At 69.0% G+C, this 55,804-nt stretch carries 54 protein-coding genes and 1 tRNA gene (1 of these 55 cut by a window edge); 37 read left to right on the plus strand and 18 right to left on the minus strand.

Features of this window, described 5'->3' with window-relative positions; all coding sequences use genetic code 11:
* Positions 1-132 precede the first annotated feature (132 nt).
* From dnaA to mutM, 4 genes are all read right to left on the minus strand, one after another.
* Positions 133-1,578 (minus strand): chromosomal replication initiator protein DnaA, encoded by a 1,446-nt coding sequence (dnaA, locus tag NNZ72_RS15860; protein WP_371747768.1) that lies wholly within the window; start codon positions 1,576-1,578, stop codon positions 133-135.
* A gap of 943 nt (positions 1,579-2,521) precedes the next feature.
* Positions 2,522-2,788, minus strand: a complete 267-nt coding sequence (gene rpsT / locus NNZ72_RS15865; RefSeq protein WP_257316358.1) for a 30S ribosomal protein S20 — start codon at positions 2,786-2,788, stop codon at positions 2,522-2,524.
* Positions 2,789-2,968: 180 nt separating this feature from the next.
* Complete coding sequence (locus NNZ72_RS15870; protein WP_257316359.1) at positions 2,969-3,742, minus strand: enoyl-CoA hydratase; 774 nt, start codon at positions 3,740-3,742, stop codon at positions 2,969-2,971.
* A gap of 27 nt (positions 3,743-3,769) precedes the next feature.
* Positions 3,770-4,651, minus strand: a complete 882-nt coding sequence (gene mutM, locus NNZ72_RS15875; RefSeq protein WP_257316360.1) for a bifunctional DNA-formamidopyrimidine glycosylase/DNA-(apurinic or apyrimidinic site) lyase — start codon at positions 4,649-4,651, stop codon at positions 3,770-3,772.
* 167 nt (positions 4,652-4,818) lie between these two features.
* On the opposite strand from mutM, the gene ubiE reads away from it, so the two are divergent.
* From ubiE to coaBC, 5 genes are all read left to right on the plus strand, one after another.
* Positions 4,819-5,595: a bifunctional demethylmenaquinone methyltransferase/2-methoxy-6-polyprenyl-1,4-benzoquinol methylase UbiE gene (ubiE, locus tag NNZ72_RS15880; protein ID WP_257316361.1), complete on the plus strand. Its 777-nt coding sequence runs from the start codon at positions 4,819-4,821 to the stop codon at positions 5,593-5,595.
* Positions 5,596-5,632: 37 nt separating this feature from the next.
* Positions 5,633-7,207 (plus strand): 2-polyprenylphenol 6-hydroxylase, encoded by a 1,575-nt coding sequence (ubiB, locus tag NNZ72_RS15885; protein WP_257316362.1) that lies wholly within the window; start codon positions 5,633-5,635, stop codon positions 7,205-7,207.
* Positions 7,208-7,287: 80 nt separating this feature from the next.
* A complete protein-coding gene (locus NNZ72_RS15890) occupies positions 7,288-10,881 on the plus strand; it encodes a tetratricopeptide repeat protein (RefSeq protein ID WP_257316363.1) in 3,594 nt (1,197 codons plus the stop codon).
* Positions 10,882-10,928: 47 nt separating this feature from the next.
* Positions 10,929-11,732: a potassium channel family protein gene (locus NNZ72_RS15895; RefSeq protein ID WP_257316364.1), complete on the plus strand. Its 804-nt coding sequence runs from the start codon at positions 10,929-10,931 to the stop codon at positions 11,730-11,732.
* Positions 11,733-12,001: 269 nt separating this feature from the next.
* The gene (gene coaBC / locus NNZ72_RS15900) at positions 12,002-13,216 is read left to right on the plus strand and encodes a bifunctional phosphopantothenoylcysteine decarboxylase/phosphopantothenate--cysteine ligase CoaBC (protein WP_257316365.1); all 1,215 of its coding nucleotides are present in this window, start codon (positions 12,002-12,004) and stop codon (positions 13,214-13,216) included.
* Here coaBC and NNZ72_RS15905 read toward each other — a convergent pair.
* Positions 13,200-14,021 carry a class II glutamine amidotransferase gene (locus tag NNZ72_RS15905; RefSeq protein ID WP_257316366.1) on the minus strand — a complete coding sequence of 274 codons (822 nt, stop codon included), beginning with the start codon at positions 14,019-14,021 and terminating at the stop codon, positions 13,200-13,202. The genes coaBC and NNZ72_RS15905 overlap by 17 nt on opposite strands.
* A 234-nt stretch (positions 14,022-14,255) precedes the next feature.
* Between NNZ72_RS15905 and NNZ72_RS15910 the strand changes: the two genes are divergently transcribed.
* Complete coding sequence (locus tag NNZ72_RS15910) at positions 14,256-14,660, plus strand: GFA family protein (RefSeq protein WP_257316367.1); 405 nt, start codon at positions 14,256-14,258, stop codon at positions 14,658-14,660.
* Here NNZ72_RS15910 and NNZ72_RS15915 read toward each other — a convergent pair whose 3' ends face one another.
* Positions 14,661-16,241 (minus strand): peptide chain release factor 3, encoded by a 1,581-nt coding sequence (locus NNZ72_RS15915; protein WP_257316368.1) that lies wholly within the window; start codon positions 16,239-16,241, stop codon positions 14,661-14,663.
* 94 nt (positions 16,242-16,335) lie between these two features.
* Between NNZ72_RS15915 and dut the strand changes: the two genes are divergently transcribed.
* The 4 genes from dut to cysK all read left to right on the plus strand — a co-directional run bounded on the left by dut (position 16,336) and on the right by cysK (position 19,551).
* Entirely contained in the window at positions 16,336-16,794 is a 459-nt protein-coding gene (gene dut / locus NNZ72_RS15920; RefSeq protein WP_257316369.1) for a dUTP diphosphatase, read from the plus strand.
* A 5-nt stretch (positions 16,795-16,799) separates the two neighbouring features.
* Positions 16,800-17,675 carry a GNAT family N-acetyltransferase gene (locus tag NNZ72_RS15925; protein ID WP_257316370.1) on the plus strand — a complete coding sequence of 292 codons (876 nt, stop codon included), beginning with the start codon at positions 16,800-16,802 and terminating at the stop codon, positions 17,673-17,675.
* Between the two features lie 159 nt (positions 17,676-17,834).
* On the plus strand, positions 17,835-18,452 hold the full coding sequence (locus NNZ72_RS15930) for a LysE family translocator (protein WP_257316371.1): 618 nt from the start codon (positions 17,835-17,837) through the stop codon (positions 18,450-18,452).
* 130 nt (positions 18,453-18,582) lie between these two features.
* Entirely contained in the window at positions 18,583-19,551 is a 969-nt protein-coding gene (gene cysK / locus NNZ72_RS15935; protein WP_257316372.1) for a cysteine synthase A, read from the plus strand.
* A 264-nt stretch (positions 19,552-19,815) separates the two neighbouring features.
* On the opposite strand, the gene NNZ72_RS15940 is transcribed toward cysK, so the two are convergent.
* The 5 genes from NNZ72_RS15940 to rsmI form a co-directional block, all read right to left on the minus strand.
* The gene (locus NNZ72_RS15940) at positions 19,816-21,348 is read right to left on the minus strand and encodes a YifB family Mg chelatase-like AAA ATPase (RefSeq protein WP_257316373.1); all 1,533 of its coding nucleotides are present in this window, start codon (positions 21,346-21,348) and stop codon (positions 19,816-19,818) included.
* 234 nt (positions 21,349-21,582) lie between these two features.
* A complete protein-coding gene (gene gshB / locus NNZ72_RS15945; protein WP_257316374.1) occupies positions 21,583-22,527 on the minus strand; it encodes a glutathione synthase in 945 nt (314 codons plus the stop codon).
* A 67-nt stretch (positions 22,528-22,594) separates the two neighbouring features.
* Positions 22,595-23,095, minus strand: coding sequence for a cupin domain-containing protein (locus tag NNZ72_RS15950; RefSeq protein WP_257316375.1), 501 nt, complete (start codon positions 23,093-23,095; stop codon positions 22,595-22,597).
* An 83-nt stretch (positions 23,096-23,178) separates the two neighbouring features.
* The gene (locus NNZ72_RS15955; protein WP_257316376.1) at positions 23,179-23,547 is read right to left on the minus strand and encodes a YraN family protein; all 369 of its coding nucleotides are present in this window, start codon (positions 23,545-23,547) and stop codon (positions 23,179-23,181) included.
* The gene (gene rsmI / locus NNZ72_RS15960) at positions 23,537-24,478 is read right to left on the minus strand and encodes a 16S rRNA (cytidine(1402)-2'-O)-methyltransferase (RefSeq protein WP_257316377.1); all 942 of its coding nucleotides are present in this window, start codon (positions 24,476-24,478) and stop codon (positions 23,537-23,539) included. The genes NNZ72_RS15955 and rsmI overlap by 11 nt, the downstream gene beginning before the upstream one ends.
* 212 nt (positions 24,479-24,690) lie before the next feature.
* Between rsmI and dnaN the strand changes: the two genes are divergently transcribed.
* From dnaN to NNZ72_RS15985, 5 genes are all read left to right on the plus strand, one after another.
* Complete coding sequence (gene dnaN / locus NNZ72_RS15965; RefSeq protein ID WP_257316378.1) at positions 24,691-25,809, plus strand: DNA polymerase III subunit beta; 1,119 nt, start codon at positions 24,691-24,693, stop codon at positions 25,807-25,809.
* A 145-nt stretch (positions 25,810-25,954) separates the two neighbouring features.
* The gene (gene pmtA / locus NNZ72_RS15970; protein WP_257316379.1) at positions 25,955-26,557 is read left to right on the plus strand and encodes a phospholipid N-methyltransferase PmtA; all 603 of its coding nucleotides are present in this window, start codon (positions 25,955-25,957) and stop codon (positions 26,555-26,557) included.
* An 84-nt stretch (positions 26,558-26,641) separates the two neighbouring features.
* On the plus strand, positions 26,642-27,340 hold the full coding sequence (gene pyrF / locus NNZ72_RS15975) for an orotidine-5'-phosphate decarboxylase (RefSeq protein ID WP_257316380.1): 699 nt from the start codon (positions 26,642-26,644) through the stop codon (positions 27,338-27,340).
* 17 nt (positions 27,341-27,357) lie between these two features.
* A complete protein-coding gene (locus NNZ72_RS15980) occupies positions 27,358-27,645 on the plus strand; it encodes a DUF1330 domain-containing protein (protein WP_257316381.1) in 288 nt (95 codons plus the stop codon).
* 84 nt (positions 27,646-27,729) lie between these two features.
* The gene (locus tag NNZ72_RS15985; protein WP_257316382.1) at positions 27,730-28,710 is read left to right on the plus strand and encodes a complex I NDUFA9 subunit family protein; all 981 of its coding nucleotides are present in this window, start codon (positions 27,730-27,732) and stop codon (positions 28,708-28,710) included.
* A gap of 364 nt (positions 28,711-29,074) precedes the next feature.
* Here NNZ72_RS15985 and NNZ72_RS15990 read toward each other — a convergent pair whose 3' ends face one another.
* Positions 29,075-29,881: an undecaprenyl-diphosphate phosphatase gene (locus NNZ72_RS15990; protein WP_257316383.1), complete on the minus strand. Its 807-nt coding sequence runs from the start codon at positions 29,879-29,881 to the stop codon at positions 29,075-29,077.
* Between the two features lie 189 nt (positions 29,882-30,070).
* Between NNZ72_RS15990 and NNZ72_RS15995 the strand changes: the two genes are divergently transcribed.
* The 12 genes from NNZ72_RS15995 (at position 30,071) to guaA (ending at position 43,167) form a co-directional block, all read left to right on the plus strand.
* Positions 30,071-30,763 (plus strand): glutathione S-transferase family protein, encoded by a 693-nt coding sequence (locus NNZ72_RS15995; protein ID WP_257316385.1) that lies wholly within the window; start codon positions 30,071-30,073, stop codon positions 30,761-30,763.
* 10 nt (positions 30,764-30,773) lie between these two features.
* Positions 30,774-31,919, plus strand: coding sequence for a tRNA epoxyqueuosine(34) reductase QueG (gene queG, locus NNZ72_RS16000; protein WP_257316386.1), 1,146 nt, complete (start codon positions 30,774-30,776; stop codon positions 31,917-31,919).
* The gene (locus NNZ72_RS16005) at positions 31,916-32,791 is read left to right on the plus strand and encodes an SDR family oxidoreductase (protein ID WP_257316389.1); all 876 of its coding nucleotides are present in this window, start codon (positions 31,916-31,918) and stop codon (positions 32,789-32,791) included. Before queG ends, NNZ72_RS16005 begins: the two co-directional genes overlap by 4 nt.
* A 352-nt stretch (positions 32,792-33,143) precedes the next feature.
* Positions 33,144-33,506 carry a septal ring lytic transglycosylase RlpA family protein gene (locus tag NNZ72_RS16010; RefSeq protein WP_257316390.1) on the plus strand — a complete coding sequence of 121 codons (363 nt, stop codon included), beginning with the start codon at positions 33,144-33,146 and terminating at the stop codon, positions 33,504-33,506.
* Positions 33,507-33,560: 54 nt separating this feature from the next.
* Complete coding sequence (locus NNZ72_RS16015) at positions 33,561-34,850, plus strand: RsmB/NOP family class I SAM-dependent RNA methyltransferase (protein ID WP_257316391.1); 1,290 nt, start codon at positions 33,561-33,563, stop codon at positions 34,848-34,850.
* A 204-nt stretch (positions 34,851-35,054) separates the two neighbouring features.
* Complete coding sequence (locus NNZ72_RS16020) at positions 35,055-36,332, plus strand: imelysin family protein (protein ID WP_257316392.1); 1,278 nt, start codon at positions 35,055-35,057, stop codon at positions 36,330-36,332.
* Positions 36,333-36,381: 49 nt separating this feature from the next.
* Positions 36,382-37,917 carry a di-heme oxidoreductase family protein gene (locus NNZ72_RS16025; RefSeq protein WP_257316393.1) on the plus strand — a complete coding sequence of 512 codons (1,536 nt, stop codon included), beginning with the start codon at positions 36,382-36,384 and terminating at the stop codon, positions 37,915-37,917.
* A gap of 222 nt (positions 37,918-38,139) precedes the next feature.
* Positions 38,140-39,204, plus strand: coding sequence for an imelysin family protein (locus NNZ72_RS16030; RefSeq protein WP_371747771.1), 1,065 nt, complete (start codon positions 38,140-38,142; stop codon positions 39,202-39,204).
* Between the two features lie 101 nt (positions 39,205-39,305).
* Positions 39,306-40,355, plus strand: coding sequence for a DUF1513 domain-containing protein (locus tag NNZ72_RS16035; protein WP_257316462.1), 1,050 nt, complete (start codon positions 39,306-39,308; stop codon positions 40,353-40,355).
* A gap of 105 nt (positions 40,356-40,460) precedes the next feature.
* The gene (locus NNZ72_RS16040) at positions 40,461-40,910 is read left to right on the plus strand and encodes a PaaI family thioesterase (RefSeq protein WP_257316395.1); all 450 of its coding nucleotides are present in this window, start codon (positions 40,461-40,463) and stop codon (positions 40,908-40,910) included.
* Positions 40,907-41,551, plus strand: coding sequence for a 5'-methylthioadenosine/S-adenosylhomocysteine nucleosidase (locus tag NNZ72_RS16045; protein ID WP_257316396.1), 645 nt, complete (start codon positions 40,907-40,909; stop codon positions 41,549-41,551). Before NNZ72_RS16040 ends, NNZ72_RS16045 begins: the two co-directional genes overlap by 4 nt.
* 53 nt (positions 41,552-41,604) lie before the next feature.
* On the plus strand, positions 41,605-43,167 hold the full coding sequence (gene guaA / locus NNZ72_RS16050; protein WP_257316397.1) for a glutamine-hydrolyzing GMP synthase: 1,563 nt from the start codon (positions 41,605-41,607) through the stop codon (positions 43,165-43,167).
* 295 nt (positions 43,168-43,462) lie between these two features.
* Here guaA and NNZ72_RS16055 read toward each other — a convergent pair.
* Positions 43,463-43,552 (minus strand) — tRNA-Ser (locus NNZ72_RS16055).
* Between the two features lie 222 nt (positions 43,553-43,774).
* On the opposite strand from NNZ72_RS16055, the gene NNZ72_RS16060 reads away from it, so the two are divergent.
* From NNZ72_RS16060 to NNZ72_RS16070, 3 genes are all read left to right on the plus strand, one after another.
* Positions 43,775-44,092: a hypothetical protein gene (locus NNZ72_RS16060; protein WP_371747772.1), complete on the plus strand. Its 318-nt coding sequence runs from the start codon at positions 43,775-43,777 to the stop codon at positions 44,090-44,092.
* 43 nt (positions 44,093-44,135) lie between these two features.
* Complete coding sequence (gene msrA, locus NNZ72_RS16065; protein WP_257316399.1) at positions 44,136-44,786, plus strand: peptide-methionine (S)-S-oxide reductase MsrA; 651 nt, start codon at positions 44,136-44,138, stop codon at positions 44,784-44,786.
* 233 nt (positions 44,787-45,019) lie between these two features.
* Positions 45,020-46,012 carry a BMP family lipoprotein gene (locus NNZ72_RS16070; protein WP_257316400.1) on the plus strand — a complete coding sequence of 331 codons (993 nt, stop codon included), beginning with the start codon at positions 45,020-45,022 and terminating at the stop codon, positions 46,010-46,012.
* A 157-nt stretch (positions 46,013-46,169) separates the two neighbouring features.
* Here NNZ72_RS16070 and NNZ72_RS16075 read toward each other — a convergent pair whose 3' ends face one another.
* Positions 46,170-46,400, minus strand: coding sequence for a SlyX family protein (locus NNZ72_RS16075; protein WP_257316401.1), 231 nt, complete (start codon positions 46,398-46,400; stop codon positions 46,170-46,172).
* A 146-nt stretch (positions 46,401-46,546) separates the two neighbouring features.
* Here NNZ72_RS16075 and NNZ72_RS16080 point away from each other — a divergent pair, with 146 nt between their 5' ends.
* Genes NNZ72_RS16080 through deoA form a run of 7 tightly spaced genes read left to right on the plus strand, consistent with a single transcriptional unit; the run spans position 46,547 to position 53,458 of the window.
* Complete coding sequence (locus NNZ72_RS16080; RefSeq protein WP_257316402.1) at positions 46,547-48,082, plus strand: ABC transporter ATP-binding protein; 1,536 nt, start codon at positions 46,547-46,549, stop codon at positions 48,080-48,082.
* Positions 48,079-49,209, plus strand: a complete 1,131-nt coding sequence (locus tag NNZ72_RS16085; protein ID WP_257316403.1) for an ABC transporter permease — start codon at positions 48,079-48,081, stop codon at positions 49,207-49,209. The genes NNZ72_RS16080 and NNZ72_RS16085 overlap by 4 nt, the downstream gene beginning before the upstream one ends.
* Before the next feature lie 4 nt (positions 49,210-49,213).
* Positions 49,214-50,185 carry an ABC transporter permease gene (locus tag NNZ72_RS16090; protein ID WP_257316404.1) on the plus strand — a complete coding sequence of 324 codons (972 nt, stop codon included), beginning with the start codon at positions 49,214-49,216 and terminating at the stop codon, positions 50,183-50,185.
* A 2-nt stretch (positions 50,186-50,187) separates the two neighbouring features.
* Positions 50,188-50,580: a cytidine deaminase gene (locus NNZ72_RS16095; protein WP_257316405.1), complete on the plus strand. Its 393-nt coding sequence runs from the start codon at positions 50,188-50,190 to the stop codon at positions 50,578-50,580.
* Positions 50,577-51,389, plus strand: a complete 813-nt coding sequence (locus tag NNZ72_RS16100; RefSeq protein WP_257316406.1) for a purine-nucleoside phosphorylase — start codon at positions 50,577-50,579, stop codon at positions 51,387-51,389. The genes NNZ72_RS16095 and NNZ72_RS16100 overlap by 4 nt, the downstream gene beginning before the upstream one ends.
* Positions 51,382-52,143, plus strand: coding sequence for a deoxyribose-phosphate aldolase (gene deoC, locus NNZ72_RS16105; protein ID WP_257316407.1), 762 nt, complete (start codon positions 51,382-51,384; stop codon positions 52,141-52,143). The genes NNZ72_RS16100 and deoC overlap by 8 nt, the downstream gene beginning before the upstream one ends.
* A 1-nt stretch (position 52,144) precedes the next feature.
* Entirely contained in the window at positions 52,145-53,458 is a 1,314-nt protein-coding gene (gene deoA, locus NNZ72_RS16110) for a thymidine phosphorylase (protein ID WP_257316408.1), read from the plus strand.
* Here deoA and NNZ72_RS16115 read toward each other — a convergent pair.
* The 4 genes from NNZ72_RS16115 to NNZ72_RS16130 all read right to left on the minus strand — a co-directional run.
* The gene (locus NNZ72_RS16115; protein WP_257316409.1) at positions 53,448-53,978 is read right to left on the minus strand and encodes a TIGR02281 family clan AA aspartic protease; all 531 of its coding nucleotides are present in this window, start codon (positions 53,976-53,978) and stop codon (positions 53,448-53,450) included. The two genes, deoA and NNZ72_RS16115, sit on opposite strands and share 11 nt — an antisense overlap.
* Before the next feature lie 117 nt (positions 53,979-54,095).
* On the minus strand, positions 54,096-54,725 hold the full coding sequence (gene upp, locus NNZ72_RS16120; protein ID WP_257316410.1) for a uracil phosphoribosyltransferase: 630 nt from the start codon (positions 54,723-54,725) through the stop codon (positions 54,096-54,098).
* A gap of 69 nt (positions 54,726-54,794) precedes the next feature.
* Entirely contained in the window at positions 54,795-55,763 is a 969-nt protein-coding gene (locus NNZ72_RS16125) for an adenosine deaminase (protein ID WP_257316411.1), read from the minus strand.
* Positions 55,760-55,804 carry the 3' portion of a phosphopentomutase gene (locus tag NNZ72_RS16130; protein ID WP_257316412.1) on the minus strand. It continues 1,185 nt past the right edge of the window, so only the last 45 of its 1,230 coding nucleotides appear in the window; its start codon lies off the right edge, out of view; its stop codon occupies positions 55,760-55,762. Before NNZ72_RS16130 ends, NNZ72_RS16125 begins: the two co-directional genes overlap by 4 nt.

Here is a 55,804-nt window from a genome sequence, read left to right on the forward strand (position 1 = left end):
TAGCGAATAGCGAATAGCGAATAGCGAATAGCGAATAGCGAATAGCGAATAGCGAATAGCGAAGTATTCAGAGGCAGGTTGGCCCGTCCATACTTCTATTCGCTATTCGCTACTCCCTATTCGCTCAATCCCCTACTCGTTGATCAGCCGCTTCAAAAGCTCGATCTCGTGGCTGAGCTTGGTGTCGCCGGCGATCAGTTCCTCGATCTTGCGTACGGCGTGCAGCACGGTCGTGTGGTCGCGTCCGCCGAAGCGGCGGCCGATCTCCGGGAAGGAGCGCGGCGTCAGCGTTTTCGACAGGTACATGGCGATCTGGCGCGGCTTGACGATCACGCGCGTGCGGCGGTTGGAGACGAGTTCCTGGCGCGAGACGTTGTAATGCTTGGCGACGACGCGCTGGATGTCCTCGATGCGCACGCGGCGCGGCTCGCCGGCGGCGACGAGATGGCCGAGCAGCTCGTCGACGCGCTCGATCGTCAGGTTCGGCTCGAAGGAACGGCGGAAGAGGAGCTGGTTGAAGGCGCCCTCCAGCTCGCGGCCGCTCGCGGTGACGTTGCGGGCGACGTGGCTCAGGATCTCCACCGGAATGTCCAGCGTCGTGTCCTCCTGCCGCGCGGCGGCGAGCCGGCGCTTGAGGATTTCCAGCCGCATCTCGTAGTCCGGACCTTCCATCTCGATGGCGACGCCGCCCTGCAGGCGCGAGCGCACGCGCGGGTCGAGCGATTCCAGCTCCCAGGGCGCGCGGTCGGCGGCGACCACCACCTGGCGGGCGGAATCGAGCAGCATGTTGAGAAGATGGCAGAACTCGTTCTGAATCGAGTTGCCCTGCAGGAACTGCATGTCGTCGATGACCAGGAGGTCGATGTTGCGCAGCGTCTCCTTGAGGGAGAGCGCGTCGTTGTCGCGGATCGCCGTCGCGAAGCGCCACATGAAATATTCGGCCGTGAGATAGACGACGCGCGGATTGCGCGCGCTCGCGAGCGCCGCGATGGCGATCGCCTGGAGAAGATGCGTCTTGCCGAGGCCGACGCTCGAATGGACGAAGAGCGGGTTGAAGCGCACCGCACCGGCACCGGCCTCGGCGATGGTGCGGGCGGCGGCGAGCGCCACGCGGTTCGAGGTGCCTTCGACGAAGCTGTCGAACGTGTAGCGCTGGTCGAGCGGCGAGCCGAAGAGCGGCCCCGAGGGCTGCGGGCGCGGCTGGGCGGACGCGGCCACCGCGGCGGCGGCGCTGGCGACCGGCTGCGGCGCGGAGGCGGCACGGCGCGGGCTCGCCTGCGGGGCGGGCTCGCCGGCGGCCTCTTCCGCATGGCCGGCACGCGCGCCGCGCAGCGCGCTGCGCACGACGATCTCCACCTTGAGGATTTCGGGGTCTTCCTGCTGGAACAGGCCGGTGATGAGATCGAGATAGCGGTTGTTGATCCAGGACTTCAGGAAGGTCGTGGGAACCGAGAGGCGCACGACGCTCTTGGAGGTCGAATGAAGCTTCAGGCGTCCGAACCAGCTCGCAAAAACGTCCGGACCGACCTGCGCCTTCAATCGCGCACTGACCCGTTCGAAAAGCGCGTCCTGCTTCATCTCGGATTGTACCCCCGCCTGAGCCCCTTCTTGCGGGAGCATTTGCCGTGCTTCTTCCCCTTTTGCGAATGCATCAGCCGTTCTGGCCGTATTCGTCTGCATCATGCCGCCTTTCATTCTCAATTCGCCGTGCCGGCAAAGCCTGCCGGCACCCCTCAATCCGGCCTCGCCCGTCCGCACCATGCATGGCCCGGTCGGGTTCGGCGTGTCCCGGCCGCCCGGCCCCTTCCCCGGCACGGCCCCTGTCTCGTGTCCATGCGGCCGGCCGCCCACCTCGGCATCCGCCCGCATGCGCCGGTCCCCCGCTCCCTCGTCGAGCGGAACCGCATTCTTCCCGTCCCGCGGCCTTCCTCGACGGCGCGGGGCAGGACGACCGGCCGAAGACACCCATCCAGAAAGCCGGAGGCGTCTGGGACAAGTGTTGCCGGTTTGATGATTTTGCGAAGCGGAGCCGCCTCGCTACAAGGGACGAACGCCTCTCCCTGTCGGCTAAGACAGCGTTCCGGCGATCACGTGAAGGCTGTGTCCGCGCCCCCTGTGGAAAGCATTTAGGCAGGATCGGACGGCAAGATCAATCACGAATTTTACGCGAAATTAAGGCGCGACCGTTGACTCCAAAGCCGCTTCCTGACTCGGGCAAGCCTCCCTGCGGCAGAATCTCTTGAGAATCAATGGCTTTGTTTTGCGACGGTTTTCAAGGCACGCGGAAAACGAGAAAAATAAAAATTCGCTTGACTCCGAAAGCCGTCAAACTCTCGTAGCGGAAGGGCCGAGCCGCCGCCCCATCCTCTCGCAACACACTGAATTGAAACGATTTTTTTCGTCACGCCGCTGACATGATCGAGCCTTGCACATTAGCCGTGGCAGGGCCGAAAAAGCAAAGAAAAAGCCCGGCGCAAGCACCGGGCAATTTCTAATATTGCATAGCTCGGGAGGCTGGCGCTCAGGCCTGCATCGCCTTCACGCGGCCGGCGAGGCGCGAGACCTTGCGGGAAGCCGTGTTGGAATGCAGCACGCCCTTCGTGGCGGCGCGCATCAGTTCCGGCTGGGCCGCCTTCAGGGCGGCGGCGGCGAGCGCCTGGTCGCCGGAGGCGATCGCCTCCTCGACCTTGCGGATGAAGCTGCGGACGCGCGAGCGGCGCGACTTGTTGACTGCGGTGCGCGCGGCGATCTTGCGGGTCGCCTTCTTAGCCGAGTTCGTATTGGCCATCTATGCCTCTCTTCAGAAATCTGACACACACTCCGCCCTCGCCCTGCCGGGTCACGCGACCTCGATCCGTTCCTGTCGGCAGGCAATTCGGGAGCAATATCGGAAAACCGTCGATTGGCTTTCCAAACTGAGCGCGGCGTATAAACGGAAACCGCGCCGCCGTCAACGCGGATTCTCGTTTCATCGGTGGCCGAAGGCGGGCGTGCGCTTCTCGATGAAGGCGCTCATCCCCTCCTTCTGGTCCTCGGTCGCAAAAAGCGCGTGGAACAGCCGGCGCTCGGCGCGCATACCCTCCGCAAGCACCGTCTCCTGCGCGCGCACCACCGCCTCCTTGGCGAGCATCGCCGCCGGCAGCGAGAAGGAGGCGATCTTCTCCGCCGCCGAGAGCGCCTCCTCCAGCAGCCGCTCGGGGGCGACGACGCGAGCGACGAGGCCGGCGCGCTCCGCTTCCGCCGCGTCCATCATCCGGCCGGTGAGGATCAGGTCCATCGCCTTCGCCTTGCCGACGGCGCGCGTCAGGCGCTGCGTGCCGCCCATGCCGGGAATGATGCCGAGCGTGATCTCCGGCTGGCCGAACTTCGCCGTCTGCGAGGCGATGATGAAATCGCACATCATGGCGAGCTCGCAGCCGCCGCCGAGCGCGAAGCCGCTGACGGCGGCGATCATCGGCTTGCGGCACGAAGCGACCCGGTCCCAGCCGGCGGCGAGGTCCTCGATCATCGCCCGGGCAAAGCCGTAGGGCTGCATCTCCTTGATGTCGGCGCCGGCGGCGAAGGCCTTTTCCGAGCCGGTGACGACGATCGCGCCGATGCCGTCGTCGGCCTCGAAGCCGGCGAGCACCGCCGTCAGCTCGTCGAGGAGCTGCCGGTTCAGCGCGTTCAGCGCCTGCGGCCGGTTGAGCGTGACGAGGCCGACGCGCCCGCGCGTCTCCACCAGCAGCGTTTCATAGGCCATTCCTTCTCTCCTCTTCGTCTTGATCTCTTACGTCTGGCAGGCCGTGCACAGGAAGGTCGAGCGGCCGCCCTGGACGATGCGGCCGATGATGCCCGTGCAGCCGGGGGTGCGGCAAGGCTCCTTCTCGCGGTCGTAGACGGAGAAGGAATGCTGGAAATAGCCGAGCGAGCCGTCGGCGCGGATATGGTCGCGCAGCGTCGAGCCGCCGGCCTCGATGGCGTCTGCGATGACGGCACGGATCGCCTCGGTCAGGAGGACGAGCTCCTTCTTCGGCCTGCCCGCCGCCGTCACCAGCGAGCCCGCGGCCCGCTCCGGCGACAGATGCGCCCGCCACAGCGCCTCGCAGACGTAGATGTTGCCGAGGCCGGCGATGTTCTTCTGGTCGAGCAGCGCGGCCTTCAGCGGCACCTGCCGGCCGCGGAACTTCGCCGCGATATAGCCGGCGTCGAGCGCGTTGCCGGTCGGCTCCTCGCCGAGGTCGCGGAAGAAGGGATGGCCGGCGATCGCCTCGCGGCGGGCGAGGTCCATGAAGCCGAAGCGGCGCGGGTCGTTGTAGACGACGCGCCGTTCCCCCTCCGCCGTCTCCAGGTGGAGGACGACGTGATCGTGGCGCGCGTCCTTGCCGCGCGGGATATGGAAGGCGCCGGGGGCCTCCTCGCCCTCCACGCGGAAGGAGCCGGACATGCCGAGATGGGCGATCATCACGTCGCCGCCCTCGAGGTCGACCAGCAGGTATTTCGCCCGGCGGCCGAGCGAGAGGACGCGCCGGCCGGAAAGCGCCTCGGCGAAGCCCGCCGGGAAGGGAAAGCGGAGGTCCGGGCGGCGCAGCTCGGCGCGGCGGATCAGCGCGCCCTCCATGACGGGGGCTAGCCCGCGCCTGACCGTTTCCACTTCCGGCAGTTCCGGCATGATCGCTCCTTCGACGCGGCGGACGCTTTGCCGCGCCTCGCCATTTCCCTTGTCGCCTTCCTTGCTCTATATACGCGGCACGTCGCGTCCAGATAGCGCGGCTGCCGGCAATTCGCTATGGTCTTTGCGGCAAACGGGCTGCGACAGACCGGCCCATGGAGTTGATGATGACGGAACAGCGCACCTCCGCCGACGGCGGCATGGAGACCTCCTACGGCTTCCGCCAGGTCGGCGAGGGCGAGAAGCAGGCGCTCGTCAACGACGTGTTCCACAAGGTCGCCAAGCGCTACGACATCATGAACGACGTCATGTCCGCGGGCCTGCACCGGGCCTGGAAGGACGCGATGGTGGCAAGCCTCAACCCGCGCCGCGACCCGGCCTACAGGGTGCTGGACGTCGCGGGCGGCACCGGCGACATCGCCTTCCGGATCGTCGAGGCCTCGGGCAGGCTCGCGCATGCGACCGTGCTCGACATCAACGGCTCGATGCTTTCCGTCGGCGCCGACCGGGCGGCGAAGAGAGGGCTTTCGGCCAATCTCGAATTCGTCGAGGCCAATGCGGAGACCCTGCCCTTCGAGGCCGGCACCTTCGACGCCTACACGATCGCCTTCGGCATCCGCAACGTGCCGCGCATCGACGTGGCGCTCGCCGAGGCCCACCGGGTGCTGAAGCGCGGAGGGCGGCTGCTGGTGCTCGAATTCTCCGAGGTGGAGATGCCGCTCCTCGACCGCGTCTACGACGCCTGGTCGTTCAATGCGATCCCGCAGTTCGGCAGGATGATCACCGGCGACGCCGAGCCCTACCAGTATCTCGTGGAATCGATCCGCAAGTTCCCGAACCAGGAGGATTTCGCGACGATGATCCGCAAGGCCGGCTTTTCGCGCGTGACCTACACCAACTATACCGGCGGCATCGCCGCGCTGCATTCGGGATGGAAGCTGTGAGCCTCGTCCTCGACATCGCCTTCGGCGGCCGTCCCGCATGAGCATTGTCGGCGCCTATCTCCGCCTCGTCCGCGTGGGCTGGGTGCTCGTGCGCGAGGGCGTCGTCTCGACGCTGCCGGCGGACGGCCTGCCGCCGCTCGCGCGCACCGTCCACGCCGTCGCCGGCCTGCTTGCCCGCCGCCGGGCGGCGGGCGAGGAGCGCGGCACGCGGCTCGCCCGCGCCATCGAGCGCCTCGGTCCCTCCTACGTGAAGATGGGCCAGTTCCTCGCGACGCGGCCGGACGTGGTCGGCGCCGAGATCGCCGTCGATCTCTCCGCGCTGCAGGACCGCATGGCGACCTTCCCTCGCGAGTCGGCCGTCGCCATCGTCGAGGCCTCCCTCGGCCGGCCGCTCGACGACCTCTATGCCGAATTCGGCGAACCCATCGCCGCCGCCTCCATCGCGCAGGTTCACCCGGCGACGGTGCGCGATGCGACTACTGAGCGGCGCGTCGCCGTCAAGGTCATCCGGCCCGGCGTGCGCCAGCGCTTCGCCCACGACCTGGAGGCGATGTATGCGGCCGCGCGGCTGCAGGAGACCTTCCTGCCCGACACGCGGCGCCTCAAGCCGGTGGAGGTGACGCGCACGCTGGAGCAGACGACCAAGGTGGAGATGGACCTGCGGCTGGAGGCGGCGGCCCTGTCCGAGCTCGGCGAGAACACCCGCGACGATCCGGGCTTCCGCGTGCCGAAGGTCGACTGGGAGCGCACCGGCCGCGACGTCGTCACCATGGAATGGATCGACGGCATCAAGATGTCGAACATCGAGGGCCTGAGGGCCGCCGGCCACGACCTCGACCGGCTCGCCGACACGCTGATCCAGTCCTTCCTGCGCCACACGCTGCGCGACGGCTTCTTCCATGCCGACATGCACCAGGGCAACCTGTTCGTCGACCCCGAGGGGGTGATCGTCGCCGTCGACATGGGCATCGTCGGCCGGCTCGGCAAGAAGGAGCGCCGCTTCCTCGCCGAGATCCTCTACGGCTTCATCACCCGCGACTACCAGCGCGTCGCCGACGTGCATTTCGAGGCCGGCTACGTGCCCGCCCGCCACAACACGGCGAGCTTCGCCCAAGCGATCCGCGCCATCGGCGAGCCGATCCACGGCCAGCCGGCCGAGACCATCTCGATGGCCAAGCTGCTCACGCTGCTCTTCGAGGTGACGGAGCTCTTCGACATGGAGACCCGCACCGAGCTCGTCATGCTGCAGAAGACCATGGTGGTGGTCGAGGGCGTGGCGCGCACGCTCAACCCGCGCTTCAACATGTGGAAGGCGGCCGAGCCGGTCGTCGGCGGCTGGATCCGCGACAATCTCGGGCCGAAGCGCCTGCTCACCGACCTGCGCGACGGGGCGCACGCGGCGCTGCGCCTCGCCGAGGCCGCGCCCGAGATCGCCGCCAGGGCCGAAAAGCTCTCGCTGGAGATCACCGCCATGACGGAAAAAGGCCTGCGCTTCGACGCCGAGACCGCCGAGGCGATCGGCCGCGCCGAGGCGCGCCACAGCCGCTCGGGCCGGATGGCGCTCTGGGTCATCGCCGCAACGCTTCTCTATATCGCCTGGCAGCTCGCCTGAGGGCACCCGCCACCCGGCGTTGACAAGCCGCAAGAATTGCAGTCCATATCGGCCGATCGAGGGGCAATCGATTTTCCGACATGAAGAGACTGAGACGCGGCATTGCCGTCCTGGCGATCACTGGCAGCGCTTTCCCGGCTTTCGCCGAGGTGGTTTCGCGCGTCTCGGCGCCGGAAGGCTCCGTCGTCGCCCGCAAGACCGGCGAGGAGGTGCGCTTCGTCGAGATCCCCGACTGGCGCGGCGTCGAGGTCAACCAGGACCTGCTGGCAGGCGACACGCTGCGCACGAACGCCCAAGGCAACCTCGCCATCCGCTTCGTCGACAACACGCTCGTGCGCATGGGCCGCGAGACGGTCCTGCGCGTGCGCAGGATCGACGCTGCCTCGTCGAGCGAGCTGGACCTTCAGGGCGGCACGATCTGGGGCCGGGCCGAGCGCGGCGGCAGCGGGCTGACGATCGACACGCCGGCGGCGGCGGCCGCCATCCGCGGCACCGACTGGTCGCTTCGCGCCGACGGCAACCGCACGACGCTCACCGTCCTCGAAGGAACGGTCGAGCTTTCCAACGCGCAGGGCTCCGTCATCGTCAACCAGGGCGAAGGCGCGGTCGCGACGCTCGATCAGGCGCCGCGCAAATACATCCTCGTCGATATCGAGGAGCGCGAGCAGATCCTGCTCTACCGCGAGATTCGCAGCAGCTTCTCCTCCCTGCCGGTGGACGAGGGCGGCGGACGCGCGGCGCGCAGCCGCATCCTCGACAAGCCCGAGGCATCGCGCAGCGACGAGGACTGGCTCTCGCTCGCCGAGACGGCGCTCGCCCATGACGGGCGCGCGGCGGCCGAAGCCGCCCTTGCCCGCCTCGACCGGCCGCTGCCGGCGGCGCTCGAAGCGCGCGCGACGCTCGTCGAGGCGATGATCGCCGGCCAGGCGATGCGCTACGACGAGGCGATCCTCCTGTTCCGCAAGGCGCTTCCCGGCCTTTCCGGCGAGCGGCGGACGACGGCGCACTACGGCGAATGGATCGCCGCTTCGCTGAAGGACCCCGATGCGGCGCTCGCCCCGCCCTCGCTCAACGGCACGCCGGCGACCGCCGGCGAGGCCATCGCCCAGGCGACCGTCGTCGCCCATATACGCAGCCAGGCCGAGGCGATCGCGCTTCTGAAGAAGGCGGAGCGGCGCTTCCCCGACGACGCGTCGCTGCCGGCGATGCGGGCAAGCCTCGCCTTCGAGCTCGACCGGCGCGACGAGGTGCAGGCGGCGCTCGACCGCGCCCGCGCGATCGACCCGGACGACCCGTCCTACCTGCTGATGAGCGCCCGCTTCCGCGCCACGGTTTCCAGCGACCTCGACGGCGCGCTCGCCGACCTCATGCACGCGGCCGAGGTCTCGCCCGGCGACGACGCCGTCTGGAACGAGATCGGCATCGTCCAGAGCGACCGCAACGCGCCCATCGAGGCGGACGCCGCCCACCGCCGCGCCGCGGCGCTCAATCCCGAGAACGCCGCGGTGCGCGCCAACTACGCGCGCTTCCTGATGGACAACGACCAGATGGCCGCCGCCAGGCGCGAGATCGAGGCGGCCGAGGCGCTCGATCCGACGTCCTACGCCGTGCTCGCCGCCAAGGGCCGCTACCTCTTGCGCATGGGGCGTACGGCCGAGGGCGAGACGGTGCTGCAGGAGGCGGCTGCCGTCAACCCGACCGACGGCGACGCGCTGATCGGGCTTGCCATCGCCAACTACCAGAGCGGTGCCGCCGAGGAGGCCGCACAGGCGCTCGACAATGCCGACCGCTTCGACCGCGACAATCCGAGCATCGCGCTGATGCGCGCCGGCATCGCGCTCGACCAGTACCGCGCCGACGACGCCATCATCAACGCGCGCGAGGCGCTGCGCCGCCGGCAGGCGCGCGGCGGCTACTATGCGGGTTACGACGCCAACCGGCAGGCCTCGGCGGTCCTCGGCGCGACGCTCGAGAACATCGGGCTCGACGAATGGAGCCAGTACCACAAGGACCGGGCCTTCGACCCGTTCATGGCGTCGAGCTACGACGACGAGCAGACGGGCGGCCAGGTGAACCCCTTCGTCGGCGTGCCGCCCGTCGGCCTCGACCGCTATCCGGCGGGTTCCCTCTATCTGCCGACGAACCTGCAGAGCCTGATGCTCGACCCGCTCGCCGTCGCCACACAGGAGCGCAGGAACTCGCTGGAGCAGCGCAGCTTCTTCGAGGCGAGCCTGACGGGCGGCCTCGCCAACGAGGGCGGCGGGTTCGGCTGGGACGGCGACGTCAACGTCAAGGGAACGAGCTACGCCGCGGTCCCCCTCAGCTACAACCTCCAGGCCCAGATCGCGCGGCCGGAAGGCACGCGCGAGAACGACACGAGCGACTTCGAGGGCGGCGTGTTCGAGCTCGGCCTCAGGCCCACGCTGGCCGACAACGTCTACCTGTTCGGCAGCCTGAGCAGGAGCGTTACCGGCTATCCCGGCCAGGTCCTGTTCCCGAAGCTCTTCGACACCGCCGAGAGCCGCAGCGACACGCTGGGCGCGGGCTGGAGCCATACGATCGCCGACCGCAACGTCGTGCAGGCCTTCGCCATGCTGGAGCGCATCCGCACGACGGCCGACTTCGACGGCGTCGACGAGGAGGGCCCCTATCATCTCAAGCAGGACGACGAGACCGATCGCGGGAGCTTCGGCCTCAGCCACCTCGTCGGCCTCGGCCCGCTGACGCTGCGCTACGGCGCGGAGACCGTGCGCTACGATTCGACGATCGACAGGACCTTCACGGACCTCGACACCTTCCTAGACTACTCCGAGCGGAGCACGTCCGACGGCCGTGCCTTCCGGCTCTATGCGGACGGGATCCTCGACGTCACCAACGACCTCAAGCTCCAGGCGGGCGCCTATTATTCCCGGTTCGATTCCAGCGGCGGCGCCTTCGATACGGTGGACCCGCGCATCGGCGTCGCCTGGGCGCCCGTCGAGAACCACTGGCTGCGCGCCTCCTATCGCCGCGACACGCAGTTCCCGGTCACGCAGACGCTGTCGCCGGTCTCGACGGTCGGCCTCGTTCCCCTGCAGGTGCCGCTGTTCTACGAGGGCCAGGCGAAGACCGCGGCGCTGCGCTGGGACGCGGAGTGGAACGAGCGCCTCTTCACCTCCGTCGAATACCAGAACGTGCGGTTCGCGGGCGCGGCGATCGACATTCCCGACCTCTACGGCCTGTACAGCACCGATTCCGGCAAGATCGACCGGGTGAGCGTGGCGGCGAACTACTGGGTCGGCAACGGCCTCGGCCTGTTCGGCTCCTTCGCCTGGCACGAGAGCACGGACACCACGCCGGGCACGAGCGGCGATTCCGTCCCGCTCGTGCCCGACTATATCGGGCAGCTCGGCTTCACCTATGTCCACCCGGCGCGCATCACGTTCAGCGTCGCGCAGACCTTCGTCGGCCCGCGCACGGGCGCGCAGCTCGTGGACGAAGTCGACGGCACGCCCTTCGTCCTCGCGCTCGACCGCTACTCCACGACGGACCTGGCGGTCGGCTGGAAATCGGAAAGCGGCCATCTCGAGATCGCCCTCCAGGTGCTCAATGCCTTTGACAACGACATCGAGATGGCGCCGGATGTTCCCGCCCCCGGCCGCACCTTCCTCGCGACGATGAAGGCGCGGTTCTGAGCGGGCGCACGCTTGACCGCCCCCGCACCGACCCTAGTCTTGCCTCCATGACCGACCAGCCGCAAAGCGTGACGCCGCCGCAGCCCTTCCTGGAACGGGCGCGCCGGCAGCTGCGCGGCCTCTACTTCGGGCGCGACCGCGAGGCGATCCGCTTCCAGTTCGCCATGCTCTGCGTCGACGTGGCGATCCTCGGCTTCTTCGTCGCCGGCCCCTATCTGCGCAAGGGCCCGGCCTATATCGTCATCGACTATGTCGTCGCGGCGGTAATCGCCTTCGAGCTCGCCGCCCGGATGCTGGTCGCGCCGACGCTGCGCTACTGGCTGATGCGGCCGATGACCTGGGTGGACATCGTCATCCTCGGGACGCTGCTCTTCCCCGGCCAGCTGCACAACTTCGCCTTCCTGCGCGTGCTGAGGATCTGGGCGATCAGCCAGAGCAAGCTGGTGACGCTGCTGCTCGTGCGCACCGGCTACGGCCGCATCGAGGACGTCTTCCAGGCCTGCGTGAACTTCCTCGTCTTCCTCTTCGTCGTCACGGGCTTCGTCTACAGCAACTTCTTCTACGGCGACGAAGGCGTGGCGGGCTTCGTCGACGCGCTCTACTTCACCGTCGCGACCGTGACGACGACCGGCTTCGGCGACATCGTCCTGCCCGGCACGCTCGGCAAGCTCACCGCCATCGTCACGATGATCGTCGGCATCTCGCTCTTCGTCCGCCTGGCGCAGGCGATCGTGCGGCCCTACAAGGTGAACTTCCCCTGCCCGCAATGCGGCCTCGCCCGGCACGAGGCCGACGCGGTCCACTGCAAGGCCTGCGGCCATATCCTCAACATCCCCGACGAAGGCGCCTGACGGCGCGGGAGTTCCGGCCGGACGTGTGGCAGGCGGCAGGCCGGCCCCGCGGAGCCCGCCGCGCATGACTGCGGCCACCACCAGACGTGCTTCTTCGAGAAGGTCAAGAAACACGGCGCCCATGGCCACCCGTCATCCAGCGGGCCAAGATCTGCAGACAGGGGGCCGGCCGGACCGGCAGGTGGCTTGGAAAAGCCTTCGCGACGGGATAGGAGGGTATGAGCGCCCTCGGCCCGAGGGCTCTCGCACGCCACGACCCGGAAGCCACCATGTCCCTTGCTGGAAAACGCATCCTTCTCGTCATCTCGGGCGGCATCGCGGCCTACAAGAGCCTCGACCTCATCCGCCGGCTGCGCGAGCGGGGTGCTGCCGTGCGCCCGGTCATGACGGCGGGGGCGCGGGAATTCGTGACGCCGCTCGCCGTCGGCGCGCTCGCGGCCGGCCATGTCTATACCGACCTCTTCTCCCGCGAGGACGAGCAGGACGTCGGCCACATCCGGCTCGCGCGCGACTGCGACCTGATCGTCGTGGCGCCGGCGACGGCCGACCTGATGGCGAAGATGGCGAACGGCCTTGCCGACGACCTCGCCTCCACCGTGCTGCTGGCGACGGACCGGCCCGTGCTCGCCGCTCCCGCCATGAACCCGAAGATGTGGGCGCATCCGGCGACGCGCCGCAACGTCGCCGCGCTGCGGGCCGACGGCATCTCCTTCGTCGGGCCGAATGCGGGCGAGATGGCGGAGGGCGGCGAGGCCGGCCTCGGCCGGATGGCGGAACCGCTGGAGATCGCGGCTGCGGCCGAGGCGCTCCTTGCCGGCGGCGACCGGCCGCTTGCCGGCCGAACCGCCGTCGTCACCTCCGGCCCGACGCACGAGCCGATCGATCCCGTGCGCTACATCGCCAACCGCTCCTCCGGCCGGCAGGGCCATGCGATCGCGGCGGCGCTGGCGAAGCTCGGCGCGCAGGTGACGCTCGTCTCCGGCCCGGTGACGCTTGCCGATCCGCCGGGCGTGACCGTGGTGAAGGTCGAGCGGGCGGAGGAGATGCTCGAAGCCGTGCTCGCCCGCCTGCCGGCGGACATCGCCGTCATGGTCGCCGCCGTCGCCGACTGGCGCGTGGCGGCGGCGAACGCGGAGAAGATCAAGAAGCGGCCGGGCGAGGCCCCGCCGCCGCTGCTGCTCGCCGAGAACCCGGACATCCTGAAGACCGTCGGCCATCACGCCGGCCGCCCCAAGGTCGTGGTGGGCTTCGCCGCGGAGACGCAGGACGTGGAGGAGAACGGCCGCGCCAAGCTGGAGCGCAAGGGCGCCGACCTCATCGTCGCCAACGACGTCTCGCCGGAGACGGGCATCATGGGCGGGACGCGCAACAGCGTGAAGCTGATCACCGCAGCCGGCGTCGAGGCCTGGCCGGATCTGTCGAAGGAAGAGGTCGCCGAGCGGCTGGCGGGCTGGATCGCCGGGCGTTTCAGCCGGCAGCCCTGACCTTTTCGTTCATGCCGCCCGCGGGCCTGCCGGCGGGCGAGAAGATGCGCATGTCGACGCCGTTCTCGCCGAGCACGACGGCGCTTCCCTCCGGCACCTCCACCCAGGCCTCGATATCGTCGTTGAGCGGCTCGGAGACGAGGCAGTAGCCGCCCGTCTCGCCCATCGGCGCGGCGTAGAGCGTGGGCGCCGCGCTGTCCGTCGCGTAGCGCACCGCATAGAGATCGTGGCCGTCGGAGAAGGCGGCGGTGAAGCGGACGAGCACGCGCCGCTCGAGATGGGCGGCGAGCCGCTCGACGAAGGCGATCGCCTCGGCCATCGCGCCGAGCGGATCGCGCGCAAGCCCGAACTGCAGGGCGAGCAGGAACAGCAGCTCCGAGTCGGTCGAGCCGGTGCGGGCGCCGTAGAGGTCGTTGTCGAGCATGGTCTCCAGCGGCCGGCGCAGGTGCTCGAAATCGGCGATCTGGCCGTTGTGCATGAAGGTCCACACGCCGTTGACGAACGGATGGCAATTGTCGCGCCGCGTGCCGCCGCCGGTCGCCGCCCGCACATGGGCGAGGAAGAGCGGCGAGCGGATCTGGCGGGCGATGCTCTTGAGGTTGCAGTCCGACCAGGCGGGCAGGATGTCGCGATAGAGACCGGGCTCGGGCCGCTCGCCGTACCAGGCGATGCCGAAGCCGTCGCCGTTGGTCGCCGTCTTGGCGCGGGTCGCGCAATGGGACTGCTCGATCAGCGAATGGGCGGGCGAGGACACCAGTTCCTCGAGGTAAAGCGGCTCTCCGCGATAGGCTGCCCAGCGGCACATGGTTGTTCTCGCTCTCGACGTTGGACCCGATGCATTCACCCTTGGCCCCGCGATTTTCGGCGCAAATGGGTAAAAATGCGTTAACGAAAGTAAACGGCGCCTGCCGTTGCGTGCCATTCTGGCACGGTGCCGCCGGCCGCGCCGTTCCCGCGGGAACGGAGCCTTCATCGGCCGGCGCATTGACCGCCGGCGCGCGGGACCTATCCTTCCGTCGCAGGAACGGCGGGAGGAACCATGCGCATCGACGGACAGTGCCACTGCGGCTTCGTCACCTACGAGGCCGAGATCGATCCCGAGGACGTCGCGATCTGCCATTGCACGGATTGCCAGCGGCTGACGGGCTCGCCCTACCGGGTGACGGCTACCGTGCCGCGCACAGCGGTGCGGCTCACCGGCAACGCGCCGAAGCTCTACGAGAAGATCGCCGACAACGGCCGCACCCGGCGGCAGTATTTCTGCCCGCAATGCGGCTCGCCGCTCTTCACCACCGGCACCGGCGCGGAGGCCGAGACCTGGGGCATCCGCTGGGGCAGCATCAACCAGCGCGCAGGCCTGAGGCCGAAGAGCCAGATCTGGTGCGCCTCGGCCGTGGACTGGTTCGGCGAGCTTGCCGCGCTGCCCGGCCGGGCGGGCGACTGATCACGCCTTGGCGACGTGGTATTCCTTGACGGCGACCATCTTGATCGCCGGATAGCGCTCCGCCTCGTAGCGCAGCGAGAAGGCGTCCTGCGCGAGGAAGACCGGGTCGCCGTCGAGGTCGCGGGCGATGTCGCCGCGCCGCGCCGTCACGAACTTTTCGAGCTCGGCGGGATTGTCGGCGGAAATCCAGCGGCAGACAGAGAAGCGCGACATCTCGAAGGAGACCGGCAGGCCGTATTCCGCCGAAAGCCGCTCCTTCAGGACGTCAAGCTGCAGCGCGCCGACGACGCCGACGATGGCCGGCGAGCCGTCCTCCGGCGAGAAGAGCTGCACGACGCCCTCCTCCGCCATCTGCTGCAGCGCCTCCTTCAGCTTCTTCGCCTTCATCGCGTCTTCCAGCCGCACGCGGCGCAGGATCTCCGGCGCGAAGTTCGGCACACCCTCGAAGACCAGCGCCTCGCCCTCCGTCAGCGTGTCGCCGATACGGAGCGTGCCGTGGTTCGGGATGCCGACCACGTCGCCGGCATAAGCGGTGTCGGCGAGCTGGCGCTGCGAGGCGAAGAAGAATTGCGGGGCCGTCAGCCCGATCTGCTTGCCGGTGCGGGCGAGCCGCACCTTCATGCCGCGCTCCAGCATGCCGGAGCAGACGCGGGCGAAGGCGATGCGGTCGCGGTGGTTGGGGTCCATGTTGGCCTGGATCTTGAAGACGAAGGCCGTCATCCTGTCCTCGGCCGCGTGGACCGTGCGCACGTCCGCCACCTGGTCGCGCGGCGGCGGCGCGAAGGCGCCGAGCGCGTCGATGAGGTCGCGCACGCCGAAATTCCTGAGCGCCGAGCCGAAGAAGACCGGCGTCAGATGACCTTCGAGGAAGGCGTCGCGGTCAAAGGGCCGGCAGGCCTCGCGGGCGAGCTCCAGCTCGTCGCGGAAGGCGGCGCGCTCGTTTTCCGGCAGGCGGGCGGCGACCTCGCCGAGATCGTCCACCTTCAACGGCTCGACCTGCGTCTCGGAGCCGCGGAACGTGCCCTCCGCGAGGTTGAAGGAGCCGCAGAAGGTCTTCGACCGGCCGACCGGCCAGGTGACGGGCGCTGTGTCGAGCGCCAGCTTCTCCTCCACCTCGTCCAGGATCTCGAACGGGTCGCGGCTCTCGCGGTCCATCTTGTTGACGAAGGTGAGGATCGGGATGTCGCGCAGCCGGCAGACCTCGAACAGCTTCAGCGTCCGCGGCTCGATGCCCTTGGCGGCGTCGATGACCATCACGGCGGCGTCCACCGCCGTCAGCGTGCGGTAGGTGTCGTCGGCGAAGTCCTCGTGGCCGGGCGTGTCGAGGATGTTGAAGACGTTGCCGCCATATTCGAAGGTCATGACCGAGGTGACGACCGAGATGCCGCGCTCGCGCTCGATCTTCATCCAGTCCGAGCGGGTCTGGATGCGGTCCTTCTTGGCCTTCACCTCGCCGGCAAGCTGGATCGCGCCGCCGAAAAGCAGCAGCTTTTCGGTGAGCGTGGTCTTGCCGGCGTCGGGATGCGCGATGATCGCGAAGGTGCGGCGGCGGGAGACCGCCTCGGCGAGTGTTTCGGCCATTCTGTCGAGTTTCCTGTGCGTTGCGGCGGTCTTTACAGGCTCGCCCGGCAAAGTGCAATTGACGCGGGCGGGGCGCTTGCCGCTTATGGGCCGCATGACCGCACCCCGCCTCGACCTCATCCGCCTGCCGCACGGCGACGGCATCGACCTGCCCGCCTACGAGACCGCGGGTGCGGCCGGGATGGACCTGCGCGCCGCCGTCCCCGCCGATCAGCCGCTGACGCTCGGCCCCGGCCAGCGCGCGCTGGTGCCGACCGGCTTCGTCTTCGAGATCCCGCACGGTTACGAGGGGCAGGTCAGGCCGCGCTCGGGGCTCGCCTTCAAGCACGGCGTCACCTGCCTCAACGCGCCCGGCACGATCGACAGCGACTATCGCGGCGAGGTGAAGGTGCTGCTCGTCAATCTCGGCGAGGAGGCCTTCGTCATCGAGCGCGGCATGCGCATCGCCCAGCTCCTCATCGCCCCCGTCGTGCAGGCGGCGGTGCGCGAGGCGGCCGCGGCGAGCGAGACCGTGCGCGGCGCCGGCGGCTTCGGCTCGACCGGCGTGCACTGAGCGGGATGGAGCCGCTCTTCCGTTCCGGTTTCCTCCCGGACCGGGCGGCCCGGCTGGCGCTCGCCGACCTCCTGCACGAGACGTTCGGCATCGATATCCGCCTCCTCGACCGGCTCGGCGGGCCGGACCCGACGGCCGTTCCCCTCGCCTATTTCGACGCGGCCGGGCGCTGCATCGCCAATCTCACCGCCTTCTCCCTGCCGCTCGTCGTCAACGGTGCGTCCCTGCACGCCGCGGGCCTGCAATCGGGCACGGTGCATCCGGCCTGGCGCGGCCGCGGCCTCTACCGCGCGCTGATGACGGCCGCGCTCGACCATTGCGCGAGGCAGGGCTTCGAGGCCGTGGCGTTGCTGACGGACACACCGGCGCTCTACGAACGCCACGGCTTCCGCACCGTGCCGCAGAACCGTTTCGTCGGCCCCGCGCCGCCCGGAGCGAGCGGCACCGGGAAAGCACGCCGCCTCGATCTCGACGATACAAGCGACGTCGGCCTGCTGCGCGCGTTGCTGGAGGCGCGCCAGCCCGTCTCCCGCCGCTTCGCGCCCGTGCGGCAGACGGAGATGTTCCTGCTCAACGCGATCTGGGAAGACGGCGTGCGGCTTGGCCTGATGGAGCGGGAGAATGCCGCCGTCGCCTGGCGCGAAGGGCCGGATGGTGCGTTCGAGCTGCTCGACGTCGCGGGGCCGGCGATCCCGCCGCTTGCCGCCGTCCTCGCCGCCCTCGGCCTTGCTCCGGAGCGCGTCGCGGTGCGCTTTCCGCCGGACCGGCTCGGCTGGGAAGGCGAGGCCGTGGCGGAGGCCGGCGAGGTCGTCCTGATGCTGCGCGGCGCGGACGGGCTGCCCGACGGCCCCTTCGCGCTGTCGCCGATGGCGGTGTTCTGATCCCCGTTGCTGCCGGACGCGGGCGACGCTAGAGTATTTCCGCTTTTCTCCGAATCGCGAAAACGCTCTATCCTTTTGTTTTCAAGCAATTCCGGACGCAAAACCGCTGCACACTTTTGCTGGAATTGCTCTAGAAGAGCGTGAGCCAGGGAGCCTACCATGACGATCGCCGTCCTCATCGCCTATTGCGGCGCGCTGTTCATCGCCGCCGTCATTCCCGGTCCCGGCATCACCGCGATCGTCGCGCGCGCGCTCGGCTCCGGCTTCCGGCCGACCTTCTTCATGGGGCTCGGCCTCATCCTCGGCGACATGATCTACCTGACCGCCGTGATCCTCGGCCTCGCCTTCATCGCCCAGACCTTCACCACCGCCTTCATGCTGATCAAGATCGCCGGCGCCGCCTATCTCGGCTACATCGCCTGGAAGCTCTGGACCTCGGGGCTGCTGCCCGAAAACATCGAGGCGAGCCGGCAGACCGGGCTCGGCATGTCCTTCCTCTCCGGCCTGCTGGTGACGCTCGGCAACCCGAAGACCATGCTGTTCTACGTGGCGCTGGTGCCGACGCTGGTCGATCTCGAATCGATCGGCCTCGACGAATACGGCGTGCTCATCGCTGCGACCTTCGTGGTGCTGCTCGTCGTGCTCGTGCCCTATATCGCGCTCGCCTCGCGCGCCCGGCTGCTGCTGCGCGAGCCGCGGGCGCTCCGGCGCATGAACCGCATCGCCGCCGGCATCCTCGCCGGCACGGCCGCCTGGATCGCCACGCGCGCGGCGTGAACGATCGTCCGGCTCCGGCCGGACTTTCCGGCAAGCCTTTCTCCCTCCGGCGCATTTGTCGCGAAATCCGGACTCGTCTCCGGCGCGGTTCGCCCCTATCCTCCCCGCAGAGGAAACGAGGGAGCACCCGATGACAGAAAACCGCAAGCCCGGCCGCGGCCGTATCTATGCCTCCATCACCGAGACGATCGGCGACACGCCGCTGGTCCGGCTGGAAAAATTCGCGAAGGAGAAAGGCGTCAAGGCCGACCTTCTCGCCAAGCTCGAATTCTTCAACCCGATCGCCTCCGTCAAGGACCGCATCGGCGTGGCGATGATCGAGGCGCTGGAGGCGGCGGGCAGGATCACGCCCGGCCAGTCGACGCTCGTCGAGCCGACCTCGGGCAACACCGGCATCGCGCTCGCCTTCGCCGCCGCCGCCAAGGGCTACCGGCTGATCCTCACCATGCCGGAGACCATGTCGGTCGAACGGCGCAAGATGCTGGCGCTCCTCGGCGCCGAGCTGGTGCTGACCGAAGGGGCGAAGGGCATGAAGGGCGCCATCGCCAAGGCGACCGAGCTTGCCGAGACCATTCCCGGCGCCGTCATCCCGCAGCAGTTCGAGAACCCGGCCAACCCGGAGATCCACCGCAGGACGACGGCCGAGGAGATCTGGAACGATACGGACGGCGCCGTCGACATCCTCGTCTCCGGCATCGGCACCGGCGGCACGATCACCGGCGCCGGCCAGGTGCTGAAGGCGCGGAAGCCGGGCGTCAGGGTCGTCGCCGTCGAGCCCGCCGACAGCCCGGTGCTCTCCGGCGGCAATCCCGGCCCGCACAAGATCCAGGGCATCGGCGCGGGCTTCGCCCCGGCGATCCTCGACACCGGGGTCTACGACGAGGTCGTGACCGTGACCAACGACGAGGCCTTCGAAACCGCCCGCCTCGTCGCCCGGCTCGAAGGCGTGCCCGTCGGCATCTCCTCGGGTGCCGCGCTCGCCGCCGCGGCCAAGGTCGGCAGCCGGCCGGAAAACGCCGGGAAGACCATCGTCATCATCATCCCCTCCTTCGCCGAGCGCTACCTTTCCACCGCGCTGTTCGAGGGGCTGGGCGGCTAAGGCGGGGCCATACACGCCTTTCCTGGCGGGAAGGCGTGACCCGAAGCCAAACGGGCGGCAGCGGGCGGAACGACAGGGCTTCACCTGCCGCGCCGCCGGTCCGCCGCCGCGGCCGGCGGGAGAAGGCGGAAGCCGCCGCGGCGGGCGCGCGGCCGAAGCCGCGTGCCCGCTTCATTCCTTTCGACCTTGCCGCGTTCGCGTGCCGCCGGCCGATCTCCGCCCGCCGGCAAATGCACTTTCCCCGGGACACGGTTCCCGCGCGCGTCACGCCGCCGCGGCAAGCCTTTCGCCGGCGATGCGGTAGGAGATGGCCTCGGCGAGGTGGATGCGGCCGATCGCAGGCGCCTCGTCGAGGTCGGCGAGCGTGCGGGCGACCTTGAGCACCCGGTGATAGGCGCGGGCGGAGAAGCGCATCTTCTCCGCCGCGTCGCGCAGCAGCTGGAGGCCGCCGGGATCGGGTTCGGCGATCTTCTCCACCAGCGCGGTCGAGGCGCGGGCATTGCTCGTCAGCGCCGGCATGCCGAGCCGGGCGAAGCGGTCCACCTGCAGGGCGCGCGCCCGGGCGACGCGGCGCGCCACCGCCTCGCTCGTCTCCGACGTGCCCGGGCGGATGAGGTCGGCCGCCGAGACGGCGGGCACGTCGATGCGGATGTCGATGCGGTCCATCAGCGGGCCCGAGACGCGGGCCTGGTAGTCGCTGGCGCAGCGCGGGCCGCGGGCGCAGACCATGCCCGGCTCTCCCGCCATGCCGCAGCGGCACGGGTTCATCGCGGCGACGAGCTGCACCGCGGCCGGGTAGCTGACCCGATGGTTCGCCCGGGCGATGACGCATTCGCCCGCCTCCAGCGGCTGGCGCAACGCATCGAGCGCCTGCGGGGAGAATTCCGGCAGTTCGTCGAGGAAGAGCACGCCGTTGTGCGCGAGCGAGACCTCGCCCGGCCGGGCGCGCGGGCCGCCGCCGACGAGTGCGGCCATGCTCGCCGAATGGTGCGGCGCGCGGAAGGGCCGGCGGTCCGAAAGCCGCCCGCCGGCAAGCTGCCCGGCGATCGAATGGACCATCGACACCTCAAGGAGCTCCGCCGGCGAGAGCGGCGGCAGGATCGAGGCGAGCCGCTGGGCGAGCATCGACTTGCCGGAGCCGGGCGGCCCGACCATCAGCAGATTGTGGTTTCCGGCCGCCGCGACCTCCAGAGCGCGGCGCGCGCTCTCCTGCCCGCGGATGTCGGCGAGGTCCGGCAGGCCGAACGCGGGCGCACGGATGGCGGGCTCGGGCCGCGCGAGCACCTGCGTTCCCTTGAAATGGTTGACGAGCGCGATCAGGCTACGCGGCGCGAGCACCGAAAGCCCGCCGCCCGCCCAGGCCGCCTCCGCGCCGTTGCCGGCCGGGCAGACCAGCCCCTTGTCGAGCGCGTTGGCGGCGATCGCCGCCGGCAGCGCGCCGGCCACGGGCGCGAGCGTCCCGTCGAGATTGAGCTCGCCGATGACGAGATAGCCGGAAAGCGCGTCGGCCGGCACGGCGCCGAGCGCCACCATCAGGCCGAGCGCGATGGCGAGATCGTAATGGCTGCCCTCCTTGGGCAGGTCGGCGGGCGCGAGGTTGATCGTCACGCGCTTCGGCGGCAGCGACAGGCCGGAGGCGTGGAGCGCGGCCTGCACCCGCTCGCGGCTCTCGGCCACCGCCTTGTCCGGCAGGCCGACGATCTGCATGCCCACCTTGCCGGGCGCCACCATGACCTGGACGTCGACGGGCACGCCCTCGATGCCCTGGAACGCCACCGTGCCGACCCGTGCCACCATGATTGCCCCCGCCCCCTGCAACCGCCTCAGGGTTGCGACGGCAAATCTGCCATGGAAAGCGGAATAAAACAAGAACAATCACGGAACCGCGCGACGATATTTCCACGCGGCGGTTGCATGCGGTTGCATTTGCGGAACGAAGCGGGACCGGCCGCGAACGCGGACCGGGGCGGCGGACATCCGGCAGAAGCCGGACGGCCGCTCCATCCTCTTGCTGCCGGATGCAGTACGCTGCTAGCGCCTGCGCTCGATGGCATCCCACAGGAGCGCGGCGATATCGGCGCCGCCGAAGCGCTTCACCTCGCGGATGCCGGTCGGCGAGGTGACGTTGATCTCCGTCATGTAGTCGCCGATGACGTCGATGCCGACCAGCAGGAAGCCCCGCTCGCGCAGCGCCGGCCCGATGCGCGCGCAGATCTCCTTCTCGCGCGCCGTCAGCTCCGTCGCCTCGGCGCGGCCGCCGACATGCATGTTGGAGCGGCTGTCGTGCTCGGCCGGCACGCGGTTGATCGCGCCCGCCGGCTCGCCGTCGACGAGGATGATGCGCTTGTCGCCCTTGCGCACGTCCGGCAGGTATTGCTGGGCGATGAAGGGCTCGCGGAACATCTGGCCGAACATTTCCAGCAGCGACGAAAGGTTGCGGTCGTCGCGTGTCGAGTGGAAGACGCCGGCGCCGCCGTTGCCGTAGAGCGGCTTGAGGATGATGTCGCCCATCTCCTCGCGGAAGCGGCGGATCTCGGCGGGATCGCGGGTGATCAGCGTCGCCGGCATCAGGTCGGCGAACTCGGTGACGAAGATCTTCTCCGGCGAGTTGCGCACCCAGGCGGGGTCGTTGACCACCAGCGTCTTCGGATGGATGCGCTCGAGCAGGTGCGTCGAGGTGATATAGGCCATGTCGAAGGGCGGGTCCTGGCGCAGCAGCACCACGTCCATCGTCGCAAGATCGACGCGCTCCGGCGCGCCGAGCGTCACGTGCTCGCCCGCGACGTCGCGCAGCTCCATCGGCTCGACGGTCGCGTAGACCGTGCCGTCACGCAGGCTGAGGCGGTCCGGCGTGTAGTGGAAGAGCCGGTAGCCGCGGGCCTGCGCCTCGAGGCTCATGGCGAAGGTCGAATCGCCGGCGATGTTGATGGTCGACACATGGTCCATCTGGACCGCGACGTTCGTGATCTTTGCCATGTCCTGTCCCCGCGCAAATGCTCGACACATTTAAGGTGCCGATTGCGCGAAGGCAACGGCCGGCGCGTCAGGCGGCGAGCCCGACGCGCGCGAGCCCGCGGCGCATGCGGTCGCCGACCTTCAGCGCGGCGGCGACGGGTGCCGGGAACTGGCGGCGGCAGAAGGCGACCTTGCGCACATAGTCCTCCACGTGCCAGGTCGCCCAGCTTCCGGCGGGGAAATAGGCGATGTCGCCGGCGCTCAGCGTGCGCTCGCTGCCGTCCTCGGCGGTGACGTGCACGGCACCCTCGACGATCACCACCGTCTCGTCCCAGTCGAAGTGCCAGCGGAAGGTGCCGGCCGTGCAGTCCCACACCGCCGTCATCGCCTGCCGGTCGCTGGCGTCGGAATGGGTCGAGGCGCGCGCCTGCGGGTCGCCCCTGAGGATCCACTCGCGGCGGATCGGCGCCGGCTCCAGCTCGAGCTCGTCGATCGCCGCGGCGACCACCGGGGCGGGCGCGGGTGCGGCGGGCTGGCGCGGCCGCGCGGATACGGCCACCATCGCGGCCAGCATGAGTTTCAGAACCATGTCGTCCCCCTTTGCATTCCGGGATGGGAGACTAGCGGGCAATGGTAACGTCCGCGTTCAGGCGACGGCTCGAATTTTACCGATCAGAACGCATTCTCGAAATGGCGCGGCAGCCGCCAGGGCAGGACGGCGACGATGTCGTAGCGCAGCGACAGGCGGTGGGCGTCGGGCCGGCGGGAAAGCCAGACGTCGCTCGCCGCGCGGATGCGCCGCTGCGCGCTCGCGGTGACGGCGAAGACCGCGTCGCCGGTCTCCCGGCGCGCCTTCACCTCGACGCAGGCGACGAGATCGCCGCGGCGGGCGACGATGTCGATCTCGCCGACGGGGGTGCGGAAGCGGATAGCCTCGATGCGGTAGCCCTTGGCGCGGAGATAGAGTGCAGCGAGATATTCGGCAGCATGGCCGCGGCGGAACGCCTTCAGCCGGCGCGGATCTGCGGCCCTATCCGGCATCGGAGCCCTTCAGGTCGAGGAGGCGCTGGTAGAGGTCCTTGCGGGCAAGGCCCGTCTGCCGCGCGGCCTCGGTCGCGGCCTTGCCGGCGGGCATGGTGCGGGCGAGGTCGGCGAGCAGCCGGTCGACGTCAGCCGCCTCGGGTGCGGCCGCCTCCCCGGGCGGACCGACGACGAGGACGATCTCGCCCTTGACCGTGTGGCCGTCGCCGTAGAAGGCGGCAAGCTCGGCAAGCGTACCGCGGCGGAACTCCTCGAAGGTCTTGGTGAGCTCGCGGCAGACGCAGGCCGGGCGCTCGCCGCCCAGCACGCCGGCCGCCGCCGCGACGGCCGCGGCGATGCGGTGCGGCGATTCGAAGAAGACGAGCGTCGCCGGCACGCCGGCAAGCTCGGCGAGCCGGTCGCGCCGCGCCTTGTCCTTCGAGGGCAGGAAGCCCGCGAAGAGGAAGGCGTCGTTCGGCAGGCCGGAACCGACGAGGGCGGCAAGCGGCGCGGACGCGCCCGGTACCGGCACGACCCGGTGGCCGGCGGCGATCGCCGAAAGCGCCAGCCTATAGCCGGGATCGGAGACGAGCGGCGTGCCGGCGTCGGAGACAAGCGCCACGGACCGGCCCGCGTCGAGCGCCGCGATCAGCCGCGGCCCCGCCTCGCCGGCATTGTGCTCGTGATAGGCGAAGGGGCGGTTCGCGATGCCGTAGCGGTCGAGCAGCACGCGGGTGACGCGCGTGTCCTCGCAGGCGAGCACGTCGGCGCCGGCGAGCGTTTCGAGCGCGCGCAGCGTGATGTCGGCGAGGTTGCCGATCGGCGTCGCCACGAGGTAGAGCGCGGGCTCGAGCGGCCGGGCGGGGACGGCGACGTCGGCGAGGCGGAAGCTCCGCCCGCGCGGCACCTCGCCGCCCGATTGCCCGTCGTCCCGCATCGCGTCGCGCTCCATCCATCGTCCCGTTTCCCGTCCTTATGGGCGAGCGCGGCAAGCGGTGCAAGACTTGGTGCCGTTTGAAGGGGGCGACGTGCCGTTCCCCCTTGCATTCGACCTTCCATTTCTGCCATTTTGCCCGTCCACATCCTTCCGGCACCCGCCGGAACCATGAAGGCAATGCCGCGCCGGAGAACCGGCGCGCAAGCGGTCGAAAGCGGTCTACATCCATGCGCATCACCCTCGAGCGGTCCAATCTCCTGAAGTCGCTGAACCACGTCCACCGCGTGGTGGAGCGGCGCAACACGATCCCGATCCTCTCGAACGTGCTGCTGCGCTCGGAAGGCGCGAGCCTGGAGATGAAGGCGACCGACCTCGACCTGGAGATCACCGAGGCGACGCCGGCGCAGGTGGAGCAGGCAGGGGCCACGACCGTCCCCGCCCATCTCCTCTACGACATCGTGCGCAAGCTGCCGGACGGCTCCGAGGTACTGCTCGCCACCAATGCCGACGGCTCGTCGATGACGGTCGCCTCCGGCCGCTCGAAATTCTCGCTGCAATGCCTGCCGCAGTCCGATTTCCCGGACCTCACCGCCGGCAGCTTCACCCACACGTTCCGCCTCAAGGCGACCGACCTCAAGATGCTGATCGACCGCACGCAGTTCGCGATCTCGACGGAGGAGACGCGCTACTACCTGAACGGCATCTTCATCCACACGATCGAGGACAGGGGCGCGCTGAAGCTGCGCGCCGTCGCGACCGACGGCCACCGGCTCGCCCGCGCCGACGTCGAGGCGCCCTCCGGCTCCGAGGGCATGCCGGGCATCATCATCCCGCGCAAGACCGTCGGCGAGCTGCAGAAGCTCGTCGACAGCCCGGACGTCGTCGTCACAGTCGAGGTCTCCGACGCCAAGATCCGCTTCACCATCGGCTCGATCGTCATGACCTCGAAGCTGATCGACGGCACTTTCCCGGACTACCAGCGCGTGATCCCGACCGGCAACGACAAGGAGCTGAAGATCGACTGCCAGGCCTTCGCGCAGGCCGTCGACCGCGTCTCGACCATCTCCTCCGAACGCGGCCGCGCCGTGAAGCTGGCGCTCACCGACGGGCAGCTCACGCTCACCGTCAACAACCCGGATTCGGGCAGCGCCACCGAGGAGCTGCCGGTCGGCTACGAGAGCGATCCGCTGGAGATCGGCTTCAACGCGAAATACCTGCTCGACATCACCGCGCAGCTTTCCGGCTCCGAGGCCGTGTTCATGCTGGCCGACCCCGGTTCGCCGACGCTGGTGCGCGAGCTTTCCGGCGACGATGCGCTCTACGTGCTGATGCCGATGCGCGTCTGACCCGCGCAGGATTTTTCGGACGACGCCGCAGACAGACTTGTTTTTGACGCAAACCGCGTCGCATATGCGCTCCACGTGCAAGGCGAATCGCGCGGGGATCGCAGCCTCGCATTCGCGCGCCGCGCGACGGCCAACGGGGGATGACATGACGTTACGCGTGAAGGTCAAGGAACGGCTCGGCAGGAAATTCGACGACGAGATCCGCTTCTTCAAGGGCTGGATGAGCAACACCCGCGCGGTCGGCTCCATCATCCCGACCTCCTCGATAACCGCCCGCCGCATGGCGAGCGTGGTCGAGCCCTCCTCCGGCCGGCCGGTCCTCGAGCTCGGTCCCGGCACCGGCGTCATCACCAAGGCCATCCTGCAGACGGGGCTCGCGCCCGACCGGCTGGTTTCCGTCGAATATTCGACGGACTTCTACAACCACCTGGTCGAGCGCTTCCACGGCGTGAACTTCATCAACGGCGACGCCTTCGACCTCGACGCCACGCTCGGCGCGCTTGCGGACACGACCTTCGACTGCATCATCTCCGCCGTGCCGCTCCTCAATTTCCCGATGCACCGCCGGGTGGCGCTGATCGAGGACCTGCTTTCCCGCGTGCCGGCCGGCCGGCCGGTCGTGCAGATCTCCTACGGGCCGCTCTCGCCCGTCGTCGCCATGCCGGACCGCTACCGGATCAGCCATCTCGACTTCGTCGTGCGCAACATCCCGCCGGCGCAGCTCTGGACCTACAGCCGGCCGCACTGAGCCCACTCTTTTCGCCGCCCGTCTTGCGAAGCGCGCCGTCCCGTGCGACTGGACGGCAATGGATTCACGAGAAGGGTTCTGACCATGTCCGCGCGCGACCGCCTGATCGTCGGCCTCGATGTGCCCACCGTCGCGGAGGCCGAGCGCACGGTCGGCGCGCTGGGCGACACCGTCCTCTTCTACAAGATCGGCTACCAGCTCGTCTTCGCCGGCGGGCTGGAATTCGCCCGCGAGCTCGCCCGCGACGGCAAGAAGGTCTTCCTCGACATGAAGCTGCTCGACATCGACAACACGGTGGCGAAGGGCGTCGAGAACATCGTGAAGATGGGCATGTCGATGCTGACGCTGCACGCCTATCCGAAGGCGATGGCCGCCGCCGTCGCCGCCGCCAGGGGCTCCGATCTCTGCCTGCTCGGCGTCACCGTGCTCACCTCGATGGACGCCGGGGACGTGATCGACGCCGGCTACGACTGCGATCCGCGCACGCTGGTGCTGCGCCGCGCCGGGCAGGCGCGCGCCGCCGGCATGGGCGGCATCGTCTGCTCGGCGGAGGAGGCGGCGGCCGTGCGCGGCATCGTCGGGCCGGAGCTGGCGATCGTCACGCCCGGCATCCGCCCCGCCGGCAGCGACGCCGGCGACCAGAAGCGCGTGATGACGCCTGCCGACGCGCTTTCGGCCGGCGCCAGCCACCTCGTCGTCGCCCGGCCGATCGTCAGGGCCGACGACCCGCTCGCCGCCGCCCGCGCGATCCTCGCCGAGATGGACGGCGCGCTCACGAACTGAACCCAAGGGAGGAAACCATGCCGAAGGGCTACTGGATCGCACGGGTCGATGTCCGCGACCCCGAACGCTACAAGGACTACGTCGCGGCCGCCAAGCCCGCCTTCGAGAGATACGGCGCGGTCTTTCTCGCCCGCGGCGGCGCCTGCGAGCGGCTGGAAGGGCCGGTGCGCGCGCGCAACGTGGTGATCGAGTTCCCCTCGCTCCAGGCCGCCGTCGACTGCTACAACTCGCCGGAATACCAGGTCGCCGCCGCCATCCGCCAGGAAGTGGCCGATGCCGAGATGGTGGTGGTCGAGGGCATCTGAGAGGCGCTTCGTCGCGCTTCACCTCGCCCGCGCTTTGGGCTATGTAGGCCGGACCCACCGACAGCCTTTTCCAGGAGCAGCCTCATGACCTTGTCCAACCTTCCGCCGCTCGTCACCGTCTTCGGCGGCTCGGGCTTCGTCGGGCGTCATGTGGTGCGCGCGCTGGCACGGCGCGGCTACCGTATCCGTGTCGCCGTGCGGCGGCCCGACCTCGCCTTCTTCCTGCAGCCGATCGGCGGCGTCGGCCAGATCTCCTTCGTCCAGGCGAACCTGCGCTACCGCAATTCGGTCGACCGCGCCGTGGCCGGCTCCGACCATGTCGTCAACTGCGTCGGCATCCTGTTCGAGAGCGGCCGCAACTCCTTCGACGCCGTGCAGGATTTCGGCGCCCGCGCCGTCGCCGAGGCCGCGCGCGCGGCCGGCGCCACGCTCACCCACGTCTCCGCCATCGGCGCCGACGAGAGCTCCGCCTCCGCCTATGCCCGCACCAAGGGCCGCGCGGAAGCCGCGGTGCTGCGCACCCTGCCGGACGCGACGATCCTGCGTCCCTCCGTCATCTTCGGGCCGGAGGACGGCTTCTTCAACAAGTTCGCGGCCATGTCGCGCTTCGCACCCGCCCTGCCGCTGATCGGCGGCGGCGAGACGAGGTTCCAGCCGGTCTACGTCGCCGACGTGGCCGAGGCGGTCGCCCGCGCCGTCGACGGCACCATCGCCCGCGGCCGGGTCTACGAGCTCGGCGGGCCCGAGGTCATGACCTTCCGCCAGTGTCTCGAGCTGATGCTGCGCATCGTCGACCGCAAGCGCCCGCTCGTGTCGCTGCCCTTCGGCATCGCCTCGCTGATCGGCTCGGCCGCCTCGCTGATCCCCTTCGTCAAGCCGCCGCTGACGGCCGACCAGGTGACGCTGCTGCGCTCCGACAACGTCGTCTCCGAGGCGGCGAAGGCGGAGGGCCGCACGCTCGAGGGGATCGGCATCCAGCCCGTGCTCGCCGAGGCGATCCTGCCGAGCTACCTCGTGCGCTACCGCCCGCAGGGCCAGTTCACCCGTACCGGCAAGGCCGCCTGACCTCCCGCATCCGCCGCCAGCCCCGCCGCCCGGCGGGGCCACCTGTTGCACTTATGCAGCGCCTTAAAAAACGCATGCGGCGTTTACGGCGGATTCAGCATGACGGGATATTGATTGTCGCCGGGCCAGCGACTAAACACCGCGCCCGTCGCGCAATGACACAACGGTTCGCGGCGCACTCTCAGGCTTCGAAAGGCTCCTCCGGCAATGGGCAAGGCAATTGCAATCTTCTTCGGATTCTCGGCTCTCGTGATCATCGCCGGATCCTTCGCCGCGCCCACCACCGTCTCGGCCGGCAAGCAGGGCTGCGCGCCGGCCTACGGCGTCGATCCCTGCACCACCGCCTCCGTCAGGTAAGACCGCCTCAGCCGTAGAGCCAGAGCGCGATCAGCCCCAGCGTGCCGATCGCGATGCGCCAGAACGCGAAGGGCGCAAAGCCCCGGCGCGAGACGAAGTCGAGCAGCGAGCGCACGACGAAGAGGCCGGAGACGAAGGCGGCGGCGAAGCCGACCGCGATCAGCAGGACGTCGTCCGAGGACAGCGCATCGCGGTTCTTGTAGAGATCGAGCGCAAACGCGCCGACCATGGTCGGCATCGCCAGGAAGAACGAGAACTCCGCCGCCGAGCGCTTGTCCGTGCCCATCAGCAGCGCGCCGGCGATGGTGGCGCCCGAGCGCGAGGTGCCGGGGATCATGGCGAGGCACTGGCAGAGCCCGATCTTGAAGGCGAGCGAGGGGGGATAGTCCATCGCGTCCCGGTAGCGGGGGGCGAGCGGCAGCTTGTCGATCGCATAGAGGATGACGCCGCCGACGATGAGCACGACGCAGATCAGCGCCGGCGTTTCGAACAGCACGGACTTGATGAAGCCGTGCGCGAGCGCGCCGATGACGGCGGCCGGCAGGAAGGCCAGCAGGATCGAGAAGACGAAACGGCGCGAGCGCGGGCTCGACGGCAGCGTGACGGCGATCTGGATGAGCTTTGCCGCATAGACCGCGAGGATCGCCAGGATCGCGCCGAGCTGCACCAGCACGGCGAAGGCGTTGCCGGGCGACTCGAAACCGAGGAAATGGCCGGCAAGCACCACATGGGCCGTGGAGGAGACGGGAATGAATTCGGTCAGGCCCTCGATGAGGCCGAGGATGAGAGCGCTGACGATCGACTGGTCGGCCATGGAAAATCCTTGGATGCAGGCGGCGGGAAGGCGGGAAACGAAGCGGCCGTCCTACAAAAGGCCGATTCGCTTGTGTTTGTAGCACCAAATTCCTATAGCTTCGTCAAATCGGTGCCGGCCAAATCACCGCATTCGCGGCGGGCCGGACCCCTTTCTCCCGTTCGCGAGACCAGCAAAGCAACGCATTCCATGCCCACACTCTATCACCACCCGATGTCCGCGGCCTCCCGCTTCGTCCGCCTGATTCTCGCCGAATACGGCTTCCAGGCGGAGCTTGCCGAGGAGCAGCCCTGGGAAAACCGGCGCGACTTCTTGGCGCTCAACCCGGCCGGCACGCTGCCCGTCTATGTCGACGACAGCATGCGCGCGCTGTGCGGCGCGGCGATCATCTCGGAATATCTCGACGAGACGCACGGCGTGCTCAAGCGCGACCGAAGGCTTCTGGCGGAAGACCCGTTCCAGCGCGCCGAGATCCGCCGCCTCACCGAATGGTTCCTGCAGAAGATGGAGCAGGACGTGACGCGGCCCTTGGTGCGCGAGCGCATCTTCAAGCTGCAGATGACCGCCGACCAGGGCGGCGGGCCGCCGGACAGCAAGATCCTGCGCGCGTCGCGCGCCAATATCCGCCAGCACATGAAATACCTCTCCTGGCTCGCCGGCTCGCGCACCTATCTCGCCGGCGACCGGCTGAGCTATGCCGACCTCGCCGCCGCCGCCACGCTCTCGGTGCTCGACTACATGGGCGAGATCGACTGGGCGGACGCGCCGCAGGCGAAGGACTGGTACCAGCGGCTGAAGTCGCGCCCCTCCTTCCGGCCGCTTCTCTCCGAGCGCGTGCGCGGCGTCACCCCCGTCTCGCATTACGCGGACCTGGACTTCTGAGGAGAGGCCGGTGCCGGGCGCGGACAGGCTCAGGCAGCGCCTCACCGATTTCGTCAAGGCGGAGGCGGCGGACAAGGGTTTCGACCTCTGTCGCATCACCCGGCCGGACGCCATCCCGCAGGCGCCCGCCCGCCTCGCCGAATTCCTCGCCGCCGGCTACCACGGCAGCATGGACTGGATGGCCGAGACCGAGGCGCGCCGCGCCGATCCGCGCGTGCTGTGGGGCGAGGTGCGCGCGATCGTCGTCTTCGCCATGAACTACGGGCCGGCGCACGACCCGCGCGCCGTGCTTTCCATGCCCGACCGCGCGGCGATCTCCGTCTATGCGCAGAACCGCGACTACCACGACATCATGAAGGGCAGGCTGAAGGAGGTCGCCACGCGCTTCGCCGTGCGCGCGGGCGCCGACGTCAAGGTCTTCGTCGACACGGCGCCGGTCATGGAAAAGCCGCTCGCCGCCGCCGCCGGCCTCGGCTGGCAGGGCAAGCACACCAATCTCGTCAGCCGCACGCACGGCTCCTGGCTCTTCCTCGGCAGCCTCTTCACCACGGCGGAGCTCCTTTTCGACGATCCCGAGCGCGACCATTGCGGCTCCTGCCGCGCCTGCCTCGACGCCTGCCCGACCGACGCCTTCGTGGCGCCCTACCGGCTCGACGCGCGCCGCTGCATCTCCTACCTGACGATCGAGCACAAGGGACCGATCGACCCGGAGCTGCGGCCGCGGATCGGCAACCGCATCTACGGCTGCGACGATTGTCTCGCCGCCTGCCCCTGGAACAAGTTCGCCGCCGCCGCCGCCGAGATGAAGCTGACGGCGCGCGAAGAGCTGAAGGCGCCGGGGATCGCCGGGTTCCTCGCCTTCGACGATCCCGCCTTCCGCGCCTTCTTCTCCGGCTCGCCGGTCAAGCGCATCGGCCGCGACCGCTTCGTGCGCAACGTACTGATCGCCGCCGGCAACTCCGGCGACCGGACGCTGATCGCACACTGTCTCCCGCTTGCCGACGATCCGTCGCCGGCCGTGCGCGGCATGGCGGCCTGGGCGCTGTCGCGGCTGATGACGGCTGGCGAATTCCGGCAATTTGCGGCAGGAAGGAACGAGGACGCCGATGCCGACGTCCGCGTGGAATACGAAAGAGCAAGGACCGCCAGCCCATGACGCATCTCCTGATCCTCGGCGCCGGCTTTTCCGGCAAGGCCATCGCCGACGCCTTCCGCGCGGCGGGCTTCACGGTTGCCGGCACGACCCGCTCGGCGGAGAAGGCGGAGGGCCTCGCCGCGCGCGGCATCGAGCCGATCCTCTACGACGGCGAGACGGTCTCCGGGACGCTCGCCACCGCCATGGCGCGCGCCACCCACCTCGTGCAGTCGATCGCTCCCGGCAAGGCGGGCGACCCGCTCTTCCGCCCCGGCGCGCGCCCGCTTGCCGAGGCCCTGCCGGCGCTCGAATGGGCGGGCTACCTTTCCACCGTCGGCGTCTACGGCGACCACAAGGGCGCCTGGGTGGACGAGGACGCGCCGCTGCATCCGGTCTCGGCGCGATCCGTCGAGCGGGTCGAGGCGGAGAACCGCTGGCTCGATTTCGGCGCGACGGCGGGCCTGCCCGTCGCCGTGCTGCGGCTGTCCGGCATCTACGGCCCGGGCCGCAACGCGCTGCGCAACATCGCGGAGGGCACCGCCCGGCGGCTGATCAAGAAGGACCAGGTCTTCAACCGGATCCGCGTCGAGGACATCGGCGCCGCGGCCTTGTTCCTCGCCGGGAAACGGCTCGGCGGCGTCTTCAACGTCACCGACGACGAGCCCGGCCCGCCGCAGGACGTCGTGGCGGAAGCGGCAAGGCTGATGGGCGTTCCCGTGCCGCCGGACATCCCCTTCGAGACGGCCGAGCTGACGCCGATGGCGCGCTCCTTCTGGGGCGAGAACAAGCGCGTCTCGAACGCCAGGATCAAGGCCGCGGGCTTCGCCTTCCGCTTCCCGGATTACCGCCAATCGCTCGCCGAGCTCCACGCCTCCGGCCGCTGGCGCGGCTGAGGCCGGAGGGGCGTTCTGCGATTTCATGCAACCGGAAATTTATCTGCCCCATTTTTGCCTCCGGATTCCTGTGCATATTCCGCTAATATTGAAATTTTTTTGCGAAAATTTCCGCGCTTTCCGCCCGTCCGTTCCAACATGAAAGTCGATCCGGCTTAGCAGCTGATTCCTAAGCTCTTTTCCAGTCCTGTTTCACGCGGTCGGAAATCCATCGCCCGCGATGGAGTGTATTGCTCACGGCAGGGACACTATATTTCACGATCGGTTGAGTCCCTTTTTCGCCATTTTTGCTTCCACATAGGGCGCCCTTCACAAAGAAAGCTCACGACTTTCCCGGAAGGTTATCCGCTCAATGACGACCAAGCTCTCCGCTTACGCCGCCGCATCCCTCCTTGTCGCCCTCTCCACTTTCACCTCCGTTTCCGATGCTCGCGCCGCCGGCTGCGGCGGGGCCTCCTGGTATGCGCTCACCTCCCGCACCGCCTCCGGCGAGCGCATGAACCCCAACAAGCTCACCGCCGCGCACCGCAGCCTGCGCTTCGGCACGAAGGTCAAGGTCACGCATGCCCGCACCGGCAGGAGCGTCGTCGTGCGCATCAACGACCGCGGCCCGTTCATCCGCGGCCGCGTGCTCGATCTCTCGAAGGCGGCCGCCTCGCAGATCGGCATGATCAGCTCCGGCCACGCGAAGATCTGCTACCAGATCGTCGGCTGACGGCTTGCCCTCGCCGCGCTTGACCGCTACCACGACGCAAAACGGAGTGTTCGGATGCGATTGGGCGGCAGGCTCGCGGGAGCCATCGAGGTTCTGACGGATATCGAGACGCGGCGCCGGCCTGTCGCCGACGCGCTCAAGGACTGGGGGCTCTCCCACCGCTTCGCCGGATCCGGCGACCGCGCCGCCATCGGCAACATCGTCTACGACGCGCTGCGCATGAAGCTCTCGCACGCCTTCCTGATGGACGACGACAGCGCCTATGCGCTGGGCCATGCGGTGCTGCTCCGGCAATGGGGCCTGGCGCCGGAGGCGATCGCCGCCGAGCTCGAGGGCGACCGCTTCGCCCCCGCGCCGCTTTCGCCCGAGCGGCTCGCCGCCTTCTTCGACCGCCGGCTGGAGGACGCCGCCCCGCACGTGCAGGGCGACATCCCCGAATGGGTGCAGCCCTCCTTCGAGGCGGGCTTTTCCGACGCCTGGCTCGACGAGGCCAGGGCGCTCGCCGGGCGCCCGACGCTGGATCTGCGCGTCAACACGCTGAAGGCGACCCGCGAGAAGGTGCTGAAGGCGCTGGAGCGCAGCGGCGCCCAGGCCTCGGCGATCGCCCGCAACGGCATCCGCATCCCCGCCGGCGAGGGGCCCGCGCGCCTGCCGAACGTGACGGCCGACCTCGCCTTCCAGAAGGGCTGGTTCGAGGTGCAGGACGAGGGCTCGCAGATCGTCGCCGACCTCGCGCTCGCGCACGAGGGCGAGCAAGTGCTCGACTTCTGCGCCGGCGGCGGCGGCAAGACGCTCGCGATCGCCGCGGCGATGAACAACAAGGGCCAGGTGCACGCCTACGACACCGACCGCAAGCGCCTCGCCCCGATCGTCGAGCGGCTGAAGCGCGCCGGCACGCGCAACGTCCAGCTCCATGAGGACCTCTCCACCCTCTCGCCGCTCGCCGGCCGTTTCGACCGCGTGCTGGTCGACGCGCCCTGCACCGGCACCGGCACCTGGCGGCGGCGGCCGGACACGAAATGGCGGCTGACCGACCGCAACCTCGCCGAACGCATCGCCCAGCAGAGGCAGGCGCTCGACAACGCTGCACGCTTCGTGCGGCCGGGCGGGCGGCTGCTCTACGTCACCTGTTCGGTGCTGCCCGAGGAGAACGAACGCCAGACGCGGGATTTCTGCGCCGCCAATGCGGACTTCACGATCCTGCCCGCGGCGGAAAGCTGGCGCGATCTCTTCGGCGCCGCGGCGCCGATGCCCCGCTCACCGGACGGCATGACCCTCACCCTGACGCCGGCCACCACCGGCACGGACGGCTTCTTCTTCTGCGCGATGGCCCGCAAGTCCTGACGGCGGCCGAAGTCCGGCAGGGCTTTACTTGAAATCGTTCTAAACTATACGCTTTGACACAAGTTTTCATTTGGTCCATGACAGTCGAGCCTGAATAGACCCGGGCCCGGCGTCCTGCCGGGCCATCCCGGTGACCGCCGCTTCCCGAACGGGCCGCGACCTCCGGGCGGGGGGACAAAGCTGAACAGGACACCAGGAGACGTCATGACCACTTCCTTCCTTCGCGCAGCCGCCTTCGCGCTCGCCGCTGCGACATCGAGCCTTGCCGTGGGTGCGGCCCACGCGGCCGCCGATCCGGCGGCGATCGTCAAGCACTATGCCGAGATCGCGCATGCCAAATTCTCCGACTCGCTCGACGCCGCCAAGGCGCTGGACGCCGCAATCGACGCCCTCATCGCCAAGCCGTCCGACGAGACGCTGAAGGCCGCGCGCGAGGCGTGGCTGAAGTCGCGCGTTCCCTACCAGCAGACGGAAGCCTACCGCTTCGGCAACGCGATCGTCGACGACTGGGAGGGCAAGGTGAACGCCTGGCCGCTCGACGAGGGCCTGATCGACTATGTCGACGCCGGCTACGGCACCGAGAGCGACGAGAACGCCCTGTTCGTCGCCAACGTCATCGCCAATCCGAAGCTCGAGATCGGCGGCGAGGCGATCGACGCCACCAGCATCACGCCCGAGCTGCTCGAGACGCTGCACGAGGCCGGCGAGGTCGAGGCGAACGTCGCGACCGGCTACCATGCCATCGAGTTCCTGCTGTGGGGCCAGGACCTGAACGGCACGGGCCCCGGCGCCGGCAACCGCCCGGCCACCGACTTCGACACGGCCAATTGCACCGGCGGCAATTGCGACCGCCGCGCCGCCTACCTGAAGGCCGCCTCCTCGCTCCTCGTCACAGACCTCGAGGAGATGGTCGCCGCCTGGGCGCCGGACGGCGAGGGGACGAAGACCGTGACTGCCGATCCGAAGGCCGGCATCACCGCCATGCTGACCGGCATGGGCTCGCTCTCCTACGGCGAGCTCGCCGGCGAGCGCATGAAGCTCGGCCTGCTGCTGCACGATCCGGAGGAGGAGCACGATTGCTTCTCCGACAACACGCACAACTCGCACTACTACGACGTTGTCGGCATCCAGACCGTCTACACCGGCGAATACACCCGGCCGGACGGCTCGAAGCTCACCGGCCCGTCGCTCTCCGAGCTGGTCGCCGAGAAGGATGCCGCCCTCGACACGGAGATGAAGGGCAAGCTCGACGCCAGCCATGCGGCCTTCGAAGCGCTGGTCAAGCGCGCCGAAGGCGGCGAGGCCTACGACCAGATGATCGGCGAAGGCAACGAGGCGGGCAACAAGGCCGTGCAGGCCGCCGTCGACAGCCTGATCGACCAGACCAAGACCATCCAGCGCGTGATCGCCTCGCTCGACCTCGGCGAGATCGCGCTTGAAGGTTCCGACAGCCTGGATAATCCTGACGCCGTCTTCCAATGATCAGAAGGCGGGCCGCGCTCCTTTCCGGGTCGCGCGGCCCGATCTTGCAATGACCGAACGCCCCGCCCGTCGTCCTCTCGCGGTTTCCGCCGCGCTTGCCGTCGCGGCGGGGGTTTTCGTCCACGGCGCGGTGGGCGCCTTCGAGCGCGAGCGCGGCGACCTCTCCCCCGAGGACATGGCGCGCGTCAAAGCCGTGACGCGGCCCGCGACCGACTTCTCCGCCGCCGAGCGCTACGAGGTGATGTCCGCGGGCGCCGCGACCTCCACCGCCTCGGTCGACGCCGACAGCTTTTCGCATTTCTCCGCCAACCTCACGCCCGAGGAAGAGGAATCGTTCCGGCTCGGCAACGCGCTCTTCAGCAAGCTCTGGGTCTCCTCGCCTTCCTCCACGCAGGCGTCCGACGGGCTCGGGCCGCTCTACAACGCCCGTGCCTGCCGCTCCTGTCACGTGCGCGACGGCCGCGGCCATCCGCCGGAGGGCAAGGCGGACGCGACCTCGATGTTCCTGCGCCTCGCCCGCGCCCCCGCCACGCCGGAGGAGGAGGAAGCGCTTGCGAGCCTGCGCGAGATGAGCCTGCCGGATCCCGTCTACGGCCGACAGCTGCAGGACCTCGCCATTCCCGGCCTCAAGGCGGAGGGGCGGATGGTGATCGAGTACGCGGAGGAGAGCGTGACGCTTGCCGGCGGCGAGACCGTCCGCCTGCGCCACCCGAGCTATTCCGTCGCCGACCTCGCCTATGGCGACCTCGACCCCGCCACCACGCTCTCGCCGCGCGTCACCCAGCCGATCCTCGGCCTCGGCCTGATCGAGGCGATCCACGAGGCCGACATCCTGGCGCTCGCCGACCCGGACGACGGCAACGGCGACGGCATCCGCGGCAAGGCCGCCGTGACGCTCGATCCGGCGACCGGCGAAAAGGTGCTCGGCCGCTTCGGCTGGAAAGCGCAGAACCCGACCGTCCGCCGACAGAGCGCCGACGCCTTCGCCCACGACATCGGTCTCTCGACGCCGGACATGCCGCTGCACCACGGCGACTGCACGGCGGCGCAGACGGACTGCCTTGCGCGGGCGACCGGCGTGCAGCCGCGCCTCGGCGATACCGAGGGCCCCGCCCCCGTGCTCGACCTCGTCGCCTTCTATGCGGAAAACCTCGCCGTGCCGGCGCGCAGACGGGCGAGCTTTCCCGGGACGCTTGCCGGAAAACGCCTCTTCTACGAGACGGGCTGTGCCGCCTGCCACCATCCGAAATTCGTGACCCGGCGCGACGCGGCCAACAAGGCCCATGCCTTCCAGCTCATCTGGCCCTATTCCGACTTCCTGCTGCACGACATGGGCGAGGGCCTCGCCGACGGGCAGGCGGTGGGGGTGGCGTCCGGCCGGGACTGGCGCACGCCGCCGCTCTGGGGCATCGGCCTCACCGAGACCGTCAGCGGCCACAGCTTCTTCCTGCACGACGGCCGCGCCCGCAACCTCACCGAAGCCATCCTCTGGCACGGCGGCGAGGCGCAGGCCGCGCGCGACCGCTTCGCGGCGCTTGCCAAGGCGGACCGCGACGCCCTTCTCACCTTCCTGGAGAGCCTCTGAATGCTGACCCGGCGCCTATCTTTCCTCTCTCTTTCCCGTTGGACGGAAACGTCCCCTCATCCGCCTGCCGGCACCTTCTCCCCGCCGGGGAGAAGGGGAAAAAAGCCAGCGCCTCGCATCCCCTTCTCCCCCGGGGGGAGAAGGTGGCCCGAAGGGCCGGATGAGGGGGCCAGGCGGCACACGGCGCGTTTGCTCCTCGCGGCCGGCCTCCTGTTCTCGGCGATGCTGCCCGCCTTCGCCCAGGAGGGCGGCACGCCGGAGCCGCCGGACCTCGGCGACGCGAGCGTCGTCGCCGGCGTGATGACCAAGGCCGTCGACGACGTCATCCGGCCCGGCTACCGCGCCTTCCACGCCTCGGCCAGGCAACTCGCCGAGACGGTCGGGGCCTTCTGCAAGGCGCCCTCGTCGGAAAGCCGGACGGCGGTGGATGCGGCCTTCCGCACGGCGATCGCCGACTGGTCGCGCATCGAGATCGTCCGTGTCGGCCCCGTCATCGAGGGCAACCGCTTCGAGCGCATCCTCTTCTATCCCGACCGCAAGAGCACCGGCCTGAAGCAGGTGCAGGCGCTGCTGCAGCGCGAGAACGAGGCCGACGCCTCCGCCGACGCCCTGCCGCACAAGAGCGTCGCTGTGCAGGGGTTCGGCGCGCTCGAATTCGTGCTCTACGGCACCGGCGCGGATACGCTGCTGGAAAAGCCGGAGAGCTTCCGCTGCCGCTACGGCGCCGCCGTCGCCGCCAATATCGCGGCTGTGGCGGGCGAGCTTGCCGCCGCCTGGGATGCGCCCGACGGCATCGCCGGGGCCTGGAAGCATCCGGGACCGGACAACCCCGTCTTCCGCACAGGCCGCGAGGCGGTGACCGAACTGCTCGGCGTGCTCGTCCACGGCGCGGAAGCCGTGCGCGACCAGCGCATCGAGACCTTCTACCGCCACGGCGGCACGGCGCGGCCGAAATCGGCGATCTACTGGCGCTCCGGCAACACCTGGCTGTCGATCGACGCCAATATCGAGGGGCTGGCGACGCTGTTCGACAAGGGCGGCATGGCCGGGCTGATCGATCCGGACTACATATCGATCGCCGGCAATATCGACTTCGTGGTGAAGTCGCTACGCCGCGTCGCCCCGACCATCGATCCCGACATCGAGAAGGCGGTCGGCACGCCCGAGGAGCAGCAGAAGATCGCCTTCCTGCTCGTCAACGCGCGCGATCTCGTGCTGCGCCTCGACACCGAATATGGCGGGGCGATCGGGCTCGGCGCCGGCTTCTCCTTCGCGGACGGCGACTGATGGCGTCCGGTTTCCACGCAAGTCCAGGCGAAAAGCCGCTGCGCGCTTTCGCCGGAATTGCGCAGGCAAGCCCCCTCCTCGACCGCCGCGCCTTCCTGCGCATGGCGGGCGCGGCCTGGGCGGCGGCGCTCACGCCCGGCGCAGCGCTGGCGCTGTCGCGCACCGACGCCGTCTTCGCCTCCGGCTTCCGGGACCGCAGCGGCACCTTCGGCCTCGCGGTGCTCACGGAGGACGGCACCGTGATCGACCGCGTCGCCCTTCCCGCCCGCAGCCACGGCATGGCGTTCTCGCCCGCGACCGGCCATCTCGTCGCCTTCGCCCGCCGGCCCGGCACCTTCGCGCTGGTCGTCGACCAGGGCCGCGCCACCGCGCCCGTCACCATCGCCGCCGCCGAGGGCCGGCATTTCTTCGGTCACGGCTGCTTCTCGCCGGACGGCCGCCTGCTCTACGCCAGCGAGAACGATTTCGACGCCAACCGCGGCGCGATCGGCCTCTACGACGCTTACGACGACTATCGCCGCATCGGCGAGTACCCGACCTACGGCATCGGCACGCACGACCTCTCCGTTAGCGACGACGGACGCATGCTGATCGCCGCCAACGGCGGCATCGAGACCCATCCCGACTTCGGCCGCACCAAGCTCAACCTCGACCGAATGGAGCCATCGCTTTCGCTGATCGACGCCAAGACCGGCGCGCTGATCGAGCGCCATGGCCTGCCGGCGAAACTGCGGCAGCTCTCCACCCGCCACATCGACCTCGACGCCAAGGGCCGCATCTGGTTCGCCTGCCAGTACGAGGGCCCGCGCAACGACCTGCCGCCGCTCGTCGGCCGCTTCGCCAGGGGCGAGGCGCTGCATTTCGTCGACCTGCCCGAGGAGACGACGACGGGGCTTGCCAACTATGTCGGCGCCATCGCCGTCAACCGCCGGGAAGGCCTCGTCGGCCTCACCTCGCCGAAAGGCGGGCGCGCGGTGATCCTCGATGCGGCAAGCGGCCGGGTGCTGCGCGAGGAGACGGTCGCCGACGCCGCCGGCATCGCCGCGACGACACGGGATTTCGCCGTCTCCTCCTATGGAGGGCGCTTCGCGACGAGCCGCGCGGATGTCGCCTGGGACCAGCACATCCAGCGGCTCGGCCGCCCCTCCTGATTCCGCGACGCTTTTCCACGCCTTGTCTGCCGCCGCCGCTTGCGGTGCAGCATGGCCCGTGCCAACGTGCCGTCCTCGCTTTCTCCCGCAAGCCGCGTGTGCTCCATGACCGACTTCCCCCCGCCGGATTTTTCCGAACGCGTCACCCGCAGCTTCGCGCGGCAGGCCGCCATGCGGCTCATCGGCGCGGAGCTGACGCGCGTCGAGCACGGCACGGTGGAGATCGAGCTTCCCTTCGACGAGAAGCTGACGCAGCAGCACGGCTTCCTGCATGCCGGCGTCATCTCGGCGGCCCTCGACACCGCCTGCTCCTACGCCGCCTACACGGTGATCGACGCCGAGGCCTCGATCCTCACCATCGAGTTCAAGGTCAACCTCATGTCGCCCGGCCGCGGCGAGCGCTTCCTCTTCCGCGGCGAGGTCACCAAGCCCGGCTCCACCATCATCGTCGCCGACGGCCGCGCCTATGCCGTCTCCGACGGCCCGGCCAAGCTGATCGCCTCGATGACCGGCACGATGATGGTCGCCCGCGGCCGGCAGGAGATCGCCGGATGAGCGTCGCCGTCAGGACCGTCGGCGGACGCCGCCTGCTCTATGTCATGGCGGTCGACGCCGAGTACGGCCCGCATCTTGCGGCCCGCATCGCGCCCCTCATGACCGGTGTCGGCCCGGTCGAGGCCGCCGTGCAGCTGACGCTGGCGCTCTGCCGGCTGTATGCCGAGGGGAATCGTCCCGACCTCGTCGTCTCGCTCGGCTCGGCGGGATCGGCGACGCTGGAGCAGACCGAGGTCTACCAGGCGTCCTCCGTCTCCTACCGCGACATGGACGCCTCGCCGCTCGGCTTCGCCAAGGGCACGACGCCCCTCCTCGACCTGCCGGCCGAGGTGCCGCTGCCACTTTGCATCCCCGGCATCGCCGCGGCCCGGCTTTCGACCGGCGCGAACGTCGTCTCGGGTGCCGCCTATGCGGAAATCGACGCGGACATGGTGGACATGGAGACCTATGCGGCGCTGCGCGCCTGCCAGGCCTTCGCCATCCCGCTCGTGGCGCTGCGCGGCATCTCCGACGGCAAGGCGGAGCTCTCCCATATCGGCGACTGGACGGAATACCTGCACGTGATCGACGAGCGGCTCGCCGGCGCCGTCGACCGGCTGGAGGCGGCCGTCGCGGACGGGACGCTCGCCGCCCGCGGCTGAAAATCCGGCATTGCCCGGTTGCGCCGGGACCGCAGATTCATTAAAGGCTCGCCATGACCCAGACAGCCCATCCCGACAGCGTCCTCATCATCGATTTCGGCAGCCAGGTGACCCAGCTCATCGGGCGGCGCGTGCGCGAAGCCGGCGTCTATTGCGAGATCGTCCCCTTCCAGTCGGCGGAGGAGGCCTTCCACCGCATGAAGCCGAAGGCGGTGATCTTCTCCGGCGGCCCGGCGTCGGTGCTGGACCAGGGCAGCCCCCGCGCGCCGCAGGTCGTGTTCGACTCCGGCCTGCCGATCCTCGCCATCTGCTACGGCCAGCAGACGCTCGCCACCCAGCTCGGCGGCAAGGTGGAGGGCGGCCATGCCCGCGAGTTCGGCCGTGCCGACGTCGAGATCCTCAAGGCGAGCCCGCTCTTCGAGGGCGTCTGGGAGGTCGGCCGGAAATATCCCGTCTGGATGAGCCACGGCGACCGCGTGACGGTCGCGCCGGACGGCTTCGAGATCGTCGGCGTCTCGGAGAACGCGCCCTTCGCGATCTGCGTCAACGAGGAGAAACGCTACTACACCACCATGTTCCATCCGGAAGTGGTGCACACGCCGGACGGCGCGAAGCTGCTTTCCAACTTCGTGCACAAGATCGCCGGCATTGCCGGCGACTGGTCGATGTCGGCCTATCGCGCGCGCGCCGTGGAGGCCATCCGCGAGCAGGTCGGCGACAGGCGCGTCATCTGCGCGCTTTCCGGCGGCGTCGACTCGTCCGTCGCGGCCCTCCTCATCCACGAGGCGGTCGGCGCGCAGCTCACCTGCATCCTCGTCGACCACGGCCTGATGCGCAGACACGAGGCGGCCGACGTCGTCGCCATGTTCCGTGAGCACTACAACCTGCACCTCATCCACGTGGACGCCTCCGACCGCTTCATCGGCGAGCTCACGGGCGTCTCCGACCCGGAGACCAAGCGCAAGATCATCGGCCGCCTGTTCATCGAGGTGTTCGAGGACGAGGCGAAAAAGCTCGGCGGCGCGGATTTCCTCGCCCAGGGCACGCTCTATCCGGACGTGATCGAGAGCGTCTCCTTCACCGGCGGCCCCTCCGTCACCATCAAGTCGCACCACAATGTCGGCGGCCTGCCCGAGCGCATGAACATGAAGCTCGTGGAGCCGCTGCGCGAGCTCTTCAAGGACGAGGTGCGCGCGCTCGGCCGCGAGCTCGGCCTGCCCGACAGTTTCATCGGCCGCCATCCCTTCCCCGGCCCGGGACTCGCCATCCGCTGCCCCGGCGGGATTACCCGCGAGAAGCTGGAGATCCTGCGCGAGGCGGACGCCATCTATCTCGACGAGATCCGCAAGGCCGGCCTCTACGACAAGATCTGGCAGGCCTTCGCCGTGCTGCTGCCCGTCCAGACCGTCGGCGTCATGGGCGACGGGCGCACCTACGAATTCGTCTGCGCGCTGCGCGCCGTCACCTCCGTCGACGGCATGACGGCGGACTTCTACCACTACGACATGAACTTCCTCGGCCGCGCGGCGACCCGCATCATCAACGAGGTCCGCGGCATCAACCGCGTCGTCTACGACGTCACCTCGAAGCCGCCGGGCACGATCGAGTGGGAGTGACCCGGACGCGCCGCCCAAGCCGTGGACCGCGCCCTTTCGGGAGCTGCATCGCCATCCGGTCCTGAAGCCCTGCGCGGTCGCTTGTCCAGGATCCTGAACAGGCTTGGGGAGGGCTGGCGCGAAACAGCGGTCAGCCAAAGCCTTTCACGCTTCGACGGCGGCGAACCGGCCCATGCGCTCGACGCCGGGAAGCCTTCCTTGTCTTCAGCGGCCCTGCCCGACAACGCAGGAGGATGCAGGACGGCGGCCTGACGGCGGATTTCTCAAGATAGAACGATAATCGAGATAAGTTTTGTGGCGGACAGAGAGGGATTCGAACCCTCGATAGAGTTTCCCCTATACACGCGTTCCAGGCGTGCGCCTTCAACCACTCGGCCACCTGTCCGTCCGCTCGTCGCCGATGGTCAGTCCGGCGCGGCTCGCCTTCCTGTTTCCATTCCGGCGGGTCGGCGCGATATATACCGAGGTTTGCGGCGGGATCAACCGCCTTGTGACAGAATTTTTGCGGCAGGACGCACGTCCTGTTGCCGGAAAGAGAGGATTGCAAGCCGGCAGGCACCTTCCTATCTTTGACGGAGAAATGCGGCACCGAGGAGGGTGCGCGATGATACGGTTCATCCTTCGGGCGATCAGCCTCGTTGCCCTCGTCGTCGCCGTGATGGCGGGCACGATCGACGCGATCCAGTCGGTCTCGGCCTCCGAGCCGGTGCTGACGCCGCTGGCGGTCGCCTGGAGCACGGCGAGCCCCGACACGATCGCACTCGTCGCCGACGGCATCATGCACAACCTGCATCCCTATGCCTGGGATCCGGCGGCGATGTGGGTGCTGTCCCAGCCCGCCTTCGCGGTGCTGCTCGCCGTGTCGTTGTTCTTCTGGATGCTTGCCTACAGGCGTCCGTCCGTCGCAGGCCGTTTTGCGGCCTGATCCAACCGCCGTGCGCTCGCACGGCCAGGCCGAGGAGGCCACGATGTTCCTGATCGACATGTTCAACAAGAAGACCGCCATGCCCGCGCCGGAGGCCGCACTTCCCGGCCGCGACCATCCCATCCCGACCGCCACCACCCATTTCGTCAACGGCCGGCCGCTCAAGGGCCCCTATCCCGGGAACACCAAGACGGTGCTGCTCGGGATGGGCTGCTTCTGGGGCGCCGAGCGGCTCCTCTGGCAGATCCCCGGCGTCTTCGTGACGGCGGCCGGCTATTCCGGCGGCTTCACGCCGAACCCGACCTACCAGGAGACGACGACCGGGCTCACCGGCCATGCCGAGGTCGTGCTTGCGGTCTACGATCCCGCCGTCGTCCCGCTCGAAAGCCTGCTGAAGACCTTCTTCGAGGCGCACGACCCGACCCAGGGCATGCGCCAGGGCAACGACATCGGCACGACCTACCGCTCGGCGATCTACGCGCAGGACGCGGCCGACCTCGAAACCGCCCGGCGCATCCGCGACCGCTTCCAGGCCGCGCTCGACACGGCGGGCCACGGCGGGCGCATCACGACCGAGATCGCCGAGGCGGGGCCGTTCTATTTCGCCGAGGACGTGCACCAGCAGTATCTCGCCAAGAATCCTGGTGGCTACTGCGGCCTGCGCGGCACCGGCGTTTCCTGCGCAATCGCCTGACGGACAACGGTTTTCCGGCATTTTCCCGGACCGCCGGAACGAGGGTTTCCACCCCCGTTCCGACGGTCCCCGTTTTTTTACCAGTTGAAAAATTCCTCGTGAATTTTTCCCCGGGCCGTGCAAGGATGCCGCCAGCCGGACCCAAGGGAACGGGTCGGTGGCTCCGTGGCCAAGCCTCACCGAAGGCGCGCGGGAGGACCCGATAAGATCAATAGCGAACAAGGGCTCGCACAATGAAGAAAACCCTTCTCACTCTTCTTGCCACGGCTACCATGTCGGCAGGCGCGCTTGCCGCGGACATCAAGCCGGCGATCATCTACGATCTGGGCGGAAAGTTCGACAAGTCGTTCAACGAGGCGGCCTACAACGGGGCGGAAAAGTTCAAGGCCGAGACCGGCATCGACTACCGCGACTTCGAGATCGCCAACGACGCCCAGCGCGAGCAGGCGCTGCGCCGCTTCGCCGGCGACGGCAACAACCCGATCGTGATGGCCGGCTTCTCCTGGGCCGCGCAGCTCGAGAAGGTCGCGGCGGAATATCCCGACACCCAGTTCGCCATCATCGACATGGTCGTCGACAAGCCGAACGTGCGCTCGGTCGTCTTCAAGGAAGAGGAAGGCTCGTGGCTCGCCGGCATCATGGCGGCGACCGCCTCCAAGACGAAGACCGTCAGCTTCGTCGGCGGCATGGACATCCCGCTGATCCACAAGTTCGCCTGCGGCTATATCGGCGGCGCCAAGTCGACCGGCCCGGACGTCAAGGTGCTGGAAGCCTATACCGGCACGACGCCGGACGCCTGGAACGACCCCGTCAAGGGCGGCGAGATCGCCAAGTCGCAGTTCGACCAGGGCTCGGACGTCGTCTACCACGCGGCCGGCGGCACCGGCGTCGGCGTGCTGCAGGCGGCGGCGGATGCCGGCAAGCTCGGCATCGGCGTCGATTCCAACCAGAACGGCCTGCATCCCGGCAAGGTGCTGACCTCGATGCTCAAGCGGGTCGACGTCGCCGTCTACGACGCCTTCATCACCGCCAAGGACGGCACCTTCAAGCCCGGCATCAACGTGCTCGGCCTCAAGGAGGACGGCGTCGGCGTGGCGATGGACGAGCACAACGCGCCGCTTGTCACCGACGAGATGAAGGCCGCCGTCGAGAAGGCCAAGGCCGACATCATCGCCGGCACCGTGACGGTCCACGACTACATGTCGGACGAGACTTGCCCCTATTGACGGGCAGCCGTTGAAGAGACCCCCTCATCCGGCCCTTCGGGCCACCTTCTCCCCGGCGGGGAGAAGGAAGGACCGGCGGCACTGCAAGTTCCCTTCTCCCCGCCGGGGAGAAGGTGCCGGCACGCGGATGAGGGGGTTTTGCCGCAACCGGGCTTCTTCAATAATGCGGCGGCCGGGTGATGGCCGGGGCCTCGGCGGCCCCCTCTTCCAGCGCAAGAAACCGTTCCGTGAGGCGATCGAGCTTCGAGCGGAGCTGCTCCGTGACCCGCCATTGCTCGGCGATCTGGTCGGACAGCTCCTCGATCGCATTGGCCTGATGGGCGACGTGCTCCTCCAGCCGGGCGATCCGCCCGGCGGCGTCGTCTTCGGGGATTTCTCCAGCGGTCATGACCGTCCTCGTGCGTTTGCGGTTGCCGTCTTGGGAGCTATAGCGACGGGCCGGCCCGCCCGCAATCAGGCTGGACAAGCGGGCCGGATGCAACAAGACTACGGCAGAGTGGCCGCCGGCCTCAAACCCTGCGAGAACGGGTCGTCATGAGCGAACTGGCAATCGAACTGAAGGGCATCGACAAGAGCTTCGGCCTCGTCCATGCCAATCGCGACATCAACCTGAAGGTCCGCAAGGGCACGATCCACGGCATCATCGGCGAGAACGGCGCGGGAAAATCGACGCTGATGTCGATCCTCTACGGCTTCTACCAGGCCGACCGCGGCACAATCGAGATCGACGGCCGCAAGGTCGACATCCGCGACCCGAACGCGGCGATCGCCGCCGGCATCGGCATGGTGCACCAGCATTTCATGCTGGTCGAGAACTTCACCGTGCTGGAGAACGTCATGCTCGGCGCCGAGGAGAGCCAGATCCTCAATGCCGGCATCACCAAGGCGCGCGCCGAGCTGAAGCGGCTCGAGAAGGAATATGCGCTGGAGGTCGATCCCGACGCGGTGATCGAGGAGCTGCCGGTCGGCCTGCAGCAGCGGGTGGAGATCCTCAAGGCGCTCTACCGCAAGGCCGACATCCTCATCCTCGACGAGCCGACGGGCGTGCTGACGCCGGCCGAGGCCGACCACCTGTTCCGCATCCTCGGCCAGCTCAAGGCGGAGGGAAAGACCGTCATCCTCATCACCCACAAGCTGCGCGAGATCATGGCGATCACCGACGCGGTCTCCGTCATGCGCCGCGGCGAGATGGTGGCGACGCGCGTGACGAAGGAGACCTCCGTCGAGGAGCTCGCCGAGCTGATGGTCGGCCGGCGCGTGCTCTTGCGCGTCGAGAAGGGCGAGGCGAAGCCCGCCGACATAAAACTCTCGGTGAAGAACCTGACGGTGCGCGACAGCCGCGGCGTCACCATGGTCGACGACGTCTCTTTCGACATCCGCGCCGGCGAGATCGTCGGCATCGCCGGCGTCGCCGGCAACGGCCAGTCGGAGCTCATGGAGGCGATCTCCGGCATCCGCCGCGCGGCCTCGGGCAGCGTCACGCTCGCCGGCCGGCCGGTCGACGTCACCGGCCACGCGGACCCGGCGGAGCTGCGCAAGCGCGGCCTCGCCCATGTGCCGGAGGACCGCCACCATGTCGGCCTCGTGTTGCCGTTCGAGGAGAGCGAGAACGCCATCCTCGGCTATCACGACGATCCGAAATACCGCAACGGCTTCCTTCTCGACATCGACGCCATCCGCGCCGACGCGGAGGAGAAGATCGCGGCTTACGACATCCGCCCGCCGAACGCCCGGCTGAAGACCGCCAATTTCTCCGGCGGCAACCAGCAGAAGATCGTGCTCGCCCGCGAGATGGAGCGCGACCCGCAGGTGCTGATCATCGGCCAGCCGACGCGCGGCGTCGACGTCGGCGCCATCGAATTCATCCACAAGCGCATCATCGGCATGCGCGACCAGGGCAAGGCCGTGCTGCTCGTCTCGGTCGAGCTCGACGAGATCCGCGCGCTCTCCGACCGCATCCTCGTCATGTTCGCCGGACGCGTCGTCGGCGAGCGCACGCCGGACGCGAGCGAGGGCGAGCTCGGCCTGCTGATGGCCGGCGTCGAAGGCCGCAAGGAGGCCGCCGAATGAGTGTCCCTTACGCAAAACTGCCGGGCTGGGCGGAATACGGCCTGATCCCGCTCGTCAACCTCGCCGTCGCCTTCCTGATCTCCGGCCTCGTCGTGCTGATCGTCGGCGAGAGCCCGCTGGAGGCCGCCTACCACATGGTCAACGGCGCCTTCGGCCGCGGCGAGTACATCGGCTTCACGCTCTACTACACGACGACCTTCATCTTCACCGGCCTCGCCGTCGCCGTCGCCTTCCATTGCGGCCTGTTCAACATCGGCGGCGAGGGCCAGGCCTATGTCGGCGGCATCGGCGTGGCGCTCGCCTGCCTCGCCTTCGACCGCACGCTGCCCTGGTACCTCGTCTTCCCGATCGCCATCGTCGGCGCCTCGCTGTTCGGCGCGCTCTGGGCGCTGATCCCCGGCTGGCTGCAGGCGAAACGCGGCAGCCACATCGTCATCACGACGATCATGTTCAACTTCATCGCCGCGAGCCTGATGAACTACCTCTTGAACCGGGTGTTCAAGCCGCTCGGCTCGATGTCGCTGGAAACCCGCACCTTCGATGCCGGCGGCCAGCTTCCCAAGCTCGACTGGCTGATGTCGATCTTCGGCCTCTCCGTCGGCTCCGCACCCTTCAACATCTCCTTCCTGCTGGCGCTCGTCGCCGCCTTCGGCGTCTGGGTGCTGATCTGGCGCACGAAGCTCGGCTACGAGATGCGCACGATGGGACACAGCCCCGCCGCCGCGCGCTATGCGGGGATCAAGGAGGCGCGGATCATCGTCGTCACCATGATGATCTCCGGCGGGCTCGCCGGCATGATGGCGCTGAACCCGATCATGGGCGAGCAGTTCCGCATGCAGCTCGATTTCGTGCAGGGCGCGGGCTTCGTCGGCATCGCCGTGGCGCTGATGGGACGCTCGCATCCGGCGGGCATCATCCCGGCGGCGCTGCTCTTCGGCATGCTCTACCAGGGCGGGGCCGAGATCGCCTTCGAGATGCCGTCGATCTCGCGCGACATGATCGTCATCATCCAGGGCCTCGTCATCCTGTTCGCCGGGGCGCTGGAGCACATGTTCCGCCCGGCGATCACCCGGCTCGTCCTCGGGCTTACGCCCGCGACGCGCGCCACCGTGACGAAGGGAGCCTGAGCCCATGGATGTCTTCCAGGTCTTCATCGAGCTCGCCCAGTCCACCGTCCGCGTCTCGACGCCGCTGATCCTCGCAGCCCTTGCCGGCCTCTTCACCGAACGCGCCGGCGTCTTCGACATCGGGCTGGAGGGCAAGATGCTGGGCGGGGCGTTCGCCGCCGGGTGCGTCGCCTATGTCACGCAATCCGTCGCCATGGGGCTTCTCGCCGCCGTGCTCGTCTCGGTGCTGCTCTCGCTCGTGCACGGCTATGCCTCGATCACCCAGCGCGGCAGCCAGATCGTCTCGGGGGTGGCCATCAACTTCGTCGTCGCCGGCTCCACCGTCATCCTCGGCGAGGCCTGGTTCCGCCAGGGCGGGCGCACGCCGGCGCTCTCCGCGGACGGCCGCTTCGGCACGATCACCCTGCCCTTCGCCGACAGCCTGCGCGAGGTGCCGGTCCTCGGCCCCCTCTATTCCGGCCTGCTCTCCGGCCATTCGCTCCTCACCTACCTCGCCTTCCTGATGGTGCCGGCAAGCTGGTGGGTGCTCTACCGCACCCGCTTCGGCCTTCGGCTGCGCGCCGTCGGCGAGAATCCCGGCGCGGTCGACACGGCGGGCATCTCGGTGATCTGGCTGCGCTACCGCGCCGTCATCTGCTGCGGCATCCTCTGCGGCATCGCCGGGGCCTATCTCTCGCTTGCCGCGAATGCCGGCTTCACGAAGGGCATGACGGCCGGCAAGGGCTATATCGCGCTCGCGGCGCTCATCTTCGCCAAGTGGCGGCCGACCAACATCCTGTTCGCCTGCCTGCTCTTCGGCTTCCTCGACGCCTTCGCCATCCGCTACCAGAGCTTCGCCTTCCCGCTGATCGGCAAGGTGCCGGTGCAGCTGATGCAGGCGCTGCCCTATATCCTGACGGTGATCCTGCTCGCCGGCTTCATCGGCAAGGCGATCCCGCCGAAGGCCGGCGGCGTGCCCTATGTGAAGGAGCGCTGAAAATGTCCCGTGACCTCTTCGAGGCGGCGCGCGCGGCGATGGCCTTCGCGCATGCGCCCTATTCCAGGTTCCCGGTGGGTGCGGCCATCCGCGCCGAGGACGGCAGGATCTACACCGGCGCCAATATCGAGAACATCTCCTATCCGCAGGGCTGGTGCGCCGAGCCGACGGCGATAAGCCAGATGATCATGGGCGGGGCGAAAAAAATCGTCGAGATGGCGGTGATCGCCGAAAAGCTGCCGCTCTGCCCGCCCTGCGGCGGCTGCCGGCAGAAGATCGCCGAATTCGCCACCGCCGCGACGCCGATCTACCTCTGCGACGAGACCGGCGTGAAGCAGACCGTCGCGCTCTCCGACCTCCTGCCCCATAGCTTCAAGACGGACCTTCTCGGATGACCGCTGCCACCACCGACCTCCTCGTCTCCCGCCTCGACGGCATGCTGCCGCGCCACGGCATCGTGCTCGGCTCCGGCCTCGGCTCGCTGGTGGAGGCCGTCAGCGATCCCGTGCGCATCCCCTATGCCGACCTGCCGAGCTTTCCGGTCAGCGCCGTCACCGGCCATGCCGGCGAGCTGGTGATCGGCCGCCTCGGCGCGGTGCCGGTGATCATGCTCTCCGGCCGCGTGCACTATTACGAGCGCGGCGACGCCAACGCGATGAAGGCGCCGATCGAGGTGCTGAAGGGCCTTGGCGTCACCTCGCTGATCCTCACCAACTCGGCCGGCTCCCTGCGGGAAGACCTGCCCCCCGGCTCGGTGATGCGCATCTCCGACCACATCAACTTCTCCGGCACCAACCCGCTGATCGGCCTCGACGGCGACGAGCGCTTCGTCGGCATGACGAACGCCTATGACGCGGGGCTCGCCGCCCGCATGGAGGCGGCCGCGCAGAAACTCGGCATCCCGCTGTCGAGCGGCGTCTACATGTGGTTCTCCGGCCCGAGCTTCGAGACGCCGGCGGAGATCCGCATGGCGCGCATCCTCGGCGCCGACGCCGTCGGCATGTCGACCGTGCCGGAGGTGCTGATCGCCCGCTACCACGGGCTGAAGGTCGCCGCCGCCTCGGTCATCACCAATTTCGGCGCCGGCATGACGGGCGGCGAGCTCAGCCACGAGGAAACCAAGGACATGGCCCCGATCGGCGGCAGGCGGCTCGCCGCCATCCTCGCCGAGATGATCGCGGGCGGAGACGACGACGATGCGTGAGACAACGGCCCGCAAGGCGCTTTCCCTGCTCGACCTCACCGACCTTTCCGACGGCTGCGACGCCGCCGCCATCGAGACGCTCTGCAGGCAGGCGCAGACGCCCTTCGGCCCGACCGCCGCCATCTGCATCTGGCCGCGCTTCGTCGCGCAGGCGCGCGGCATCCTCGGCGAGGGCCATGCCGTCAGGATCGCCACCGTCGTCAACTTCCCCTCGGGCGACCTCCCCGTCGCCGACGTCGTGGCCGAGACGCGGCAGGCGATTACCGACGGGGCCGACGAGATCGACCTCGTCGTCCCCTACCGCGCCTTCCTCGCCGGAAACGAGGCCGCCGTGACCGACATGGTGACGGCCGTGAAGGCCGCCTGCCCCGCGCCCGTCCGCCTCAAGACCATCCTGGAGACCGGCGAGATCAAGGACCCGGCGCTGATCCGCCGCGCCTCGGATCTCGCGATCGCCGCCGGCGGCGATTTCATCAAGACCTCGACCGGCAAGGTCGCCGTCAACGCCACGCCCGAGGCGGCCGAGATCATGCTGACGGCCATCAAGGAAAGCGGCAAGCCGGTCGGCTTCAAGCCGGCGGGCGGCGTGCGCACGGTCGCCGACGCCGGCCTCTATCTCGCGCTCGCCGCGAACATCCTCGGGGCCGACTGGGCGAGCCCGAAAACCTTCCGCTTCGGCGCGTCGGGCCTGCTCGGCGACATCCTCGCCGTGCTCGGCGGACAGGCCGCGCCGGCAAAGCCGGCGGGCTACTGACATGCTCCCGCAGGAGACGATCCGCCGCAAGCGCGACCGGCTGGCGCTTTCGCCGGAGGAGATCGCCGCCTTCGTCGCCGGCGTGACCGACGGCAGCGTCTCCGAGGGACAGGTCGCCGCCTTCGCCATGGCCGTCTGGTTCAACGGCATGGGCCGCGACGAGACCGTGGCGCTGACGCGGGCGATGCGCGATTCCGGCGAGGTGCTCGCCTGGCCCGAGCTCGACCGCCCGGTCGCCGACAAGCATTCGACCGGCGGCGTCGGCGACAACGTCTCGCTGATGCTGGCGCCCGTCGCCGCGGCCTGCGGGCTCGCCGTGCCGATGATCTCCGGCCGCGGCCTCGGGCACACCGGCGGCACGCTCGACAAGCTGGATTCGATCCCCGGCTACACGACCGCGCCCTCCGAGGCGCTGTTCCGCCGGGTGGTGAAGAACGTCGGCTGCGCCGTCATCGGCCAGACGGCGGAGCTCGCCCCCGCCGACCGGCGCATCTACGCGATCCGCGACGTGACGGCGACGGTCGAATCCGTGCCGCTGATCACCGCCTCGATCCTCTCCAAGAAGCTCGCCGCAGGGCTCTCCTCGCTGGCGCTCGACGTGAAGGTCGGCAACGGCGCCTTCATGACGGACCCGGGCGAGGCCGTCACACTCGCCCGATCGCTGGTCGAGGTGGCGAACGGCGCGGGCGTGAAGACATCGGCGCTCATCACCGACATGAACGAGCCGCTGGCGGACGCCGCCGGCAACGCCGTCGAGGTGGCGAACTGCATCGCCTTCCTGAAGGGCGGGAAGGCCGGCACGCGGCTCGAAACCCTCGTCATCGCGCTGGCCGCCGAGATGCTGGTCCTCTCCGGGCTGGAGACGGATCACACCGCGGCCGAAGCGAAGGCGCGCCAGGCGCTTGCGAGCGGCGAGGCGGCGGAGGTCTTCGCCCGCATGGTGGCGACGCTCGGCGGGCCGGCGGATCTTCTGGAGCGGCCCGAGGCGTATCTGGCGAAGGCGCCCGTCATCCGCCCCGTGACCGCGACGGAATCCGGCTATCTTTCCGCCTGCGACACCCGCGGCGTCGGCCTCGCGGTGATCGAGCTCGGCGGCGGGCGCACGCGGCCGGACCAGACGATCGACCACCGCGTCGGCCTCGACCGGCTGCTTCCGCTCGGAACGAAGGTGGAGAAGGGCGCGGAGATCGGCCGCGTCCACGCCGCAAGCGACGACGCTGCGCAGGCAGCCGCCGCGCGCCTTGCCGCGCTCTACCGTATCGCGCCGGAGCCGCCGGCCAACCGGCCCGACATCCTGACGCGCATCAGCGCGTGAGGTGCAGCTTGCCGTCCTCGACGCGGTAGGAGGAGAGGCCCTTGAGGAAACTCATGCCGATCAGCGTCCCGGAGAGCGCCTTGTCGTCCAGCACCATCGCGCCGACGTTCTCAAGGCGAACCGGGCCGATCTCGATACGGTCGAGCTTCACATAGGCGGCGCGCGCCTTGCCGTTCGCGGTGTCGACGGCGTAGCGGAAGTTGAGCCGGTCGAGGCCGAGGTCGCGGGCGGTCGAGACGTTGATCGCCACCATGCTCGCGCCGGTATCGACCATGCCGCGCTGCTTGCGGCCGTTGATGACGAAGGTGCCGGTGAAATGGCCGTCGGGGCCGGCGGCGATGACGGCGCTGCGGTTGCCGGTGTAGCGGGCCGCACCGTGGCCCGTCTCGACGGCGGCCTTCTCGACGGGGATGGTCGCCGTCGCGGCGGGCGGGGCGAGATAGCGCGACGCCACGCCCGGGACGAAGGCGGCGGCGGCAAGCACGGAACCGGCGACGAGGACGAGGCTTCGTACGAACATGGGACAGTCTCCGCGGAAATCCGTCCCGCAATAGCACAGGCTCCGCTAACGGACGGCAAAAGGGGCGCCCTGCGGCACCCCTTCTCCACGACGTTCGACCGCTATGGTTAACGGAATCTATTTGGTGCCGTACATGCGGTCGCCCGCATCGCCGAGGCCCGGCACGATGTAGCCCTTCTCGTTGAGCTGCCGGTCGATCGAGGCGGTGTAGACGTGCACGTCCGGATGCGCCTCGCGGAAATGGCGGATGCCCTCGGGGGCGGCGAGCAGGCAGAGGAAGCGGATGTTCTTGGCCCCGCGCTTCTTCAGCGTGTCGATGGCGGCGATCGAGGAATTGCCGGTCGCCAGCATCGGGTCGACGACGATCACCAGCCGCTCGTCGATGCTGTCGGGCGCCTTGAAGAAATACTCGACCGCTTCCAGCGTCTCGTGGTCGCGGTAGACGCCGATATGCGAGACGCGGGCCGACGGCACCAGTTCCAGCATGCCTTCGAGCAGGCCGTTGCCGGCGCGCAGGATCGAGGCGAAGACCAGCTTCTTGCCCTCGAGGATCGGCGCGTCAATCTCCTCCAGCGGCGTCTCGATGCGGGCGGTGGTCAGCTCCAGGTCGCGCGTGACCTCGTAGCAGAGCAGCGTCGAGATCTCGCGCAGCAGGCGGCGGAAGCTGCCTGTCGAGGTCTCCTTCTTGCGCATGATCGTCAGCTTGTGCTGCACGAGCGGGTGATCGATGACTGTGACGCCGTCCATGGCCAACCTTCCGGAAACGTGTGAACGCTCCTTTTTCCACGGAACCGCAAGGCCCCGCAAGAGGCGCCCTCAAAGCCGGGCGAGAAGCTTTTCGCGCGTCGGCGCGTCGACGAAGGCCGCCTCGATCGCCGTGCGGGTCATGGCGACAAGCTCGGCCCCGGAAAAGCCCATCTCCGTCGCGGCCACTTCATATTCGCGGGCGAGCGAGGTGTGGAAGAAGGGCGGGTCGTCCGAATTGAGCGTGACGCGCACGCCGGCCTGCCAGAGCGTCCTGAGCGGATGGCTTGCGAAATCCGGGAAGACGCCGAGCGCGATATTCGAGCCCGGGCAGACCTCCAGCACCACGCCCTCGCCGGCAAGCCTGCGGACGAGGTCGGCGTCCTCGATCGCCCGCACGCCGTGGCTGATGCGGGAGGGGCGCACATGATCGAGCGCGTCGCGCACGCTGAAGGCGCCGGAAAGCTCGCCGGCATGGATGGTGATGCCGAGCCCGGCGTCGCGGGCGATATCGAAGGCGCGGGAAAAATCGGCGACGCGGTGCATCCGCTCCTCGCCGGCGAGGTTGAAGCCGGTGATCAGCGGATGCGGTTTTCGCGCGGCGTATTCGGCCGCCTTCACCACCCGTTCGGGCCCGAAATGGCGGATGCCGACGACGATGAAGCGCGTCTCGATGCCGCTCCTCGCCTTCGCCCGGGCAGCACCCTCGGCAAGGCCGCGGACATAGGCGTCCGCGCCGATACCGACGGCCTCGCCCTGGTCGGGCGAGACGATCAGCTCGCCGTAGATCGCGCCGGCCGCGGCGATCCCGCCGAGATAGGTTTCGGCGAGGAGAGCATAGTCCTCCTCGGTGCGGAAGAGATTGGCGGTGGCGTCGTAGGCCGCGACGAAGCTCGTGAAGTCGTGCCAGACATAGGCGCCGTCGCGGATGAAGGCGGACGTGTCGACGCCGTAGCGATGCGCCTGGGACAGCGCCAGCGCCGGCGGCGTCGCGCCCTCGATGTGGCAGTGGAGCTCGGCCTTCGGCAGGGATGCGGTCACAGGAAACTCCGTCCGTGCGGGCCCGGCGGGATGCCGAGATG

Source organism: Shinella pollutisoli (assembly GCF_024609765.1).
GTDB classification, from domain to species: domain Bacteria; phylum Pseudomonadota; class Alphaproteobacteria; order Rhizobiales; family Rhizobiaceae; genus Shinella; species Shinella pollutisoli.

Bases quoted from the DNA above. Each gene is read 5' to 3' on its own strand.
- NNZ72_RS15990 (WP_257316383.1), bottom strand. From the start codon at position 29,881: ATGGCCGACCAGTCGATCGTCAGCGCTCTCATCCTCGGCCTCATCGAG.
- NNZ72_RS15905 (WP_257316366.1), bottom strand. From the start codon at position 14,021: ATGTGCCGCTGGGCAGCCTATCGCGGAGAGCCGCTTTACCTCGAGGAA.
- rsmI (WP_257316377.1), bottom strand. From the start codon at position 24,478: ATGGAGCGCGACGCGATGCGGGACGACGGGCAATCGGGCGGCGAGGTG.
- msrA (WP_257316399.1), top strand. From the start codon at position 44,136: ATGTTCCTGATCGACATGTTCAACAAGAAGACCGCCATGCCCGCGCCG.
- NNZ72_RS16025 (WP_257316393.1), top strand. From the start codon at position 36,382: ATGACCGAACGCCCCGCCCGTCGTCCTCTCGCGGTTTCCGCCGCGCTT.
- NNZ72_RS15915 (WP_257316368.1), bottom strand. From the start codon at position 16,241: ATGGCCGAAACACTCGCCGAGGCGGTCTCCCGCCGCCGCACCTTCGCG.
- NNZ72_RS15940 (WP_257316373.1), bottom strand. From the start codon at position 21,348: ATGGTGGCACGGGTCGGCACGGTGGCGTTCCAGGGCATCGAGGGCGTG.
- ubiE (WP_257316361.1), top strand. From the start codon at position 4,819: ATGACGGAACAGCGCACCTCCGCCGACGGCGGCATGGAGACCTCCTAC.
- deoA (WP_257316408.1), top strand. From the start codon at position 52,145: ATGCTCCCGCAGGAGACGATCCGCCGCAAGCGCGACCGGCTGGCGCTT.
- NNZ72_RS16085 (WP_257316403.1), top strand. From the start codon at position 48,079: ATGAGTGTCCCTTACGCAAAACTGCCGGGCTGGGCGGAATACGGCCTG.
- NNZ72_RS15950 (WP_257316375.1), bottom strand. From the start codon at position 23,095: ATGGTTCTGAAACTCATGCTGGCCGCGATGGTGGCCGTATCCGCGCGG.
- NNZ72_RS16045 (WP_257316396.1), top strand. From the start codon at position 40,907: ATGAGCGTCGCCGTCAGGACCGTCGGCGGACGCCGCCTGCTCTATGTC.
- NNZ72_RS16075 (WP_257316401.1), bottom strand. From the start codon at position 46,400: ATGACCGCTGGAGAAATCCCCGAAGACGACGCCGCCGGGCGGATCGCC.
- NNZ72_RS16100 (WP_257316406.1), top strand. From the start codon at position 50,577: ATGACCGCTGCCACCACCGACCTCCTCGTCTCCCGCCTCGACGGCATG.
- NNZ72_RS15930 (WP_257316371.1), top strand. From the start codon at position 17,835: ATGACGATCGCCGTCCTCATCGCCTATTGCGGCGCGCTGTTCATCGCC.
- gshB (WP_257316374.1), bottom strand. From the start codon at position 22,527: ATGGCAAAGATCACGAACGTCGCGGTCCAGATGGACCATGTGTCGACC.
- NNZ72_RS16080 (WP_257316402.1), top strand. From the start codon at position 46,547: ATGAGCGAACTGGCAATCGAACTGAAGGGCATCGACAAGAGCTTCGGC.
- NNZ72_RS16010 (WP_257316390.1), top strand. From the start codon at position 33,144: ATGACGACCAAGCTCTCCGCTTACGCCGCCGCATCCCTCCTTGTCGCC.
- NNZ72_RS15870 (WP_257316359.1), bottom strand. From the start codon at position 3,742: ATGGCCTATGAAACGCTGCTGGTGGAGACGCGCGGGCGCGTCGGCCTC.
- NNZ72_RS15910 (WP_257316367.1), top strand. From the start codon at position 14,256: ATGCGCATCGACGGACAGTGCCACTGCGGCTTCGTCACCTACGAGGCC.
- pyrF (WP_257316380.1), top strand. From the start codon at position 26,642: ATGTCCGCGCGCGACCGCCTGATCGTCGGCCTCGATGTGCCCACCGTC.
- NNZ72_RS15985 (WP_257316382.1), top strand. From the start codon at position 27,730: ATGACCTTGTCCAACCTTCCGCCGCTCGTCACCGTCTTCGGCGGCTCG.
- NNZ72_RS16005 (WP_257316389.1), top strand. From the start codon at position 31,916: ATGACGCATCTCCTGATCCTCGGCGCCGGCTTTTCCGGCAAGGCCATC.
- NNZ72_RS16070 (WP_257316400.1), top strand. From the start codon at position 45,020: ATGAAGAAAACCCTTCTCACTCTTCTTGCCACGGCTACCATGTCGGCA.
- mutM (WP_257316360.1), bottom strand. From the start codon at position 4,651: ATGCCGGAACTGCCGGAAGTGGAAACGGTCAGGCGCGGGCTAGCCCCC.
- NNZ72_RS16015 (WP_257316391.1), top strand. From the start codon at position 33,561: ATGCGATTGGGCGGCAGGCTCGCGGGAGCCATCGAGGTTCTGACGGAT.
- NNZ72_RS16030 (WP_371747771.1), top strand. From the start codon at position 38,140: ATGCTGCCCGCCTTCGCCCAGGAGGGCGGCACGCCGGAGCCGCCGGAC.
- NNZ72_RS15895 (WP_257316364.1), top strand. From the start codon at position 10,929: ATGACCGACCAGCCGCAAAGCGTGACGCCGCCGCAGCCCTTCCTGGAA.
- NNZ72_RS16035 (WP_257316462.1), top strand. From the start codon at position 39,306: ATGGCGGGCGCGGCCTGGGCGGCGGCGCTCACGCCCGGCGCAGCGCTG.
- coaBC (WP_257316365.1), top strand. From the start codon at position 12,002: ATGTCCCTTGCTGGAAAACGCATCCTTCTCGTCATCTCGGGCGGCATC.
- dut (WP_257316369.1), top strand. From the start codon at position 16,336: ATGACCGCACCCCGCCTCGACCTCATCCGCCTGCCGCACGGCGACGGC.
- pmtA (WP_257316379.1), top strand. From the start codon at position 25,955: ATGACGTTACGCGTGAAGGTCAAGGAACGGCTCGGCAGGAAATTCGAC.
- NNZ72_RS15890 (WP_257316363.1), top strand. From the start codon at position 7,288: ATGAAGAGACTGAGACGCGGCATTGCCGTCCTGGCGATCACTGGCAGC.
- NNZ72_RS15955 (WP_257316376.1), bottom strand. From the start codon at position 23,547: ATGCCGGATAGGGCCGCAGATCCGCGCCGGCTGAAGGCGTTCCGCCGC.
- cysK (WP_257316372.1), top strand. From the start codon at position 18,583: ATGACAGAAAACCGCAAGCCCGGCCGCGGCCGTATCTATGCCTCCATC.
- NNZ72_RS16115 (WP_257316409.1), bottom strand. From the start codon at position 53,978: ATGTTCGTACGAAGCCTCGTCCTCGTCGCCGGTTCCGTGCTTGCCGCC.
- NNZ72_RS15995 (WP_257316385.1), top strand. From the start codon at position 30,071: ATGCCCACACTCTATCACCACCCGATGTCCGCGGCCTCCCGCTTCGTC.
- rpsT (WP_257316358.1), bottom strand. From the start codon at position 2,788: ATGGCCAATACGAACTCGGCTAAGAAGGCGACCCGCAAGATCGCCGCG.
- NNZ72_RS15925 (WP_257316370.1), top strand. From the start codon at position 16,800: ATGGAGCCGCTCTTCCGTTCCGGTTTCCTCCCGGACCGGGCGGCCCGG.
- upp (WP_257316410.1), bottom strand. From the start codon at position 54,725: ATGGACGGCGTCACAGTCATCGATCACCCGCTCGTGCAGCACAAGCTG.
- ubiB (WP_257316362.1), top strand. From the start codon at position 5,633: ATGAGCATTGTCGGCGCCTATCTCCGCCTCGTCCGCGTGGGCTGGGTG.
- NNZ72_RS16020 (WP_257316392.1), top strand. From the start codon at position 35,055: ATGACCACTTCCTTCCTTCGCGCAGCCGCCTTCGCGCTCGCCGCTGCG.
- NNZ72_RS16040 (WP_257316395.1), top strand. From the start codon at position 40,461: ATGACCGACTTCCCCCCGCCGGATTTTTCCGAACGCGTCACCCGCAGC.
- dnaA (WP_371747768.1), bottom strand. From the start codon at position 1,578: ATGAAGCAGGACGCGCTTTTCGAACGGGTCAGTGCGCGATTGAAGGCG.
- deoC (WP_257316407.1), top strand. From the start codon at position 51,382: ATGCGTGAGACAACGGCCCGCAAGGCGCTTTCCCTGCTCGACCTCACC.
- guaA (WP_257316397.1), top strand. From the start codon at position 41,605: ATGACCCAGACAGCCCATCCCGACAGCGTCCTCATCATCGATTTCGGC.
- NNZ72_RS16095 (WP_257316405.1), top strand. From the start codon at position 50,188: ATGTCCCGTGACCTCTTCGAGGCGGCGCGCGCGGCGATGGCCTTCGCG.
- NNZ72_RS16090 (WP_257316404.1), top strand. From the start codon at position 49,214: ATGGATGTCTTCCAGGTCTTCATCGAGCTCGCCCAGTCCACCGTCCGC.
- NNZ72_RS15980 (WP_257316381.1), top strand. From the start codon at position 27,358: ATGCCGAAGGGCTACTGGATCGCACGGGTCGATGTCCGCGACCCCGAA.
- dnaN (WP_257316378.1), top strand. From the start codon at position 24,691: ATGCGCATCACCCTCGAGCGGTCCAATCTCCTGAAGTCGCTGAACCAC.